General features: G+C 67.4%; 46 protein-coding genes, 2 tRNA genes and 1 other RNA gene. 27 read left to right on the top strand and 22 right to left on the bottom strand.

From position 1 onward, the window contains the following. Positions 1-189 precede the first annotated feature (189 nt). Both B7Z76_RS10900 and B7Z76_RS10895 read right to left on the bottom strand, forming a co-directional pair. Positions 190-1,209 carry a lytic transglycosylase domain-containing protein gene (locus B7Z76_RS10900; protein ID WP_174503250.1) on the bottom strand — a complete coding sequence of 340 codons (1,020 nt, stop codon included), beginning with the start codon at positions 1,207-1,209 and terminating at the stop codon, positions 190-192. A gap of 59 nt (positions 1,210-1,268) precedes the next feature. After that, positions 1,269-1,532, bottom strand: a complete 264-nt coding sequence (locus B7Z76_RS10895; protein ID WP_291343892.1) for a hypothetical protein — start codon at positions 1,530-1,532, stop codon at positions 1,269-1,271. Between the two features lie 26 nt (positions 1,533-1,558). Between B7Z76_RS10895 and B7Z76_RS10890 the strand changes: the two genes are divergently transcribed. The 5 genes from B7Z76_RS10890 (at position 1,559) to B7Z76_RS10870 (ending at position 5,145) form a co-directional block, all read left to right on the top strand. Continuing rightward, the gene (locus B7Z76_RS10890) at positions 1,559-2,980 is read left to right on the top strand and encodes a lactate utilization protein B (protein WP_174503249.1); all 1,422 of its coding nucleotides are present in this window, start codon (positions 1,559-1,561) and stop codon (positions 2,978-2,980) included. Further along, a complete protein-coding gene (locus tag B7Z76_RS10885) occupies positions 2,977-3,681 on the top strand; it encodes a lactate utilization protein (RefSeq protein WP_291343889.1) in 705 nt (234 codons plus the stop codon). The genes B7Z76_RS10890 and B7Z76_RS10885 overlap by 4 nt, the downstream gene beginning before the upstream one ends. Then, the gene (locus B7Z76_RS10880; protein ID WP_174503247.1) at positions 3,665-4,216 is read left to right on the top strand and encodes a Smr/MutS family protein; all 552 of its coding nucleotides are present in this window, start codon (positions 3,665-3,667) and stop codon (positions 4,214-4,216) included. The genes B7Z76_RS10885 and B7Z76_RS10880 overlap by 17 nt, the downstream gene beginning before the upstream one ends. 10 nt (positions 4,217-4,226) lie before the next feature. Beyond that, on the top strand, positions 4,227-4,619 hold the full coding sequence (locus B7Z76_RS10875; RefSeq protein WP_174503246.1) for a helix-turn-helix domain-containing protein: 393 nt from the start codon (positions 4,227-4,229) through the stop codon (positions 4,617-4,619). A 100-nt stretch (positions 4,620-4,719) separates the two neighbouring features. Continuing rightward, complete coding sequence (locus B7Z76_RS10870) at positions 4,720-5,145, top strand: GFA family protein (RefSeq protein ID WP_174503245.1); 426 nt, start codon at positions 4,720-4,722, stop codon at positions 5,143-5,145. 168 nt (positions 5,146-5,313) lie between these two features. Here the strand turns inward: B7Z76_RS10870 and B7Z76_RS10865 are convergent, their stop codons facing one another. The 4 genes from B7Z76_RS10865 to B7Z76_RS10850 all read right to left on the bottom strand — a co-directional run bounded on the left by B7Z76_RS10865 (position 5,314) and on the right by B7Z76_RS10850 (position 12,013). Continuing rightward, positions 5,314-5,583, bottom strand: coding sequence for a hypothetical protein (locus B7Z76_RS10865; protein ID WP_291343885.1), 270 nt, complete (start codon positions 5,581-5,583; stop codon positions 5,314-5,316). Between the two features lie 186 nt (positions 5,584-5,769). Beyond that, entirely contained in the window at positions 5,770-8,982 is a 3,213-nt protein-coding gene (locus B7Z76_RS10860; protein ID WP_291343883.1) for an EAL domain-containing protein, read from the bottom strand. Positions 8,983-9,366: 384 nt separating this feature from the next. Next, a complete protein-coding gene (locus B7Z76_RS10855) occupies positions 9,367-11,751 on the bottom strand; it encodes a transketolase (RefSeq protein ID WP_291343881.1) in 2,385 nt (794 codons plus the stop codon). 188 nt (positions 11,752-11,939) lie between these two features. Continuing rightward, a tRNA-Gln gene (locus B7Z76_RS10850) sits at positions 11,940-12,013 on the bottom strand. A gap of 143 nt (positions 12,014-12,156) precedes the next feature. Here B7Z76_RS10850 and B7Z76_RS10845 point away from each other — a divergent pair. Together B7Z76_RS10845 and B7Z76_RS10840 are read left to right on the top strand one after the other, a co-directional pair. Further along, the gene (locus B7Z76_RS10845; RefSeq protein WP_174503241.1) at positions 12,157-13,251 is read left to right on the top strand and encodes a Ppx/GppA phosphatase family protein; all 1,095 of its coding nucleotides are present in this window, start codon (positions 12,157-12,159) and stop codon (positions 13,249-13,251) included. After that, the gene (locus B7Z76_RS10840) at positions 13,248-13,925 is read left to right on the top strand and encodes an RlmE family RNA methyltransferase (RefSeq protein WP_291343879.1); all 678 of its coding nucleotides are present in this window, start codon (positions 13,248-13,250) and stop codon (positions 13,923-13,925) included. The genes B7Z76_RS10845 and B7Z76_RS10840 overlap by 4 nt, the downstream gene beginning before the upstream one ends. A gap of 272 nt (positions 13,926-14,197) precedes the next feature. Here B7Z76_RS10840 and B7Z76_RS10835 read toward each other — a convergent pair whose 3' ends face one another. From B7Z76_RS10835 to B7Z76_RS10825, 3 genes are all read right to left on the bottom strand, one after another. After that, on the bottom strand, positions 14,198-15,373 hold the full coding sequence (locus B7Z76_RS10835; protein WP_174504823.1) for a CCA tRNA nucleotidyltransferase: 1,176 nt from the start codon (positions 15,371-15,373) through the stop codon (positions 14,198-14,200). Positions 15,374-15,441: 68 nt separating this feature from the next. Then, positions 15,442-16,053: a CoA pyrophosphatase gene (locus B7Z76_RS10830; RefSeq protein ID WP_174503239.1), complete on the bottom strand. Its 612-nt coding sequence runs from the start codon at positions 16,051-16,053 to the stop codon at positions 15,442-15,444. A gap of 4 nt (positions 16,054-16,057) precedes the next feature. Continuing rightward, entirely contained in the window at positions 16,058-16,624 is a 567-nt protein-coding gene (locus B7Z76_RS10825; protein ID WP_236656310.1) for a DUF1285 domain-containing protein, read from the bottom strand. Positions 16,625-16,812: 188 nt separating this feature from the next. Between B7Z76_RS10825 and B7Z76_RS10820 the strand changes: the two genes are divergently transcribed. From B7Z76_RS10820 to B7Z76_RS10805, 4 genes are read left to right on the top strand one after another with little or no spacing between them, the layout of a single operon-like run. Further along, positions 16,813-17,841, top strand: coding sequence for a MoxR family ATPase (locus tag B7Z76_RS10820; protein ID WP_291343876.1), 1,029 nt, complete (start codon positions 16,813-16,815; stop codon positions 17,839-17,841). Then, on the top strand, positions 17,834-18,685 hold the full coding sequence (locus B7Z76_RS10815) for a DUF58 domain-containing protein (protein WP_236656308.1): 852 nt from the start codon (positions 17,834-17,836) through the stop codon (positions 18,683-18,685). The genes B7Z76_RS10820 and B7Z76_RS10815 overlap by 8 nt, the downstream gene beginning before the upstream one ends. After that, positions 18,682-21,378 (top strand): DUF4159 domain-containing protein, encoded by a 2,697-nt coding sequence (locus B7Z76_RS10810; RefSeq protein WP_291343873.1) that lies wholly within the window; start codon positions 18,682-18,684, stop codon positions 21,376-21,378. The genes B7Z76_RS10815 and B7Z76_RS10810 overlap by 4 nt, the downstream gene beginning before the upstream one ends. Beyond that, a complete protein-coding gene (locus tag B7Z76_RS10805; RefSeq protein ID WP_291343871.1) occupies positions 21,375-23,402 on the top strand; it encodes a hypothetical protein in 2,028 nt (675 codons plus the stop codon). Before B7Z76_RS10810 ends, B7Z76_RS10805 begins: the two co-directional genes overlap by 4 nt. A gap of 18 nt (positions 23,403-23,420) precedes the next feature. Here the strand turns inward: B7Z76_RS10805 and B7Z76_RS10800 are convergent, their stop codons facing one another. The 3 genes from B7Z76_RS10800 to nudC form a co-directional block, all read right to left on the bottom strand. Further along, the gene (locus B7Z76_RS10800; protein ID WP_291343869.1) at positions 23,421-24,350 is read right to left on the bottom strand and encodes a tartrate-resistant acid phosphatase type 5 family protein; all 930 of its coding nucleotides are present in this window, start codon (positions 24,348-24,350) and stop codon (positions 23,421-23,423) included. A 211-nt stretch (positions 24,351-24,561) separates the two neighbouring features. Further along, positions 24,562-25,161 carry an NAD(P)H:quinone oxidoreductase gene (wrbA, locus tag B7Z76_RS10795; RefSeq protein WP_291343867.1) on the bottom strand — a complete coding sequence of 200 codons (600 nt, stop codon included), beginning with the start codon at positions 25,159-25,161 and terminating at the stop codon, positions 24,562-24,564. 90 nt (positions 25,162-25,251) lie between these two features. After that, entirely contained in the window at positions 25,252-26,163 is a 912-nt protein-coding gene (nudC, locus tag B7Z76_RS10790; RefSeq protein ID WP_291343865.1) for an NAD(+) diphosphatase, read from the bottom strand. A 78-nt stretch (positions 26,164-26,241) separates the two neighbouring features. Between nudC and ffs the strand changes: the two genes are divergently transcribed. From ffs to B7Z76_RS10760, 6 genes are all read left to right on the top strand, one after another. Further along, an RNA gene (gene ffs, locus B7Z76_RS10785) (signal recognition particle sRNA small type) lies at positions 26,242-26,339 on the top strand. Between the two features lie 31 nt (positions 26,340-26,370). Next, positions 26,371-28,284, top strand: coding sequence for a DNA polymerase III subunit gamma/tau (locus tag B7Z76_RS10780; RefSeq protein WP_291343864.1), 1,914 nt, complete (start codon positions 26,371-26,373; stop codon positions 28,282-28,284). Beyond that, positions 28,284-28,607: a YbaB/EbfC family nucleoid-associated protein gene (locus B7Z76_RS10775; RefSeq protein WP_174503229.1), complete on the top strand. Its 324-nt coding sequence runs from the start codon at positions 28,284-28,286 to the stop codon at positions 28,605-28,607. Before B7Z76_RS10780 ends, B7Z76_RS10775 begins: the two co-directional genes overlap by 1 nt. 25 nt (positions 28,608-28,632) lie before the next feature. Beyond that, complete coding sequence (gene recR / locus B7Z76_RS10770) at positions 28,633-29,223, top strand: recombination mediator RecR (RefSeq protein WP_291343863.1); 591 nt, start codon at positions 28,633-28,635, stop codon at positions 29,221-29,223. Continuing rightward, positions 29,220-30,326: an OpgC domain-containing protein gene (locus tag B7Z76_RS10765; RefSeq protein ID WP_174503227.1), complete on the top strand. Its 1,107-nt coding sequence runs from the start codon at positions 29,220-29,222 to the stop codon at positions 30,324-30,326. The genes recR and B7Z76_RS10765 overlap by 4 nt, the downstream gene beginning before the upstream one ends. Beyond that, on the top strand, positions 30,319-31,026 hold the full coding sequence (locus tag B7Z76_RS10760; protein WP_291343860.1) for an SGNH/GDSL hydrolase family protein: 708 nt from the start codon (positions 30,319-30,321) through the stop codon (positions 31,024-31,026). Before B7Z76_RS10765 ends, B7Z76_RS10760 begins: the two co-directional genes overlap by 8 nt. A 160-nt stretch (positions 31,027-31,186) precedes the next feature. Here B7Z76_RS10760 and secF read toward each other — a convergent pair whose 3' ends face one another. Both secF and secD read right to left on the bottom strand, forming a co-directional pair. Next, the gene (gene secF, locus B7Z76_RS10755) at positions 31,187-32,167 is read right to left on the bottom strand and encodes a protein translocase subunit SecF (protein WP_174504822.1); all 981 of its coding nucleotides are present in this window, start codon (positions 32,165-32,167) and stop codon (positions 31,187-31,189) included. A 10-nt stretch (positions 32,168-32,177) separates the two neighbouring features. Further along, positions 32,178-33,758 carry a protein translocase subunit SecD gene (gene secD, locus B7Z76_RS10750; protein ID WP_291343857.1) on the bottom strand — a complete coding sequence of 527 codons (1,581 nt, stop codon included), beginning with the start codon at positions 33,756-33,758 and terminating at the stop codon, positions 32,178-32,180. A 91-nt stretch (positions 33,759-33,849) separates the two neighbouring features. On the opposite strand from secD, the gene B7Z76_RS10745 reads away from it, so the two are divergent. The 5 genes from B7Z76_RS10745 to B7Z76_RS10725 all read left to right on the top strand — a co-directional run bounded on the left by B7Z76_RS10745 (position 33,850) and on the right by B7Z76_RS10725 (position 36,962). Then, entirely contained in the window at positions 33,850-34,830 is a 981-nt protein-coding gene (locus tag B7Z76_RS10745) for a Gfo/Idh/MocA family protein (RefSeq protein WP_291343855.1), read from the top strand. A 217-nt stretch (positions 34,831-35,047) separates the two neighbouring features. Then, complete coding sequence (minC, locus tag B7Z76_RS10740) at positions 35,048-35,707, top strand: septum site-determining protein MinC (RefSeq protein ID WP_236656306.1); 660 nt, start codon at positions 35,048-35,050, stop codon at positions 35,705-35,707. Positions 35,708-35,717: 10 nt separating this feature from the next. After that, a complete protein-coding gene (minD, locus tag B7Z76_RS10735) occupies positions 35,718-36,533 on the top strand; it encodes a septum site-determining protein MinD (RefSeq protein ID WP_174503224.1) in 816 nt (271 codons plus the stop codon). Beyond that, the gene (gene minE, locus B7Z76_RS10730; RefSeq protein ID WP_174503223.1) at positions 36,530-36,793 is read left to right on the top strand and encodes a cell division topological specificity factor MinE; all 264 of its coding nucleotides are present in this window, start codon (positions 36,530-36,532) and stop codon (positions 36,791-36,793) included. The genes minD and minE overlap by 4 nt, the downstream gene beginning before the upstream one ends. 93 nt (positions 36,794-36,886) lie before the next feature. Then, positions 36,887-36,962: transfer RNA gene (locus tag B7Z76_RS10725), tRNA-Phe, on the top strand. A 305-nt stretch (positions 36,963-37,267) separates the two neighbouring features. On the opposite strand, the gene B7Z76_RS10720 is transcribed toward B7Z76_RS10725, so the two are convergent. Beyond that, positions 37,268-37,825 (bottom strand): TetR/AcrR family transcriptional regulator, encoded by a 558-nt coding sequence (locus tag B7Z76_RS10720; protein ID WP_324482542.1) that lies wholly within the window; start codon positions 37,823-37,825, stop codon positions 37,268-37,270. A 76-nt stretch (positions 37,826-37,901) separates the two neighbouring features. On the opposite strand from B7Z76_RS10720, the gene B7Z76_RS10715 reads away from it, so the two are divergent. From B7Z76_RS10715 to B7Z76_RS10700, 4 genes are all read left to right on the top strand, one after another. Continuing rightward, a complete protein-coding gene (locus tag B7Z76_RS10715) occupies positions 37,902-38,063 on the top strand; it encodes a hypothetical protein (RefSeq protein WP_291343849.1) in 162 nt (53 codons plus the stop codon). 72 nt (positions 38,064-38,135) lie between these two features. Then, positions 38,136-38,600, top strand: a complete 465-nt coding sequence (locus tag B7Z76_RS10710) for a PaaI family thioesterase (protein WP_174503221.1) — start codon at positions 38,136-38,138, stop codon at positions 38,598-38,600. Between the two features lie 46 nt (positions 38,601-38,646). Beyond that, positions 38,647-39,789 (top strand): HlyD family secretion protein, encoded by a 1,143-nt coding sequence (locus B7Z76_RS10705; RefSeq protein WP_291343847.1) that lies wholly within the window; start codon positions 38,647-38,649, stop codon positions 39,787-39,789. Between the two features lie 11 nt (positions 39,790-39,800). Next, entirely contained in the window at positions 39,801-41,345 is a 1,545-nt protein-coding gene (locus B7Z76_RS10700) for a DHA2 family efflux MFS transporter permease subunit (RefSeq protein WP_236656304.1), read from the top strand. 236 nt (positions 41,346-41,581) lie between these two features. Here B7Z76_RS10700 and B7Z76_RS10695 read toward each other — a convergent pair whose 3' ends face one another. From B7Z76_RS10695 to B7Z76_RS10670, 6 genes are all read right to left on the bottom strand, one after another. Then, positions 41,582-42,478 carry a transporter gene (locus tag B7Z76_RS10695; RefSeq protein ID WP_174503219.1) on the bottom strand — a complete coding sequence of 299 codons (897 nt, stop codon included), beginning with the start codon at positions 42,476-42,478 and terminating at the stop codon, positions 41,582-41,584. Between the two features lie 43 nt (positions 42,479-42,521). After that, positions 42,522-43,835, bottom strand: coding sequence for an MFS transporter (locus B7Z76_RS10690; RefSeq protein ID WP_291343844.1), 1,314 nt, complete (start codon positions 43,833-43,835; stop codon positions 42,522-42,524). Positions 43,836-43,929: 94 nt separating this feature from the next. Then, positions 43,930-44,775, bottom strand: coding sequence for a fumarylacetoacetate hydrolase family protein (locus B7Z76_RS10685; RefSeq protein WP_291343842.1), 846 nt, complete (start codon positions 44,773-44,775; stop codon positions 43,930-43,932). After that, positions 44,756-46,390 carry a bifunctional 3-(3-hydroxy-phenyl)propionate/3-hydroxycinnamic acid hydroxylase gene (locus B7Z76_RS10680; RefSeq protein WP_291343840.1) on the bottom strand — a complete coding sequence of 545 codons (1,635 nt, stop codon included), beginning with the start codon at positions 46,388-46,390 and terminating at the stop codon, positions 44,756-44,758. The genes B7Z76_RS10685 and B7Z76_RS10680 overlap by 20 nt, the downstream gene beginning before the upstream one ends. 102 nt (positions 46,391-46,492) lie before the next feature. After that, positions 46,493-47,416 (bottom strand): VOC family protein, encoded by a 924-nt coding sequence (locus tag B7Z76_RS10675; RefSeq protein ID WP_291343838.1) that lies wholly within the window; start codon positions 47,414-47,416, stop codon positions 46,493-46,495. Then, complete coding sequence (locus tag B7Z76_RS10670) at positions 47,406-48,401, bottom strand: amidohydrolase family protein (protein WP_291343837.1); 996 nt, start codon at positions 48,399-48,401, stop codon at positions 47,406-47,408. Before B7Z76_RS10670 ends, B7Z76_RS10675 begins: the two co-directional genes overlap by 11 nt. Before the next feature lie 149 nt (positions 48,402-48,550). On the opposite strand from B7Z76_RS10670, the gene B7Z76_RS10665 reads away from it, so the two are divergent. Further along, complete coding sequence (locus B7Z76_RS10665) at positions 48,551-49,258, top strand: GntR family transcriptional regulator (RefSeq protein WP_291343835.1); 708 nt, start codon at positions 48,551-48,553, stop codon at positions 49,256-49,258. A 66-nt stretch (positions 49,259-49,324) separates the two neighbouring features. On the opposite strand, the gene B7Z76_RS10660 is transcribed toward B7Z76_RS10665, so the two are convergent. Then, positions 49,325-49,591 (bottom strand): hypothetical protein (locus B7Z76_RS10660; RefSeq protein WP_291343833.1); only part of this gene is annotated, 267 nt, incomplete at its 5' end.

The raw sequence follows: 49,591 nt of genomic DNA, 5'->3' as shown, positions 1-49,591 counted from the left end.
CTTCGGCAGCAATGGTTCGATCGCAGCCCATTGCGTGTCGTTCAGCCAGAAAAGTTCCGCCATGTTCGAAGCCGTCCGAACAGACTTGAATCAGACGCCCCGTAGTCATGGCAATAGGTACAGAACCTAGGGCGTCTTCCGTGTGGGCAGCGGAAGAAAGATCGGCGCCACTCAAGCAAGAGGCGCGCCTCAGGAGGGCGCACCGGTGATCGGGATCGGCATCCGCCGGTAGGCGGCGAGGGATCGGCCGGCCATTCCGCCGCCCATATTTCCCGGCACGTTTACATGCGGCCCCGCCCCGGCGGGCTGGTTCTGCAATGGCAGGATGGAGGCGGTGCCGTGCAGCGGCGCGAAGGCGAATGATCCCGGAGCGAAATGCCGCACATTGATCCCGCCCGGGCTCGGTTTGCCGTGCGTCACAGCTCCCTTGGCCGCACCCGCGGCGGTGGTCACCGGCGGCGCGGGCGGGTTTGCGGGGCCCCATACATGCGGGGCAGCAGCCGATTTTGCCGCCATCGGCAGAGGTTGGGTCATTGCGGTCTGCACCAGCGGCAGGCCAGTTTGTCCGCCGGTCTGCCCGCCGCCCTGCCCTTGCCAGCGGGCCAGCACCTGATTGGCGTAGGGCGCGCCAAGGGACGGGGTTGCGGAATGATAGGCCGCGATGGCCTGCTCCCAGTTTCCCGTCTGCAATTTCAGCCGGGTCAGGAAACCCGCCGCATAAAAGACGTTCGACATCGGATCGAAGGCCTGTGCAAGGCTGGCGAAGGCGTGCGGATGCTCCCTGATATTGACCTGCATGCAGCCGATATCCAGCGAGGTGATACCTTGCTGGAGGAAGGATTGCGCCGCCGCGATCGCCTCGGCCTCGGTCTGATACATGTGGCCGCTGCCATTGGCATCGATCGTCCAGGGCCAGGGCGCGAGTTGCCCGGTCACCCGGTCGGGGCGGCCGCTCTCCACCGTCCCGATCGCGCGGAGCAGGCCGGCCGGCGTGTGTTTGTCGGATTCCGCCATGATGACGGCCGCCTGGCACAGCAGCGCCGGGTCGATCGCCGCACCGCCATCCGGTGCAACGCCGCTCGGCAGCGCGCGCGCCTCCCCGGCGCCGGCCAGGGTGACGAAAATCGCAGCGATCGGAATGATGGCGAAGTGCCTCAACATGCCGCCAGTATCGCGCAAGTGAATTAATTTCAGGTTAGTTTCGCGCATCGGCTTACGCCTTGACAGCGTCTGTCCCGAGCGGGTCGCGCCAAACCCCCAAGCGGCGATCACCGCTGCGGCGATCGCGTCATATGCTGCGACCGCTTCTGCAAATGTCGCGCCTTTTGCGATGCTGCACTGCAAAAAAGTTCTTGCGTGGCCCCCACCGCGGCGCTATATCGGTTTTCAGCAACACGGCGAACATTCGCTCTGTTTGCTTTCTTGGACGTTTCCTCCCTAAACTTGGCGGCACGCAAGTGCCGCCATTTTTTTTGATCCATCAAGAAATTATGGTGGCGATGGGGGCCGTTCACTTCGGCGCGGCCATTCACTACACTCGTGCGTGAAGGAGTTCCCGATGCTGAATACCAGCCCTGATTTCAAGGAAAATTCCCGCCGCGCGATGCAGGACGCCGGGCTGCAGAAGGCGCTCGACCGCGCCCGCAAGCCCTTCGCCCAGACCCGCGCGGCCGCGGTCGCCCGGCTGCCGGAGTTCGAGACCCTGCGTGAAACCGCGAAGGGCATCAAGAATCACACGCTCGCCCATCTCGATTTCTACCTCGAGCGCTACACCGAGCAGGTCGAGGCTCATGGCGGGCAGGTGCACTGGTGCCGCACCGCCGAGGATGCGCGGAGCGCCGTGCTCGACATCTGCCGCCGGGTGGGGGCGAAGACCGTCACCAAGGGCAAGTCGATGATCTCCGAAGAGATCGGGCTGAACGAGCACCTCGCGGAAAACGGCGTCCGCCCGGTCGAGACCGATCTTGGCGAATACATCCTGCAGATCCGGGGCGAAGCGCCGAGCCACATCATCGGCCCGGCCTTCCATCTCAACCGCGAGGATTGGGAAGCCAGCTTCCGCGCCGCCCATACCCACCTGCCGGCCGACCGGGTGTTTCACGAGAAACGCGATATCCAGGCCGAAGCCCGCGCGGTGCTGCGCGAGCAGTTCATCGCCGCCGATGTCGGCATCACCGGCGCCAATTTCCTGATCGCGGAAACCGGCAGTTCGGTGATCGTCACCAACGAGGGCAATGGCGACCTCACGCAAACCCTGCCGCGCGTGCATATCGTGCTCGCCAGCCTCGAGAAAATCGTGCCCACCCTGGAGGACACCGTCTCGCTGCTGCGGGTTCTGGCGCGCTCGGCGACCGGGCAGGAATTCTCGGTCTACACGACGTTCTCGACCGGCGCGAAACGCCCCGGCGACCCTGACGGACCGGAGGAATATCACGTCATCCTGCTCGATAATGGCCGCTCGAACATGGTCGGCACCGAGTTCCAGGACATGCTGCGCTGCATCCGCTGCTCGGCCTGCATGAACCATTGCCCGGTCTATCTCACCGTGGGTGGCCACGCCTATGGCTCGATGTATTCCGGCCCGATGGGCAGCGTGCTGACCCCGGCCATCTTCGGCGCCGAGCAGGCGCATCTGCTGCCCACCGCCTCGACCTTCTGCGGCAAGTGCGAAAGCGTCTGCCCGATGAAGATTCCGCTCACCGGCATGATGCGTCACTGGCGCGAGCGGGCCTTCGAGCGGCATCTCGCCCCGGCGACCACGCGCTACGGCATTCGCGGCTGGGGGTTCGTCGCCCGGCGCCCCGGGCTTTACCGCAGCGTGTCGCGCATTGCGGCATGGGGACTCGGGGTCATGGGCCGCAAGCGCGGCCGCTTCGGCTGGCTGCCGCTGGCCGGCGCCTGGACCGCCGCGCGCGACATGCCCGCCCCCGAGGGCGAAACCTTCTTCGCACGCTATGCACGGGAGCAGCGCAGCCGATGAAACAGGACAACCAGGCCCAGCGCGCGGCGATTCTCGGCACGATCCGGCGCGGCCTCGGGCGCGGCGCGCTGCCGGCCGACCAGGCGGCGATGCTCCGCACCCGGCTCGATGCCCATCCGCGCCACACCATCCCCGCCCGCGTCGCGCTCGACCATGATGCGCTCATCGAGCTGTTCATCACCAATGCGACGCGCGAATACGCGACCGTCCAGCGCCTGGCCGACGCGGCGGACCTGCCCGCCCATATCGCGGGCTACCTGCGCGAGCAGAACCTGCCGGCGGAACTGGTGATCGCCCCGCACCCGGATCTGGAGGCGGCGAACTGGAACGACGCGCCGCTGCTCGCCCATCGCTTCGGCCGCGCGCAGCCGAGCGACATGGTCTCGGTGCAGCGCGGCTTCGCGGCGATCGCCGAAACCGGCACGCTGATGCTGCCCTCCGGCCAGCGCTCGCCGACCACGCTCAACCTGCTGCCGGATACCGAAATCGTCGTGCTGCAGGACTCCGACGTGGTCGGGCCATATGAAGACGCGTTCGACCGGCTGCGCCAGGCTGGCGGGATGCCGCGCAACGTGATGCTGGTCACCGGCCCGTCGCGCTCGGCCGATATCGAGCGCACGCTCGAACTCGGCGCGCATGGCCCGCGGCGGCTGCACATCGTGCTGCTCGGCGGCGCAGGCGGAGATGGCGCGCAGGGCTAAACCCCTCCCGGCCGCCGATCTCGAGGTCTGGACGCGCTATCTGCGCCACGTCCGCCCGTTGCGCGGCGTGCGGGTGCCTGAACCGCCGTCGGCCGACAAGCCCGCCAGCGCGCGGCCCGAGACCGGGACGGCGCCTGCGGCGGCACCGGCGCCAGCGCCTCCGCCGGCTGCGCCGCAGCGTCGCCCGGCGGTGGCGATCGGCGTGGCGCCACCGGGGCTCGACCGCGCCACCTGGGCAAAATTCCGGGCCGGGAGGATCGCGCCGGAACGGACGCTCGACCTTCATGGCATGACCACGGCGACGGCACATGTCGCGGTCAGTGCCCTCATCGGCGGTGCGGTATCGCGCGGGATGCGCTGCGTCGAGATCGTGACGGGCCATGGGCGGCGGACTGGCGGCGAAGGGGTATTGCGGCGTGAGGTGCCGTTCTGGCTCAATGACGGCGCGCTGCGGGCGCACATCCTCGCGGTGTGCCATCCGCATGCCGCCAACCAGGGGGCGCTGCTTGTGCTGCTACGGCGGAGCCGCCCGTGAGGCTTGGCGCGTGACCCCCTTCGGCGCGCGGCTGCGCGCCTTGCGGGCCCAGCGCGGGATGACCCTACGCGAGATGGCCGAGGGCATCGGCGTCTCGGCGGCCTATCTTTCCGCGCTTGAGCACGGCAGGCGAGGCGCGCCCTCGCCAGGGCTGATCCACCAGATTTGCGAACGGTTCAGCCTGATCTGGGACGAGGCGCACGAACTGGCCGATCTCGCCCGCGATTCCCGCCCGCGCATCAGCCTGCACACCGGCGGGCTGTCCCCCGCGCAAACCGCGCTGGCCAACCGCTTCGCCCGCCAGCTGCGGCACCTGCCGGATCACACGGTTGCAGCGATCGATGCGCTGCTGCGCGAAACCCCCGCACCGCCTTCCGCCGAAGACGACAGGGTGGGCGAGTAAGCCGCCAGGGGCGCTGTCTCACGGGCTGCGATACTTGCCGAACGCCACCCGCTGCGGCACGATGCCACTTCTACAAGATGAAACGAGGAGACTTCCAGACATGACGACCCATAAGGGTGCCTGTTTCTGCGGCGCCGTCGAAATCGAAGCGAGCGGCGAGCCGGAAGGCATGGGCATCTGCCATTGCCGCTCCTGCCGTTCGTGGTCCGGCGGCCCGGTGAACGCCTTCAGCCTGTGGAAACCCGAGGCGGTCAAGGTGACCAAGGGCGAGGAACACATCGCCACCTATGCCAAGACGCCGATGAGCGAGCGCAAGTTCTGCCGTCTGTGCGGCGGCCATATCATGGCCAATCACCCGCCTCTCGGGCTGGTCGACGTGTTTTCGGCGACGATCCCCACACTCGATCACAAGCCCGGCCTGCATGTGAATTACAGCGAAACGGTCCTGCGCATTCGTGATGGACTGCCGAAATTCGCCGATTTCCCGGCGGAATTCGGCGGTTCGGGAACGCTGATCGCCGAATAGGCGCGCGGCCGGCGCGGGGGCATTCCCCGGTCAGATGGAAACGTCTGGAACACTTTCCGGTCCTTCCGGATCGGAAAGTGTTCCATCATATTGATAAATAGAGCATCATACGACCAGATGACACCATCTGATCGGATGATGCTCTGGCCGGCTCGGAATGCTCTCGCGTCAGAAACGTAAGATGCGGATCGCCGGCCCTGCCGGCCCCGCGCCGCGGTTCGGTGCGAACCTGGCGTAGAGATAGATGGCAGCTCCCGCCAGCAGCAGCACCGGCAGGGTGAATACCGCGAGCCAGAACAGCATTGCGACAAAGCCAAGCGCGATCCCGAACATCAGGAGACGCGCCGCGATGGCCACGAGCGACGGCTTGCGTGTCGGCAGATCGCGAAAATCTCCCGAAACGGTCATGTCGATGGTCGGGCCTTGATGATGTCCCATGGATCAGATGTTGGCGCTTGAGCCGCCGGCAGGCAAGCAGCGGCTGCTCAAAACGTGATGAACATTTTGCAATCGGATGACATCGCCGCCTCTGAGCACGTTCAGATCCATGCGGATCGGATAAAGATGCTCGACTTATCAATATGATAGAGCACTACATCCGATCCAACCGGATCGGAAAATGCTCTAGAACAGGGCGATGAAGGGCGCCTGCGACGAAAGCGCCCCTATCGACGGTAGCCGGAATTCTGCAAGCCATGCCGGCACCTGGTCGGCAGGCATCGGCCGGGCGATGCCGTATCCCTGTCCGAACACAGCGCCGCAGCGCTGCGCCATGTCGATCAGTTCAGGTGTTTCGAGACCCTCGACCGTGACCGGGATATCCAGCCGCAGCGCGAGCTGCACGAGCGCTTCGACCAGCTTGATCGACCGTTCGTCCTGCGCCGAAATCCCGCGCACCAGCCCCTGGTCGACCTTGACCATGTCGAAGGGGAGGTTGCGCAGCCGCATAAGGCTGCCATACCCGGCGCCGAGATCGTCGAGCGCCAGCTGCACGCCCATGTGATGAAGCGCCTCGATCGCGCTCAACCCCAGATCGCCGGCGACGAAGTCCTGGTCCTCGAGCAGTTCGAGGGTCAGCCGCCGCGGGTCGAGAGCGAACGTGTCGAGCGCCGAGCGGATCCAGCGGGCGCAGTCCGGGTGGCGCAGCGTCGTCGGCGGCAGGTTGAGCGACAGATCGACATCGAACCCGAGCCTGCGGTAGCTGCAGACCGAATGCATGGCCTGTTGCATCCCCTCGATGAAGAGGCGGTCGAGATCCTGCTGGCTGAGAACCGGCAGAAACTGCGCCGGGGCGACTCTGCGTCCATCGCCAAGGTCGAGCCGGGCGAGCGCTTCGAGTTTCGCGACCTTGCCGCTCCGCAGATTGACGATCGGCTGCATGAACATCTGCAGGCCGCCGTCGAACAGCCTGCTGCGCCACGCCTGTCGCTCGGCGGCGGGCATCAGTGCCAGCGACTCGTCCCTGGTCTGCTCGAGGCCACGGGCCGCGATCAGGCTGAGCGCCTCGAGGGAGTCGCTCGTCACCGGTGCGGCGAACTGGTTCGGCAGCCTGCCATACATGACAAGCACGGCGCGCAGCCGGCCGGTCAGTTCGGTGATCGGCAACGCCACAGCGCTCAAAACGCCCTCGGCGGCGAGAAGGCGCTGGCCCGCACCTTCATCATCCTGGCCGACGAAGTCATGCGCCGGTCCGCGTTCGGGCTCCGCGGTTAGCCATGCCCTGGCGATCGGGTGGTCGCCAAGCTCCTTCAGCTTCCGCCCGCCCAGCCGCAGCGCGGGATGTCGTTCCATCATCCCTGCATGCGCCGTGCTTTCGGATTCGATGACGAGGCGCCCATCCACCGCCTCGGTATAGATCGCGCAGCAGGCGATGAACGGCCAGTCGGCCAATACCGCGGTGATGGCGTCGCAGACATCGACGCTGCGGGTCATCCGGCGGGTTTCCAGTGCGAGCATCCCGAGCGTGTGATGGATCTCGTGGCGCAACCGTGCCGCTGCGTCCTGCTGGATCTCCATGTCGAGCTCGCAACGTTGCAGGATGATGTCGAGATAGAGCTGGCGCTGGCTGATCCGGCCCGGAATTCGCTGGCTGTCCACCGCGATGCGCTGATACAGCCCGCTCATGGCGTTGGTGCGGGCGCTGATGTCGACGCCGAGGGCAACGTGCAGCCGGCCGATGCGGGACGCTTCCGCGCGGTGCCGTTCGGGGCTCAACTCGGGATCGAGCAGCAGCAGGATATGGCGGGCGACAGCCTGCGTCAGGCCCTCCTCCCGTCCCGGTTCCAGCAGCCGCATCACGGCGTGGTTCCGCGGGTCGGACATGATGTCGTCCAGCATCGCTTGCGCGATGTCGGGGATGCAGGGCCGCAGGAAGCGCAGAGCCCAGGCGATGGGCAGGAGATTGTCGGCGGAATACGGGTCGAGCTGCCGCCGCCTTGATCCGTATCGGCGCTGCACCTGCCCGAACAGCGAGACTTCGGCCCGTCCGAGCAGCGAGGCGGCGGAGTCCGCATCGGCGGGGTAGAGCGCGCTGCCGAGGGAAATCCTGATCGTCTGGGCGGATGCGCCGGGAACCTCGAAGGGCGCTGCGGCCAGCGCGAGGGTCGCGTCGATCCGCGCATGCATCTCGGTCTCGGCGATGTTGGCATGCACGAAAGCGAACGAGTCCGCCCCGACCCTTGCCTGGAGAACGGCGTCCGGGAGTGTTGCGAGCCGTTGCCCGAGCGCGCGCAGGATTCCGTCGCCGCCGTCGCGCCCGATATGGGCGTTGATGTCGGAGAAATCCTCGATGTCAACAACGATGACGGCAAGCTGCCGCCCAGGCGCCACGCCGCGGCAGAGTGCGGAAATCTCCTCCTCGAATCTGGTCCGGGTGGCGAGGCCGGTCAGGTCGTCGACCCGTCTCGCCTTTTCCAGTGCTGCAGCTGCCATCTGCTCGCGCCGGCGGCTGCGAGCGACGAGCATGACCAGCAGCGCAAGGATGACGATGAAAAGGAGTTCGAGACTCCAGCGGATCCAGCCGCTGCGGATCCAGCGATTGGCGACATAATCCGCCGGCCAGCTCGCGGTTACTTCCAGCGGCAGGCCAGGAACGGCCACCTGGTCCGCCACGCTGGCGGGCGGCTTCGTGTTTGTCCCGATGGCGGCCTGGTGCGGGCTGCGATGGGCAAGACTGCTGAAATCGAGCCCGCCATCATGCCAGACCACGAGATTGGATTGGTTTCTCATGTCCGTGACGGCAAGGGCGAGGTTCATCGCGTCGTGGCCGGAATAGGCCAGCAGCCGATCGAGCCGGTAGGGCGTGCCGACGAAATAGCGGGTCTTGCCGTCGGCGCCGATGTCGCGGAACCGCATCGTGATGGCGTAGCTGTGAACCCGTGCTGCGTAGCGCGGGTGGCCGAGCAGGTATTGGGGGTGGCTGGCCAGCGGCGTAAATCCGTTGGCTAGGGTGATCGGGCGCTTGGGCTGCTTCTTTGTCGACCAGATGATGTGGTTGCCGTCCGGCGATTGCACGTTGAAGGCATAGAGGCTCGGGTGCAGCGCCATGAAGCGGTAGAGCGCCCGGACCGTTCGCGGCGACGGGGCGATGGTGCCGTCCGGCGCCGGTGACAGCAGACTGACGCCGATGAATTCGAGTTCCGTGAACTGGTTGAACAACCGCCGCGCGATCGTGCCGGCATATTCGGTGGCGACCGTTTTCGCCTGCGCCTGTACCCGGCTGGCGAGTTCGTCATATTTGAACCACTCGAAGGCGCCGCAGATCAGGATGACGAGAACAACCGTGCCCCAGAGAAAGCCGATCACGTCTCTCGTCCACGGAGATTTCTGGTTGCGCATGCCGAAGATGACTCGAATTTTCTGCCTGTAATCCGTCGGTTTGACTGATAAATGCTTTCCGTATCCTCTTCAAATCATACAATAACTCTGGTGATGTTCTAATCTTAATTATTCGTTAAAATAATGTTGAATGGTCTGCGGTATATCTATTCATTAACCATTACGGTGGCCGACAGGATGCGTCACTGGCCGATTTTCAGGATTGGCGGAGGCTCCATCATATTGAAAATTAGAGTATTTCTTGTCGATCAAACGAGCGCGTACGATCAGATGGCGCTCTGGTGTCCTGCCACTGAAATTTATGGGTGAAGTTCAGGGACAGTCGCGGCACGTCGCCAGCGCCTGCGGGCGCGTGCCTTGTCCGAGGGGCAGGGTGGAGGTGTGTCAGGCCAGCAGTGCGGCGGCGCAGGCTTCCAGGATCGCATCGGTATCGATGCCATAGACGCGATAGAGATCGGGGATATCCCCGGACTGGCCGAACCGGTCGACGCCGAGCGTGTTGATCCGCTGGCCGCGGACGCCGCCGATCCATGCATGGGTGCCCGGATGGCCATCCAGCACCGTCACCAGCCGCGCCTCGGCGGACAGTGGTGCGAGCAGCCGCTCGATATGGGACGTGGCGGCAGGCTCACCGTTCCGGCGCGCCTGCTGCGCGCTGCGCCAGTCGGCGAAAAGCCGGTCGGGGCTGGTCAGTGCCAGCAGCCCGGCGCCGGGAATGTCTTCCAGCAGCATCGCATGCGCGGCTTCGGCTTCCGGGGCCACGGCGCCCTGGTAGATGATCGCGATGCGCGCGCCCGGCGCCGGCGGCCGGACCCAGTGCGCCCCGGCGATCACGTCGGCCGCATCGATCTGCCGGTCGGGCTGGGTCATGGCGCGGGTCGACAGCCGGAACCAGATCGACGAGCCCTCCGGGCGCTGCATCCAGTCGAAGCCGTAGCGCATCAGCAGCAGCAACTCGTCGCAATAGGCCGGCTCGAAGGCGGCGATGCCGTCCTGCACCATGCCGAGCAGCGGCGTGTTGTTGGACTGGTGCTGCCCGCCTTCCGGCGAAATGCTGATGCCCGAGGGTGTGGCCACCAGCATGAACCGCGCATCCTGGTAGCAGCCATAGACCAGCGCATCGTGGCCACGATTGACGAACGGATCATAAACCGTGCCGACCGGCAGCAGCCGCGCGCCATAGAGCGGTGCCGCGAGGCCGGCCGCGGCGAGAAGCAGGAACAGGTTCTGCTCGGCGATGCCAAGCTCGATATGCTGCCCCTCCGGGCTCATGCCCCAGCGCTGCGCCGAGGCGAGCTTGGCGTCGCGGAACATGTCGTTGCGGGTATGGCGGTCGAAAATGCCACGGCGGTTCACCCAGGGACCGAGGCTGGTGGTGACGGTCACGTCCGGGCTGGTGGTGACGATATGGCGCGCAAGCTCCGCTGCCTCGCCGCCGGCGCGGCCGATTTCCGAGAGGATTTCGCCAAAACCCACCTGGGTGGAAACACGCCGCCCGGGAAAGGGCGTGTGGGGAAGGATTTCAGGCACTGGAACCGGCGGCGCCGTATAGGTGCGTCCGGTCGCGGTCAGCGTGCGGGCATAAGGCGTTGCGGTCAGAAACCGGGCCACGCCGTCCGGATCGTCGATCCCCTCGAAGCGGTCCCATTCGTGGCCGGGGCGGATCTGCATCTGGCGGCGGAAGGCTTCCATCTGCTCGGCGTTCATCAGGCCGGAGTGATTGTCCTTGTGCCCGGCGAAGGGCAGGCCGGCGCCCTTGGTGGTGTAGGTGAGAAAGCAGGTCGGCTGATCCGACCGGGCAGCGGCGGCAAAGGCTTCGACCAGCGTCGGCAGGTCATGCCCGGCGAGATTCGTCATCAGCCCGGCCAGCGCCGCGTCGCTCATCGGGTCGATCAGCGCCCGCACCCCCCGCGACCGGCCGAGATCGGTCGTCAGCGCTTCGCGCCAGGCGGCCCCGCCCTGGAAGGTCAGGGCGGAGTAAAGGCTGTTCGGGCAATCGTCGATCCAGGCGCGCAGGGCCTGGCCGCCGGGGCGGGCGAACGCTGCTTCCAGCTTCCGGCCGTATTTGAGACTGACGACATTCCAGCCCATGTCCCGGAACAGCCCCTCGATCCGGCCGAACAGCCGGTCCGGCATGACCGAGTCGAGGCTCTGCCGGTTGTAGTCGACGATCCACCAGACATCGCGGATATCGTGTTTCCACCCTTCGAGCAGGGCTTCGTAGATATTCCCCTCGTCGAGCTCGGCATCCCCGGCGATCGCGATGTGGCGCGCGGCGCGGCGGTCGGCCGGCACCATGCCATGGGCGCGCACATAGTCTTGCACCAGTGCCGCGAACGAGGTGATCGCAACGCCGAGCCCGACCGAGCCGGTCGAGAAATCGATCTCCCCCCCATCCTTGCGGCGCGAGGGATAGGCCTGCGCGCCGCCCAGGCTGCGCAGCGCGGCCAGTTTTTCGAGGGTCTGCCGGCCGAGGAGATAGTTGATCGCGTGCAGGACGGGGCCGGCATGAGGCTTTACCGCCACCCGGTCCTGCGGCCGGAGGATGTGGAAATAGAGCGCGGTCATGATCGTGACGGCCGACGCGCAGGAGGCCTGATGGCCGCCGACCTTCAGCCCGTCGCGGTTCGGGCGGATGTTGTTGGCGTGGTGGATCATCCACGCGGAGAGCCACAGCACCTTGCGTTCGAGCTGTTGCAGCCGCGCGAAATCCGCGCTGGCGGGGGGGTGGTCATCCGGCCGATCGCCGGGAACGAGCAACTTGTTCATGCCTTGATCCCGGCCTGTCCGTTTCCTGCACCCCGTATAGACCAGAATATATGAAATTCACGCGTCCGTTTGAAACGGCGACCCTGCGGCATGGGAGCGTTGCCCGGCAGGACGGGCTGAGCCCCGCTCGCGCCGACGGCGGGTGGATGGCGTCAATCCGTCCAGATCATCGGCGATGTTGAGAAATATGGCTGGGGGACCTGGATTCGAACCAAGGCTGCCCGGGTCAGAGCCGGGAGTTCTACCGCTAAACTATCCCCCAGTCGCGGGTCGTCGGAACCTGTGGGACGCCATAGCACCAGCGATTGCCGGAGGCAATCGCACTGTCGCCGCTGTCGTCCATCTGGAGTTCAACGCAAATCTGACTTGCTCTCTTCCCATGGGTCAGCCCATTATATTGGAATCATGGGAACCAACTTCGTCGTTCCGCGTCTGTCCGGGTCTGCCGCCGCCGTTGCCGAGGGGAACGGCGAACGCCGCCGCCTGCCGGATCGCCGCGCCCGCCCGCCGGCCTTCGCGGCGATCGATCTCGGGACCAACAATTGCCGCATGCTGGTTGGCGTGCCGAGCGGCGGCGGCTTTCATGTGCTCGACAGTTTCAGCCGGGTCGTGCGGCTCGGCGAGGGGCTGTATCGGACCGGCATGCTGTCGGATGCGGCGATGGACCGCGCGATCGACGCGCTGGCCATCTGCGCCGAGCGTTCCCGCCGCTGGCAGGTCGCCGGCACCAGGGCGATCGCGACCGAGGCGTGCCGACAGGCCGAGAACGGGGCGGCCTTCATCGCGCGGGCGCGGTCGGAAACCGGCCTGCCGATCGAGACGATCTCGCCGCGGGAGGAAATCTGCCTCGCGATGGAGAGCTGCGCCTCGCTGATCAGCCAGGCCGAACGGCGCGCCATCCTGTTCGACATCGGCGGCGGCTCGACCGAGATCGCCTGGGTCCGCGTTCCCGCCCCGCATGGCGACTCCGAGCGTGTGACCCCGCAGCTCATCGGCTATCACACGATCCCGGTGGGCGTCGTCACGCTTTCGGAGCGCTGCGCCGGCTGGTGCGAGACCGAGGCCGGGTTTGCCGGCGTGGTCGACGAGGTGAAGGCCCTGCTGCGCCCCTTCGAGGAGACCCATCGCATCAGCCAGGAAATCCGCATGGGCGGCGTGCGCCTCGTCGGCACCAGTGGAACGGTGACGACCATCGCCGGCATCGCGCTCAATCTCGATCGCTACCGCCGTGGCGCGATCGATGGCGCCGTGCTGCCGCACGATGTGGTGGCGTCGGGCCTCGACTCGATCCGCGCGATGGGCCGCCACAGGCTCGCCGAGCATCCCTGCATCGGCCCCGACCGCGTGGATTTCGTGCTGCCGGGCTGCGCGATCTTCGCTGCCATCGCCGAGATGTGGCCCGCCACCGACCTTGCCGTTGCCGACCGGGGGCTGCGCGAGGGCATGCTCACGCGCCTGATCCGCACCGCGCGCGCGCGCTCACGCCGTTGCCAGGCATGACCGGGGAGACCATCGGCTCGCGCCGCCGCTCCGCCGTGCGGCTCAAGATGGCGCGCAAGCACAAGCCCTCGTCGCAGAAATGGCTGCTGCGCCAGCTCAACGACCCGTACGTGATCGCGGCGAAGGAGAAGGGGCTCCGTTCCCGTGCCGCCTTCAAGCTGATCGAACTCGATGGCAAGTTCGGGCTGATCCGCAAGGGGGCGCGGGTGGTCGATCTCGGCGCCGCCCCGGGCGGGTGGACGCAGGTGGCGCTGGAGCGCGGGGCCGCCCGCGTCGTCGGCATCGACCTGCTCGATATCGAGCCGATCGGGGGAGCCGTGCTGATCAAGGGCGATTTCCAGGATGATTCAATGGCGGCAACCCTTGCCGAGGCTTTGGGCGGGCCGGTCGATCTCGTGATGTCGGACATGGCGCCGAACACCACCGGCCATACCGCGACCGACCATCTGCGGATCATGGGCCTCGCGGAACTCGCGCTCGACTTCGCTTTCCGTCACCTCGCCCCCGGCGGCGCCTTCGTCACCAAGCTGTTTCAGGGCGGCGCGCAGGGAGAGATGCTGGAGACGCTGAAGCGGCGCTTCGCCGTCGTCCGCCATGCAAAGCCCGAGGCGAGCCGCAAGGACAGCCGCGAACTTTACGTCGTCGCGACCGGCTATCGGCCCGAGGAGGGCTGAACCGCGAGAGCATCCTCCGATCGGAGGGCGGCATCTAAGCGGACAAGGTTGCTCGAATTATCGAGATCAAAAGCCAGTGACCTGGTGACCCGCTCGTCCCAGAAATACGTAAGCGAATTTCACCCGCGAAATTCACCTGCGAATTTCAGGCGCGCGTTTAGAGCATCATCCGATCAGATGGAATCATCTGATCGGATGATGCTCTAATTATCAACAAGATAGAGCACGACATCCGATCCGGATGGATCGGAACGTGCTCTAAGGGCCGAATCTCAGGGGCATGATATCAGGCGCCGCGCCAGCTCCGCCCGGCAGGCGGCATCATCCGGCAGGCAGTCCCGTTCGATCCACCAGCGCCGCACGGCGGCGAGGGCCGCGCCGACGGCTGGCCCCGCCGCCGCGCCGAGGGCGAGGGCATCGCGCCCCTTCAGCGGAAATTCCGGCCGCTCCATGCTTGCAAGACGTTCCCGCAGCGCCGTGCGGTCGGCATCGTCCGCCGTCAGCCAGCTGCGATCGGCCAGCACCGCCGCCGGCCGCTCGGCCAGCGCGCGGCGCAGTGCTGCGGCGTCGGCATCTGCCGGCAGGTCCGGGGACGCGGCAATCGCGGCAAGGCGGGCGCGCTCGGCATCGGCGAGCTTCAGGCGGCGGGCCAGCGGCGGGAACGCCCCGCCCACCAGCGCTGCGACGCGCAGCAGCGGATCGGCCGGGGCGCCCCGCGCCTGCAGGCGTTCCAGCGCGGCAAGGCTCGTTGCCTCCGGCAACACGAGCGGCAAAACGCCGGTCTCGGCCATCAGGCGCAGCGCCGGCAGCGGGTCCGGCGCCGCGAGGATCCGCTTGATCTCGCTCCACACCCGCTCAGCCGAAAGACGGGACAGCCCGTCCCGCAGCGCCCGGATCGCGGCGATTGCGGCTGCATCCGGCGGCGCGACGGCGTAGCGCCCGTAGAAGCGGAAGAACCGCAGGATCCGGAGAAAATCCTCCCTGATCCGCGTTGCCGGATCGCCGACGAAGCGCACGATTCCGGCCGCGAGATCGGCCTGGCCGCCGAAATGGTCGTGGATCGTGCCGTCGCGATCCATCGACATCGCGTTGATGGTGAAGTCGCGCCGTGCGGCGTCCTCCCGCCAGTCCTCGGTGAAGGCGACGACGGCATGCCGCCCGTCGGTCTCGACATCCCGCCGCAGGGTGGTGATCTCGAAATGCCGGCCATCGAGCACGGCTGTGATGGTGCCGTGGTCGAGTCCTGTGGGCACGGCGCGGATGCCGGCGGCGGCGAGCCTGCGCGAGACGGTCTCCGGCGACAGGGGGCTGGCAAGATCGATATCGGCGACCGTGCGCCCGGCAATCCGGTCGCGCACCGCCCCGCCCACGATCCGCGCTTCCGGCAGCACGTCCCACAGCCGCGCCAGCTTCTTGTCGTCGGCGATGGCGGCATGAGGTTCCGGCATGATGTCGTTTTCCTGGCGCGTCATGTTGCCGCCGAGACCATCATCCGCCGGCACGGCGCGGGACAATCTCAGCGCTGCAGCGCGCCAAAGGTTTCGCCCGCTGCTTCGCCCATTGCTTCGCCCACGGCTTCTCGCAGCGTGAGCGCGAGCTGGTAGAGGATCCAGGCCGTGGCGCCCCAGATGACGTGATCCGGATGCGGCCAGACGGGAAACGTCCTCGTGCCGCCATGCCAGTTTCCCTTCCGCCATTCCGGCAGCGCCGGATCGAGCAGGTCTTCGAGCCCGAGCGGGAACACCGCCGCGACTTCCTCGGGCGCGATCCTGAATGAAGGCGTGCCGCGGATGAGCGCGGTGACCGGGGTGATGTGAAATCCGGTGCCGGTGGCGAAATCGTCCAGCCGGCCGAGCAACTCCACCGATTGCGGATCGAGCCCGATTTCCTCCTCGGCCTCGCGCAGCGCGGCCGCCTCGGGCGAGGCGTCGGACGGGTCGACGGTGCCGCCCGGCAGCGCCACCTGGCCGGCATGGTGGACGAGATGTTCCGAACGCCGGGTGAGCCAGACGCCGCGCGCCGGCTCGATCCCGACAAGGACGGCCGCGGCCCGCGCCGCGCCCGGTCCCTTGCCCTGCGACTTGCGGCCACGCAGCGCGCGCCGCAGGGCCTCCTCGTCGATCGGCACCGGCTCAGTCGACCGTCTGGGCGAGTTCGCCCAGCGAGAAGAAGGCACCCTGACTCCAGACCCCGAGCACCCGCTTGCCGAACTGGACGCCCGGTTCGGCCAGCGCCACCAGCTCATAATAGACGGCCCGGCTGATCCGCGCCTCGATCGGGAACAGTCCCTGGCCGGGGCGCACCAGGACATAGGGGGTCGGCTCGCAGGTGAGCAGGTCGTGCGCGACCCGCAGCGGATGTTCTGCTCCCACGGCGACCGTCTCGTCGACATTCGTGCGCAGATAAAGCACCTGGTCGCGACCCTCGCCATGCCAGTCGAGTTCGACCGCGACGAACGGGGCATCCTCGACCTCGATCCGGCCGCGCTCGACGGGGGTTTCGAGCAGATAGTCCCCGTCGTCATCCCGCTTCAGCACGCTGGCGAACAGGCAGACCATCGATTTCCGGCCGATCGGGCTGCCGCGATACAGCCACGTGCCGTCGCGCCGGATCAGGAACGGCAGATTGCCGCAATCGACCGGCGTGCGGCCCTTCGGCCGGTGGGCGGCCTTGTCCCAATCCTGCCCGGTTGACGGCATGACCCCGCCGCACCGCGCCGTGCCAACCTTCTCGGAGGCATTCCGTGGGGTAACGGAACCTGCTCCCGATGACATGCCTGCCCCGAGTCCATGATCGTCCACGACTAGCCCCTATCCAACGTCCTCATATGCATTAGATTGGATATAGGCAGCGTGCGGCTCCGGGAAAACCATTCAGGCGATCATTAATGACTGGAATGTTGCAAAATGATGGGCCGATTGTAAACGCGCCACAGGAGGCGGACATTCTTGCCGCCTTCGCCGCCGCCGCCGCGCGGCTTGGCGCAGCCCGCGAGCAGATCCGCGGCGTCATCATCGGGCAGGACGATGTGATCGACCAGTGCCTCGCCGCCATTCTGGCCGGCGGCCACGCGCTGATCGTCGGCGCGCCCGGCCTTGGCAAGACCCGGCTGGTCGAGGCGCTGGCCGATGCGCTGGGCCTGTCCACCCGCCGGATCCAGTGCACGCCGGACCTGATGCCCGGCGACATTCTCGGCAGCGAGGTGCTCGAAACCGCCGCCGACGGCACGCGCGCCTTCCGCTTCATCGAGGGGCCGGTGTTCACCGAGCTGCTGATGGCGGACGAGATCAACCGCGCCAGCCCGCGCACCCAGTCCGCCCTGCTTCAGGCCATGGCCGAGCGGCAGGTCGCGGTGGCCGGGCTGAACCGCCGGCTGCCCGATCCGTTTCACGTTCTCGCCACCCAGAACCCGCTGGAGCAGGAAGGAACCTATCCGCTGCCCGAAGCGCAGCTCGACCGTTTCCTGTTCGAAATCCGCATCGACTATCCCGCCGCGGCGGATGAGCGGCTCATGCTGCTGGCGACCACCGGGCTCGCCCGGCAGGAAGTTGCCCCGATGTTCGACCCCGCCGGCCTGCGTGCCGCGCAGCGCGTGGTCCGCGCCATGCCGGTGGGCGCGCGGATCGTCGATGCGATTCTGGCGCTGGTGCGCGGCGCGCGGCCGGAAACGGCGGCCGATCCACGGATCGCCGCTGGCCTTGCCTGGGGGCCGGGGCCGCGGGCGGCGCAGGCGCTGATGCTGGCGAGCCGTGCCCGCGCCCTGCTCGATGGGCGCGAAGCGCCGAGCCTCGACGATGTCGCCGCGCTGGCGGCGCCGGTGCTGCGGCACCGGATGGGGCTGTCCTTTGCCGCCCGCGCCGAGGGAGAGAGTGTCGAGGCACTGATCTGCGCGGTTGCGGCGCGCGTCCTTGGCTGACCGGCCGGGCCGGGCCGCCGATGTCGCGGCGGCCGGCGCGCTCGCCGCCCGGCTGCCGGCCCTCATCCTCGCCGCCCGGCGTCTCGCCTCCGCCATGGCGCCGGGCTATCATGGCCGCCGCCGCGCCGGCACCGGCGAACAGTTCTGGCAGTATCGCGAGCTGAACCACGCCGATCCGGCCCGCAGCATCGACTGGCGGCGCAGCGCCCGCGGCGAGCGGCTTTATGTCCGCGAGCGCGAATGGGAAACCGCCGAAACCCTCGTCATCGACATTGCGGATCATCCCGGCATGGCGTTTCCTGCCAGCAGCCCCGGCGGGTCCAAGGCGGATCGGGCGCTGCTGCTCGGCCTTGCGCTTGCGGCCCTGGCGCTCGATGGCGGCGAACGCGTCGCCGCCTGGCGCCGGACCCCGCCGCTCGGCGGCCCCGGCGCGCTGGAACGCCTCGCCGCCGGGTTCCTGATGCACGCCGCCCTGCCGCCCGCCGGTGGCCGGCTCGCCCTGATTGGCGATTTCCTCGATCCGCCGGAGGCCATCGCCGCCGCCCTCTCGGCGATGGGCGCGCGCCAGCGGGGCGGGGCCCTGCTCCAGCTGCTCGATCCCGCGGAATGCGATTTTCCGTTTCGCGGGCGGGTGCTCTTCGAGGATCCCGCCGGCGGCCCGGCGGAGGACATTTCCCGCGCCGAGGACATGGCGGCTTCGTATCGCCACCGTATCGAGGCCCAGCGCGACGCCGTGGCGCGGATCGCCGAGGCGGCGCGGCTGCAGCCCCTGTTCCACCGGACCGACACCCCCGCCGGGCCGGCGCTCGCCGCCCTGCGCGCCGCCCTTGAGACGGCGCGATGATCGGCGCCCTCAGCTTCGCCGCCCCCGCCGTTCTCGCCGGGATCCTTGTTCTCCCGGCGCTTTACTTCATCCTGCGGGCGATGCCGCCGGCGCCCCGCCGGCAGGTGTTTCCGCCGATCCGCCTGCTCCGCATGCTTGCGCCCACGGCGCACACGCCGGTGCGGATGCCGCTCTGGCTGCTGCTGTTGCGCCTTGTTGCCGCCGCCCTGCTGATCGTCGGCTTCGCTGGCCCGCAGATTGTGCCGCCGCCGATCCTCGCCGGGCGCGGTCCGGTCCTGCTGGCGATCGACAATGGCTGGGCCAGTGCTGCCGATTTCGCCGCCCGGCAGGCGGCCGCGCGCAGGATCGCCGACGAGGCGGGCCGGCGCGGCGTCATTCTGCTGTCAACGGCGCGAGCCCCCGATGGAAAGCCGCCGCGTCCCGGCCCGGTGCTCGGCCGTGACGCCGCGCTGGCGGCGATCGGTGGGCTCCATCCCGAACCCTGGCCCGCGGACCGGCGGGCGGATGAAGCGGCGGCGCGGGCGGCGCGGCGCGCGCATCCCGGTCTCACCGCGGTCTATGTGGCCGACGGGCTGGCCGCGCCCGGGCTCGATGCCTTCCTCGCGGCGCTGCGCCCGGAGCGGATCGTCACCGGGTCCATCGCCACGCTCCGGCTGCTCGACGATGCCGGCACAGCACCTGACGGCGCGATGCGCGCCCGCGTGCGGCTGGTGCCGCGGCCGGCGCCGGTCAGCGTGCCCGTGCTGGCGGAGGATCGAGAAGGGGACGCGCTGGCCCGCGCGATCGTCACCATCCGCCCCGACCACCCGACCGGCACGGCGCGGATCGATCTGCCCTTCGCCCTGCAGGCCCGGGTCAGCCGCCTCGTCATCCCGGGTGAGGACGGCGCCGCGGCGGTCGCCCTGCTCGGCGGCGCGTCGCGCCAGTTGCTGGTGGGTTTGGCGGCGGGCGGCACGGCGGATGCCGAGCAGCGTTTCACCGGCGAACTCTATTATGTCCGCCGCGCCTTGCCGCAGGGGGCGCGCCGCCTCGCAGGCTCGCTGGTCCAGGTGATCGGGGCCGATCCGGGGGCGCTGATCCTCGCGGATGTCGATCTCCGCCCGGAAGCCGTCGCGCGGTTGCGGCGCTACATCGCGGCAGGCGGCGTGGTGATCCGCTTCGCCGGCCCGCTGACCGCATCCCGCCCCGACAAGTTGAACCCCGACAAGCTGCTGCCCGGCATTCGCGATCTCTCCGGCCCACTGGCGGGCGGTCATCCCGAGACGATCGCGGCATTCGCGCCGGACTCGCCGCTCGCCGGCCTGAAGCTGCCGCTCGATGCCCATATCCGCCGCCTGATCCTCCCCGATCCCGCGCAACTCGCCCCCGCCAGCGTCTGGGCCCGGCTGGCCGACGGCACGCCGATCATTCTCGGCCAGCGTCTTGGCCGCGGCGCCCTGGTCGATGTGCTGACGACGGCGAATCCCGACTGGTCGGACCTGCCGCTCTCCGCCGCCTTTCCGGCGCTGATCCGCACTCTGGTCCACCTTGGTGCCGGCGGCGCACCAAGCTCCGGCCGACTTGCCCTCGTTCGCGCGCTCGACGGCGCCGGGCGCCTCATCCCGCCCGCTGCGGCCGCGAAGCCGCTCGATGCGGCGCGGATGCGCCATGTCGCGGCATCCCCGGAGCATCCGCCGGGCCTGTGGGGCGATACGCATGGCACGGTCGCGCTCAACCTGGCAGGCCATGTGCCGAAGCTGGCCGCCGCGTCATGGCCGGCGCTCGTCCCGGTCACCGGCCTCGACGCCGTGAAGCGGGCGCGCAGGTTCGGCCCGGATATCCTGGCCGCCGCCATGGCACTGTTGCTGTTCGACATGCTGGCCACGCTCTGGCTCCGCGGCGCGCTACGGATCGGCACCCTGCGGATCGGTGCGATTCTGGGCGCGGTATCGCTCTGCCTCTGGCCCAGCTGCATCCCGCATGCGCGTGCCGCCCCGCCCGAGGCGGCATTGAACACCACGCTCGCCTATGTCCGCGCCGATGATCCGGCGACCGACCGGATCGTGCGCGCCGGGCTCGCCGCGCTGACGGCAGCTGTCAATGCCGAGACCGCCGCCGTCCTGGGGCCGCCGCGCGGCGTCGTGCCCGGACGGGACGATCTCGATCTCTATCCGCTGCTCTACTGGAGGATCACCTCGCGGACCCGCCCGCCGACGCCGCCGGTCTGCGCCGCGCTCGACGCCTTCATGCGCGGCGGCGGCCTGCTCGTGATCGACACCGATGGCGGCGATGCCGGGCAGGCCGGATCGGGCGCGGGGTTCGATCCCGGGGCGCAAGCTTCACGCCGCCGGGTGACGTCGTGCCTGTCGCTGCCGCCGCTCAGGCCACTGACCGATCGCGACACGCTCGCGCATACGTTCTTTCTCCTGCGCAGCTTTCCCGGCCGGTTCGATGGGGCGCCGGTCTACATCGCCGTCCGCGGCGGCCGCGACGCGGATGGCGTCAGCCCGGTCGTGATCGGCGCCAATGACTGGGCCGGCGCGTGGGCGCTGGGGGCGGACGGAACCCCGCTATTCGCCCTCCTGCCGGGCATGCCGGGCCAGCGCCAGGCCGCGCTCAGGGTCGGCGTCAACCTCGTGATGTACGCGCTGACCGGCACCTACAAGGCCGATCAGCTGCAAATCCCGGCCATTCTCCAGAGGCTCGGGGAATGACCCTGCCGGTCGTCTTCGCGCCGCTGGTGCCATGGCCGCTGATCGCTGGCCTCGCCCTGATCGCGGCACTCCTGGTGGGCATCGGCCTGCTCCGCCGTGCGCGCGGCAGCCTCCTGCGGCTTGCCGGCATGATCTTCCTGCTCGCCGTGCTGGCCTCGCCCCGCTGGCAGGTGCAAACCACCGCCGCCCTGCCCGATACGGTGCTGGTGATCCGCGACCAGACCCCCTCGATGGCGATCGGCCGCCGTGCTGCGCTGGCCAGTGCCGCCTATCGCCATCTCTCGGCCAGCCTTCCCGCCGGGGTCAGCCTGCGCACGGTCGATGTCGGCGGCGCCGGCGGGGATGGCTCGCCGCTGTTCGGCAAGCTGAAATCGGCGCTCGCCGCGCTGCCGCGCCGACAGCTCGCGGGGATCGTCGTCCTCAGCGATGGCGAGGCGACGGACGCGCCGCCGGCTCGCCTGCCCGGCGATGTGCCGCTCTCGCTGCTGATCCCCGCCGCCCCCGGCGAGACGGATCGCTCCTTGCGCCTGCTCTCCGCGCCCCGATACGGGCTGGTCGGGCATGCGGCGACGCTGAGCTTCGAGGTCCGCGATCATGGCGTGGACGATGCCGGACGCAGGGTTCCGGTCCGGATTTCGGTCGACGGCCAGGCGGTGCGCACGCTCGATGCCCGAATCGGCCGGCCGGAGACGGTGCGGCTGCCGGTCGCCCATGCCGGTCGCGCCGTCGTCGCGGTCGCGGCGGCGCCGCTCGGCGGCGAGATTTCCCGCACCAACGACGAGGCGGTGTTCCATCTCGATGGCGTGCGCCGTCGGCTGACCGTGCTGCTGATCGCCGGGCAACCCAATCCGGGCCTGCGCGCCTGGCGGTTGCTGCTGAAGTCGGACCCCGCGGTGCGGCTGGTCAATTTCACCATTCTCCGCCTGCCCGACGAACCGATGCCGGCGCCGCTGCGCGACATGGCGCTGATTCCGTTCCCGGTCGACAAGCTGTTCGACCAGGAGATCGGCAAGTTCGACCTCATCATCCTCGACCAGTTCGCCAATGACGATCTGCTGCTGCCGCCCTACCTCGCGAATATCGCGCGCCATGTCCGGGCGGGCGGCGCGCTGCTGGTCGAGGCAGGGCCGGAATTCGAGGGGCAACGCTCGATCGCGGGCTCGCCGCTCGGGCCGATCCTTCCCGTCAGGCCCTATGGCGAGGGCACGGTGACGGGGCGCTTCACCCCCGCGCTGACGGCGCAGGGCCGGCGCGACCCGGTGACCTTCCCCTTCGCCCGCGACACGTTCGGCCCGTGGTATCGCTACGAAACGGTGCAGCAGACAACCGGCGTTTCGCTGCTCGGCGTTCCGGGCGCCAGCCCCGCCGCCGCGGCCGCGCCGCTGCTGATCCTCGCCCATGAGGGCAAGGGCCGGGTCGCCGTCCTGCTGTCCGACCAGTTCTGGCTCTGGGCGCGCGGCGCGCTCGCCGGCAACAGCGCGATGCAGGGTCCGGCGACGGCGCTGCTCGGCCGCACGGTCCACTGGCTGCTTGGCGATCCCGCGCTCGCCGCGCGGCAGCTGCGCGCCGCCATTGCCGGCGGCCGGCTGAATATCCGCCGCATCGCACCTTCCGGCCCGTCCGGCACGGCCGAGGTGACGGCGCCGGATGGCAAGCGGATCAGGGTTGCGCTGCACCGCGCCGCGCCGGGGCGCTTCGAAGCCGACATGCCGGCCAGCGGACCCGGCGTGTGGCGGGTTTCGGCGGGCGGTCGTACCGCCTATGCCGCGGCTTCGGACGAGGATCCGGCCGAGCAGCAGGATCTCGCCGCCACCAGCAGCCGCTTTGCCCCGCTCGTGCACCGCAGCTTCGGGCACATCGTCTGGCTCGCGCGCACGCCCGCGCCGGGCTGGACCGGGCTCTACCGCCCGCGCCACGCCCGCCTCGTTACCGGCGAGCGCGATATCAGGCTGCCGCCGGCGATTCCCGGCGCGATCCTCGGGCTGCTGCTGGTCGCCGCCGGCTGGTGGCGGGAGCGCGCCTGAGCCCGCGCAGTGGCGCGATCAGGCGGTAATTGTCTTCGCGAAGCGGGTCTTGCCATCCATGTCGACAAAGGCGAAGCCGATCGCCGCGCTCGTGACGGCGGTGGTCAGAAACCCGTGCGCGCCGAGGACGAAGCCCGCCCGGCTCGGCGTGCCGGGGGTGTAGATTTCCGAGCCGACGCCGTTCGTCACGTAGGAAATCCCGCCCATCTCGACATATTGCATGCAGTGGTCGTGGCCGTTGATGTAGAGCTTCACCGCGTGGCGGCGCAGCACCGGTTCGAGCGCGGCAATGAGGTCCGGCTGGTCGTGGTCGGCGCCGCCGATCGGGGTATAGATCGGGTGATGGCCGACCACGATCTTCCAGCGCGCCTTCGAGCGGCCGAGTGCCGCATCGAGCCAGGCAAGCTGGGCGTGCGGATCCTGCCCGGAGATGTTGGTCACCGTGCCGACATATTTGCGGATGAAGGGCGAGGTATCGAGGAAGAAGATCTCGACCGCGGTGCCATCGGCGAGGGTTTCGGTGTGAGTATAGTAGCGGGCGGGCAGCTGCCAGCGCCGCGAATGTGCCGAATAGTCGAGCTGCGCGGGCACATTGCCGCGATAGTCGTGATTGCCGAGGATCACCTTCCAGGGCCGTTGCAGCGAGGCCTGATGATAGACATCCTCGAAGCTGGTCTTCCACTGCGGGTCGGTGACGGATGTCACCCCGGATTCGTAGAAATTGTCGCCGAGGGAGAGGATGAAGCGCGGTGCGTCGGACGCGGCGCGGTCGGCCATCGCCTGTGCCACGTTGCGCTGGTGGTGCGCGCCGTTGCGGCCCCAGTCGCCGATCGAGAGGAACCGGAAGGCGTCCTGAGCCGCCGCCTGCGCCGCGGGGGCGGCGGCGAGCAGCGATGCCGCGGTGAGTTCGGCGCCGGTGCCGATGAAACTGCGTCGGGAAATCGTCATTGGAGTGCCTCCATCGGTCGTGCGGCGCTCCGTCCAGAACACGTTCCGATCCTTCCGGATCGGATATGCACTCTATCATATTGATAAACGGAGCCTATTCATCCGATCAGATGACACCATCCGATCGGGTGCTGCTCTACCAAGCTGTCCCCGCCATGTCATATGACAAGACGGCGACAATGGACGGCGCCTCGCGGCGCCGTCCTCGCTGTCAGCCGGCGAGCTTCGCCGCGATCCCGGCAACATGCTTGCCCTGGGCGCGGGCGATGGCGAGTTCGTTGGCGCTCGGCTGGCGGGAGCCGTCGCTGCCGGCGAGCGTGGTCGCGCCATAGGGCGAGCCGCCGGTGATCTCGTTCATGTTGGTGAGTTCGGGGTTGGAATAGGGAACGCCGACCACGACCATGCCGTGATGGAACAGCGTGGTATGGAATGAGGTGATGGTGGTTTCCTGCCCGCCATGCTGGGTGCCGGTCGAGACGAACACCGAGCCGACCTTGCCGATCAGCGCGCCCTTCGCCCACAGCCCGCCGGTCTGGTCGAGGAAGTTGCGCATCTGGCCGCACATGTTGCCGAAGCGGGTGGGCGTGCCGAAGATGATGGCGTCGTATTCGGCGAGTTCCGCAGGGTTCGCCACCGGCGCGTCCTGCTCGGTCTTGGCATGGATCGCCTTCGCGGTCTCTTCCGGCATGGTTTCCGGCACCCGCTTGACCACGACCTCGGCGCCGGCGGCCTTCGCCCCTTCCGCCACCGCGTTCGCCATCGTCTCAACATGGCCCCAGGTGCTGTAGTAAAGCACGAGAACTTTCGCCATTTCCATCTCTCCGTCAGGTTGCGATGAGATCGCTATACGACGTAATTCTTTCGATATCAAACGTTATCTGATGACAATTCGGTGTCCCGCTCAGCCCGCCTCGGCGATCCAGTCGTCGATCAGCTTGCGCGCGATCGAGTCTTGCGGCGGCAGGTTGAACCCGGCCGCATGGCGGTTCGCGAGATCCTCCCGGGTAAACCAGGCGGCGGCGCGCATTTCCTCTGTATCGAGCGTGATCGTCTCGCTCACCGCCTCGGCGCGGAAGCCCAGCATCAGCGAGGCCGGGAACGGCCAGGGCTGGCTGCCGGTATAGGCGACGCGCCCGACATAGACGCCGACTTCCTCAAGGGTTTCCCGCCGCACGGCATCCTCGAGGCTTTCGCCGGGTTCGACGAAGCCGGCGAGGGTCGAGAACATGTTCCGCTCGGGCGGAAATTTCTGCGACTGGCCGAGCAGCACGCGGTCGCCCTTCGCGACCAGCATGATCACCGCGGGGTCGGTGCGCGGGAAATGCTCGGTGCCGCATTGCGTACAGCGCATGGTGTGGCCGCCGCGCTCGGGCGTGCAGGCGCCGCCGCACACGCCGCAGAATTTGTGGCGGGACTGCCAGTAGAGCAGGCCGCGCGCGGTGGCGAGCAGCCCGGCATCCTCGGCCGGCAGCATCGCGGTCAGCCCGCGCAGTTCGAGAAATGCGCCGCGCGGCTGGTGCAGGGCATCGAGCGGCACGTCATGCGCCGACAGATCGATTGCAAACACCGGGCGGCCGTTCGCCAGCCCGAGAAAGACGCTCTCCCCGGCGCCCTCGCGCGGCGGGGCATCGAGCACGGCGCGGGGTTCGGGTTCGGGCGCGATCAGCAGCTTGCCGCGCCAGTAGGCGACGAAGCAGGCGCCCGCATCGGCGCGCGCCGCCGCCAGCCAGTCGGCATCGGTGCGGCGATTGCTGGCGCGGTCGAGCCGGGCGGAGCTGTAGAGCAGGGCGGAAGGGGGCGGGGTATCGTTCATGGCCGGAAGGTGGCACCGCTCCCGCATGCCGGCAAGCCGGCCTTGCAAAGAGGCCCCAAAGGATAGATATGGAAGGTGGGAGGCCGGTCGCGGACGGGCGCCTCGCCAACCCGGTCAGGGCCGGAAGGCAGCAGCCGCAACGAGTTTCCGCACGGGTCGCGGTTCCGGTCTCCCACCTCTCACTCCAGCCCAGCTCATCGGAGGCGCATGGCCGGTCTGTTCGACGACGACGAGACGGACGATCAGCCACAGTCCGAGACGCCGCCGCCGGGGCCGTCGCTGTTCGGCGACGACGAATTGCCCGAGGCCGCCGCGCCGGTCCATGCCGAATCCTACCGCGTCCTCGCCCGCAAATACCGCCCGACCACGTTCGATGACCTGATCGGCCAGGACGGGCTGGTCCGCACGCTGCGCAACGCCTTCGCGATGAACCGCATCGCCCATGCCTTCATGCTCACCGGCGTGCGCGGTGTCGGCAAGACGACGACGGCGCGGATCCTCGCCCGCGCGCTCAACTGCACCGGGGCGGACGGGCAGGGCGGCCCCACCCCCGATCCCTGCGGCGTCTGCGACAATTGCGTGGCGATCCTCGCCGACCGCCATCCCGATGTCGTCGAGATGGACGCGGCCTCGAACACCGGCGTGGACGACGTGCGCGAGATCATCGAGGCGACGCGCTTCCGCCCGATGATCGCCCGCACCAAGGTCTTCATCGTCGATGAGGTCCACATGCTCTCGCGCAACGCGTTCAACGCGCTGCTCAAGACGCTGGAGGAACCGCCGCCGCACGTGAAATTCGTGTTCGCCACCACGGAAATCCGCAAGGTGCCGATCACCGTGCTCTCCCGCTGCCAGCGTTTCGATCTCAAGCGCGTGCCGGTGGAGGTGCTGGCCGCGCATTTCGCCCGCATCGCGGAGAAGGAAACCGTCGCTGTCGAAGCCGGCGCGCTCGAGGCCATCGCCCGCGCTGCCGACGGATCGGTGCGCGACGGGCTTTCCCTGCTCGACCAAGCGATCGCCCGCGCCGACGAGGGCGCACCCGTGACCGCCGACCTCGTGGCCGACATGCTCGGCCTTGCCGATCGCGGCCTCGTCTTCGACCTGCTCGATGCCGTCGCCGCCGGCAATCCGGCCGGCGCCCTCGGGGTGATGGACCGCGCCCATGAAGCTGGCGCCGACCCTGTGCTGGTGATGCAGGACCTGCTCGGCCTCGCCCATACGCTCTCGCGCCTCAAGGCGATCCCGGCCTTGGCCGAGGGCAGCGACTTGCCCGAGCTTGACCGGGCCCGCGGCGCGCCGCTGGCCGCGCAGCTTTCGGTGCCGTTTCTCGGCCGGCTCTGGCAGATGCTGCTCAAGGGCATCGCCGAGGTGGAACAGGCGACCGACCGCCGCGCCGCCGCCGACATGATCCTGATCCGCCTCTGCTACGTCTCCGACCTGCCGCCACCCGGCGAACTGGTCCGCCGCCTCGCCGGCGAGGGGGCTTCGCTGCGCGCGGGCGCGGCGCCCGCAACCGCGCACGCCCCCACGCCGGTTCAAGGGCCCGCCGCATCGGCCTCGGCGTCCGCTTCACCCGGCCCGGCGCCGCTTGCGGTGGTGAATGGCGCCCCGCTCGCCCAGGCTGAAGCTGCCCCTGCTGAATCTGCCCCGGCCGCTGCCCCGCGCCTGGCCCGGTTCGAGGATGTCATTGCCCTCGCCGGCGAGAAGCGCGATGCCCTGCTGTATGCCCATCTCCGCCACGATGCCCGGTTGGTGCGCTTTGCCCCGCCGGTGATCGAGCTCAACCTCGCGCCCGAGGCGCCGCGCGATCTTTCGTCCCGCCTTGCGAAATTTCTCGAGGCCGAAACCGGACGGCGCTGGACCATCGCGCTCTCCCGCGCCGCCGGCGCGCCGAGCATGGTCGAGGCCGAAACCACGGCGCGCGAGACCGCGCGCGACGAGGCGCTGGACCATCCGCTGGTCAGGGCCATCTTCGAGACGTTTCCGGGGGCGAAGATCGCCAGTGTGGAGGTCGACGCACCGGCCGCCCTTGCCGAGCCGCCCGCGATGGATGATGACCGTTTCAACGATGTCCCGCCGATTTCCGACGACGACATTGCCGATGCCATGGAGATCGACTGATGAAGAACCTCGCCGGCCTGATGAAGCAGGCCCAGCAGATGCAGCAGAACATGCAGGAGATGCAGTCGCGTCTCGAAGCCATGGACATCCGGGGCGAGGCCGGCGCCGGCCTGGTCAGGGTCACGCTCTCCGGCAAGGGCGAGATGAAGGGGATCGAGATCGACCCCAAGCTGATCGACCCGAGCGACGCCGAAATGCTCCAGGACCTGATCCTCGCCGCCCATCGCGACGCCAAGTCGCGGCTGGAGGCGGTGGCCGCCGAGGAGATGCAGAAGGTGACCGGCGGAATTTCGCTTCCCCCCGGCATGAAACTGCCGTTCTGAGGCCGCGCGCTCAGGTCTTCCCGCGATGATGGGCCCGGAGATCGAACGGCTGGTCGGGCTGATGGCGCGGTTGCCTGGGCTTGGCCCACGTTCGGCGCGGCGCATCGTGCTGAAGCTGATGTCCGAGCGCGAGCAGCGCCTGCTGCCGCTGATCGCCGCCCTCGATGCCGCCTGCCAGCGCGTCGCGATCTGCCCCACCTGCGGCGGGCTCGACTCGCAACAGCCCTGCGTGATCTGTGCCGACATCGCCCGCGAGCCGCTGATCTGCGTGGTCGAATCGGTGGCGGACCAATGGGCGCTGGAGCGCGCCGCCGTCTATCGCGGCCGCTATCACGTCCTCGGCGGATTGCTCTCGGCCATCGCCGGCCGCGGCCCCGAGGAACTGGGGATCGACCGGCTGCTCGCCCGGCTCGACGGGTCGGTGCGCGAGGTGATCCTCGCCCTGCCGGCCACCGTCGATGGCCAGGCGACCGCGCATTACCTTACCGAACGCCTCGCGACCTGCGGCGCCATCGTCACCCGCCTCGCCCAGGGCGTGCCCGTCGGCGGCAGCATCGAAATCCTCGACGAGGGCACGCTCGCCCTCGCTTTGTCAGCCCGTCGCGCCGCCGGATGATGCAGCTGATCCGCAACGGCCGCGACCTCAGGGTCGATTTCTTCCGCGGCATCGCCCTGTTCTGCATCTTTCTCGATCACATCCCGCACGACACGCTGGCCCGCTTCACCGTGCGCAACCTCGCACTGAACGACGCGACGGAAATCTTCATCCTGCTCGCCGGCTTCGCCGCCGCCCTCGTCTACGGTCGCAAGCTGGACCGCGCCGGGCCGCTCTCCGCCTCGGCGGACATGCTCAAGCGCGCCTGGACGCTCTATATCGCGCATATCTTCCTCTTCGTGCTGTTCGCCGCCCAGGTGGCCTTCGCCGCAACCTGGCTTGGCCGGCCGCAATACCTCTCCGGCGTTGGCATCGACCATCTGGCGACACGGCCGCTTGCCGCGATCGTCGAGGCGGTACCGCTGCTCTACCAGCCGGCCTATCTCAACGTGCTGCCGCTCTATGTCGCGATCATGGGCGGGCTGGCGCCGCTGCTCTTCATGCTCCGCTTCCCGCGCACGCTGCTCGCGCTCAGCGTGGCACTCTATGTTGGCGCGCGGATCTATGGCTGGAACCTGCCGACGCATGGCGGCCATGGCTGGTTCTTCAACCCGTTCACCTGGCAACTGCTCTTCGTGCTCGGCATGCTGTTCTCCCGCCACGGCAGGCCGGCGCTGCCCGGTGTCCCGACCGACATCGCCGCGGTGCTGCTGCTGCTGCTCGGCTTCGGGATACTGCTCACCACCTGGCTCGAACCCTCGCTCGCCCGCCACATTCCCGCGGCGCTGCGGCCCTTGGTCCGCAACATCGACAAGACCGGGCTTCATCCCTACCGGCTGATCTCGATCCTGTCGCTGGCCTGGCTCGCCGCCCGCCACCTGCGCGCCGATGCGCGGCTGCTGGATGCCCGGCTGTCGCGCGTGTTCATCCTGATCGGCCAGTATGGCCTGCCGACCTACTGCGCCAGCATCCTGCTGTCCTATGCCGGGCGGATCGTGATGGATACCGATCACGGCTGGGCGATGCAGATCATCGTCAACCTCGCCGGCCTTGCCGCCCTTTTCGGCGTCGCCGCGCTTTCTGCCTGGTACAGGGTCAAGGATGCCAAACCGTCCGTTGCGTAGTCTCATCCTCATTCTCGCGCTCGCCTGGGCCGGCGTTGCTGCTGCCGCCCCCGCCTGCCCGGCCGTGCCGGCGCAATATCTGCGCCTGCCGCATCTGCGCGCGGCGATCCATCGCGGCCAGCCGGTGGTGATCGCGGCGATCGGGTCGTCGTCCACCTGGGGGGCGATGGCGCACGATATCGGCGACTCCTATCCCGCGATGCTCCAGGATGAGCTGGGCGACCGCCTGCCGGATGCGGAGATCAGCGTGATCAACCGTGGCATCAGCGGCGAGGACGCGCTGCGCGAGGACCGCCGGATGGAGCGCGACGTGCTCGCCTTGCGGCCCGCGCTCGTGATCTGGCAGGTCGGCGCCAACGCGGCGATGCGCGGCGAGTCGCCGGACCGTTTCGCCGCGCTGGTCGAGCAGGGATTGCGCCGGCTGCGCGCCGCCGATCTCGACGTGGTGCTGATGGACAACCAGCGCTCGCGCCGTCTGCTGGGCGCGCCTGACAATGCGCGGATCAACGCGGCCCTTGCCCATCTCGCCCGGCGTTACCGGGTCGGGCTGTTCTCGCGTGATGCGCTGATGCGCGCCTGGACCCGCGCCGGTGCTGCCCCCGCCAGCTTCCTCGCCGCGGATGGCATGCACATGAACGACCGCGGCTATGCCTGCACCGCCGCGGCACTGGCCGATTCGATCGTCGCTGCTGTGCGATAGAGCACTACATCCGATCCCAAAGGATCGGATGATGCTCCAGGTGTCGATCAAGCGCTTGCGGTCATGATCCGGGTCGGCCATGGCGGGCCCGCCTCATCGGGCCGACCCTCGATCCGTGCATGGCGGTCTCTGGTTTGAACCCCTCCGGAAGGGGTGTGCGTCAGCGCGAGGCCCGCGCGGTGTCCTTGGTCACGGTCGGGTCGTCGGCCAGTTTCGGATTGCCCCGGCGCAGCCGGTGCTCGCCGAGCAGCAGCAGGATCGGCGCCGCGATATAGATCGACGACGAGGTGCCGACGACGATGCCGAACAGCATCACCCAGGCGAAGCCGGAGAGCGAGGCGCCGCCGAACAGGGCGAGCGGCAGGGCGGCGAGGAACACCGTGCTGGAGGTGCCGAGCGTGCGGTTGAGGGTTTCGTTGATCGACAGGTCGATCAGCTCGCGCAGCGGCATCGTCTTGTATTTGCGCAGGTTTTCCCGCATCCGGTCATAGACCACGACCTTGTCGTTGGTCGAATAGCCGATCACGGTCAGGATCGCGGCGATGGTCACGAGGTCGAAGGGCAGGCGGGTGATGACCATGAAGCCGATCGTCTTGGTCACGTCGAGGATCAGCGTCGCCACCGCGCCGACGGCGAACTGCCACTCGAAGCGGAACCAGATATAGACGAGGATCATCAGGAAGCTGATCCCGAGCGCGATCAGCCCCTGCTGGAACAGCGTCGCCGAGACCGAGGCGCCGATCGCCTGGGTCGAGAGGATCTTCGCACCGGGCAGGTTCTGCTTCACCACCCCTTCGGCGGCGGCGAGGGATTTCTGCGTATCCTTCGCGTTGTCCTGCGATTCGAGGCTGATCAGCACGCCCTTGTTGCCGCCGAAGCTCTGCAGCGAGGCGCCGGGGAGATGGGCGGCCGCGAGTTCCGCGCGCAGCTTCGTGAAGTCCGGCGTCTGCGGGGTCGCCACCTGGATGACGACGCCGCCGCGGAAATCGAGGCCGAGATTGAGGCCGGGATGGAAGAACAGGATCAGTGACGCGGTCGAGAGGATGGCCGAGACCGCGAGGCCGATGAACCGTCCCTTCATGAACTGGATGCGCGTGCCGTCCGGCACCAGGCGGAAGGCGGGGCGGGTGAGGAACTTCATGGCGCGGGCCTCAGAGAACCGGCAGCGCGGCGGGACGGCGCGCGACATACCAGCGCGCCGTGATCAGCCGGACCAGCACGGTCGACGTGAACAGGGTTGTGATGATGCCGACACAGATGGTCACCGCGAAGCCGCGCACCGGCGGCGATCCGAAGATGAACAGCATGATGTGGGCGAGCAGCGTGGTCACGTTACTGTCGATGATGGTGCTGTAGGCGCGCTTGTAGCCGGCCTCGAGGGCTGCGAGCGGCTTGCGGCCGAGCTTGACCTCCTCGCGCACGCGCTCGTTGATCAGCACGTTGGAGTCCACCGCCATGCCGAGCGTCAGCAGGATGCCCGCCATGCCCGGCAGCGTCAGCGTCGCCCCCATCAGCGACAGAACAGCGATCAGCAGCAGCAGGTTGACCACGAGGGCGAGGTTCGCGAACCAGCCGAACAGGCCGTAGAAACTCGCCATGAAGGTGATGACCAGCAGGAAGCCCACCGCCAGCGAGATGACGCCGGCGCGGATCGCGTCGGCCCCGAGTTCCGGCCCGACGCTCTGCTGCTCGACCACCTTGAGCGGGGCGGGCAGGGCGCCCGCGCGCAGCAGGAGCGCAAGGTCGGATGCGCTCTTGGCGGTGAAACTGCCCGAAATCTGCCCCCGCCCGCCGACGATCGGCGTGCGGATGACCGGCGCCTCGATGATCTTGTGATCGAGCTCGATCGCGAACAGCTTGCCGACATTGTGAGTGGTGATGTCGGCAAACTTGCGGGCGCCGACACTGTTGAAGGTGAAGTTGACCACCCATTGCCCGCTCTGCGGATCCTGTCCGGCCTGGGCGTTGGTCAGGTCCGCGCCGTCGACCGCGACGCGCGAGCGGATCGCGAGCTTCCGGCCGCTGCCATCGCTCATCGGCAGGATCTCGACGCCGGGGGGCGGCACCTTGGTCTCCGGGTTCACATCCTCGGCGACCATGTGGAAGGTCATGTGCGCGGTCTTGCCGAGCAGCGCCTTGATCTGGTTCGGGTCGGACACGCCGGGCAGCTGGATGACGATCTGGTCCGCCCCCTGCCGGGCGATCTGCGGGTCGACCACGCCGCTGCCGTCGATGCGGCGGCCGATGATGGTGATCGACTGGGCGATGGCCTGGGTCTGCTTGGCGATCAGCGCCGGGCGGGAGAGGGTTAGCGTCGTCGCACCCGCATCCGTCACCTTCACGTCGAGGTCGGGCACGCCGCCGGCGGCGGCCACCGGCGAGACGAGTTTCGCAAGCAGCTGGCGCACCTTTGCGGCATCCGCCGGCTTGACCAGGTTGAACTGCACCCGCTGCGCCGCGACATCGCCACCGAGGTCGGTATAGCCGATATCGGCCTGCAACAGGGTGTGGCGCACCTCGTCGGTGAGGTTGGCGAGCTGTTCCTTCACCACCGCGTTCATGTCGATCTGCATCAGCAGGTAGGAACCGCCGCGCAGGTCGAGCCCGAGATGGATCTGCGGCCAGGGAATGCCCGGAACCGGGCGCTTGACCAGGTTCGGCAGCGTGAGCAGCACGCCGATCGCGCAGAACAGCACGATCAGGGTGGTTTTCAGGCGCGTGAAGTAAAGCATGACAGGCGAAGGGCTCCCAACGGCGACGCAGGGGTGGTATGGCGGCCTCGGCTTGCCGGTGCAAGCCCGCTTCTGTCAGGAACGAAACGCGATGCAGAAACTTCGGGTTGGGGTGATCGGGGTCGGCCATTTCGGCCGCTACCATGCGTTGAAGACGGCGGCCGCCGCGCGGGCGGATCTCGTCGGCGTTTCCGACCCCGACATGACCCGCGCCGCCGCGGTGGCGGCGGAGGCCGGCTGCGCCGCGCTCCCGCTCGAGGCGCTGATCGCGGCGTCGGAGGCGCTGATCATCGCCTCGCCCGCCGATACCCATTTCGCCCTTGCCTCCCGCGCGCTGGAGGCCGGGCGCCACGTTCTCGTCGAAAAGCCGATCGCCGCGACGGTGGACGAGGCCGAAATCCTCGGCCGTCTCGCCCGCGCGCGCGGCCTTGTCCTGCAGGTCGGCCATCTCGAGCGGTTTTCCGCCGCCCACGGCGCCGTCGCGGCGCGGATGGGCAAGCCGCTCTATATCGAGGCGGTGCGGATCGCCCCCTTCAAGCCGCGCGGCACCGATGTGTCCGTGATTCTCGACCTGATGATCCACGATCTCGACCTGATCCTCGCCCTCGTGGCCCAGCCGGTCGAGAGCATCGATGCCGTCGGCGCCGCTGTCGCCAGCGCGCATGAGGACATCGCCAATGCCCGCGTGCGCTTCGCCAATGGCTGCGTCGCCACCGTGACCGCGAGCCGCATCTCGATGAAGACCGAGCGGCGGATGCGGATCTTTTCCGAGGCCGGGTATCTGGCGGTCGATTTCGCCGCGCGTCGGCTCAGCCTTGTCGGGCGGGGTCAGGAAGGCGGGCTGCGGATGCCTGGATTCGAGGCGTTCGGCATCGAGGAGGCGAGCTGGGAGGATCACGACGCCCTCGCCGCCGAGCACAAGGCCTTCCATGCCGCCTGTCTCGACGGGGCGCCGGTCCTCGTTGATGCCGAGGCGGGGCGGCTCGCTCTCGAAGCTGCGATCGGCGTCAGCCGTTCGATCACGGAAAGCCGGGCGCGGGCCGAGGCGTCGGGTTTGATCTCCCCGCGCTGAGGCCGGCCGAGTCGGTTCCGCCGGTCCCGGGCCTCAGCCTTCCGGATGAACCGGTATCCCCCGCCCGATCCTTGATCGTTGCGCTGGCGACTGGACTTTTAGAAATCCGTTGTTGACGCGCGAAGCCGCCTGCCGCTACGTCCTTCACGTGTCTGAAACAGCGCTTCCGCTTCCGGCGATTCGCATACGTGGCCGCACCTTCATGGCCATGGTGGTCATGCCGGAACCCCCTTTCCCCGCATGGCTCGATGCGCTCGACCGCCAGATCGGGCGGTCGGTCGGGTTTTTCGAGGGGCGTCCGGTCGTGGTCAACCTGTCTCTCCTCGCCGCTGGCGAGGATGACGTGCCGGCGGTTCTCGGGGCGCTCGAAGCGCGCGACCTGCGGATCATCGGCGTCGAGGGGATCGACATGGAACGGCTGCGGGAGACCCCGTGGTACGGCGTCAACCTCGCGCCGCCGGGCCGCGAGGGGCGTGGTGACCGCGAGATCGAGATTCCGGAGCACAGCGAACCGCCGCCGCCCGAGCCGCCGCCTGCCGCGCCGTCCCGCCCATCGCTGCTGATCGACCGCCCGGTGCGGTCCGGCCAGTCGATCGTGTTCGAGGACGGCGACATCACCGTGATCGGGCCGGTCGCCTCCGGTGCGGAGCTGATCGCCGGCGGTTCGATCCACGTATACGGCACGCTGCGCGGCCGCGCCGTCGCGGGTATCGCGAGCGGCCACAAGGCCCGTATTTTCTGCTCCCGCCTTGCCGCCGAGTTGCTGGCGATCGATGGTCTCTACCGCACGGCGGATCATTGGGGGACCGGGCTGCAAGGGCGGGCCGTTCAGGTCTGGCTGCATGACAAGGAGCTGCGCCTCGCAGCATTGGGATAGGAATCAACTCATGGCGAAGGTTCTCGTGGTCACATCGGGCAAGGGCGGCGTCGGCAAGACGACCTCCTCTGCCGCTCTTGGCGCGGCGCTCGCCCAGACGGGGCAGAATGTCGCCGTCGTCGATTTCGATGTCGGCCTGCGCAATCTCGACCTCATCATGGGCGCGGAGCGGCGGGTCGTCTTCGATCTGGTCAATGTCGTGCAGGGGGATGCCAAGCTGGCGCAGGCGCTGATCCGCGACAAGCGGGTCGATACGCTGTCGCTGCTTCCCGCCTCGCAGACCCGCGACAAGGACGCGCTCACACCCGAAGGCGTCGAGCGGGTGATCGACGAATTGCGCGAGAAGTTCGACTGGATCATCTGCGACAGCCCGGCCGGCATCGAGCGCGGCGCGACGCTCGCGATGCGCCATGCCGATGTCGCGATCGTCGTCACCAATCCGGAAGTCTCCTCGGTGCGCGACTCCGACCGGATCATCGGCCTGCTCGATTCGAAGACGGTGCGGGCCGAGGCCGGCGAGATCGTCGAAAAGCACCTGCTGCTGACCCGCTACGATGCGGGCCGCGCCGCCCGCGGCGAGATGCTGAAGGTGGACGATATCCTCGAAATCCTTGCCATCCCGCTCATCGGCATCATCCCCGACAGTGAAGACGTGCTGCGCGCCTCGAATGTCGGCTGCCCGGTCACGCTGCACGACCCGTCCTGCGCCCCTGCCAGGGCCTATAGCGAGTCGGCCCGCCGCCTGCTGGGCGAGAAGATCGAGATCGTCGCCCCCGCCGAGAAGAAGACCCTCATGAGCCGCCTGTTTGGCAGGAAGGTCGCATGAGCCTGTTCAATTTTTTCACCCGGTCGCGCAACACCGCGCCGGTCGCCCGCGAGCGGCTGCAATTGCTGCTCGCGCATGAGCGCGCCCTGTCCGGCAAGTCGGACCTCGCGGTGGTGCTGCAGGAGGAAATCCTCGCGGTGATCGCCAAGCACGTCTCCATCGACCGCGAAAAGGTCAATGTGAAGCTCGGCCGGGACGGGACGATGTCCACCCTCGAGATCGACATCGAGATACCGCAGACGGCGCTCGTAAAGAACTGATATTGCCGGGCAGCCATAAGCGGCAAATGACCGGACGATGACTTGATGTCGGCCTGAGCTTCGGCTACACCCTCGTTGCGCGAGCGACAGCGCGCCCAGGTAGCTCAGTTGGTAGAGCATGCGACTGAAAATCGCAGTGTCGGTGGTTCGATTCCGCCCCTGGGCACCATCCTCTCCCGAATTTTAAATCGACCCCAGAGCGCCGGCTAATCGGATCGAACACATCTCGATTGGGCATGTTCACGCCCGTGCCACCGCATGGCTCGTCCTCGCTCATATCCGCCTGCTCACACGGAAAATCGCCGCCAGAGCACTCTCCGATCCATCAGGATCGGAACGTGCTCTAACGATAGCCACTCTGGCATTCGGACCAGGGCTCTGTTGCCAAACCATGACCTCGGTTCACATCCCGGGGCAGAGAGGAAATCGCGGGCCCCGCCGGCCCGCCGGCGAGACACCCCGCAACATCACCACCTACTCGCCGCAGCTTGGCCGCCTCGTCAGCCATTCGCGAACCTCGTGGAGAATCTCGTCCGACAGTGTCCGGTCGTCGGTCAGCCGCGCCAGGGTCATGGCGCCCACCATCGCCGCCCAGGTTCCGATCGCAGCGCGGCGGCGGTCTTCCTCCGTCGCGCTGGCGACGAGATGGCTGATCGCGTCGATCTGGCGCTTCAGCCCCGCTGTCATTTCAGCCCGCGCGGCGCCGGGCTGGCGGATCGTCTCGGAAGCCAGGGCTACAACCGGGCAGCCACGCGCAAACTCGGCCCGATGAGCGGGCGAGAGATACCGCTTCACGAAGGTCGGCAAATCGTCGGGTAGCGCCCGCGTGCTGCAAAGGGCGACAGCCAAGGCTTCCCCGATTAGTTCGTCCTTGCTGCTGAAATAGCCGTAGAAGCCGCCATGCGTGAGGCCCGCGGCCTTCATCACGTCCGTGACGGTTACCGCCTCGAAGCCGCGCTCGCGAAACAGCCTGCCAGCAGCCTCCAGAATCGTCTTTCTGTTTTCCGCGACCTGTTCCTTGCTCACCCGCATATTTGACAAGATACATGATGCTCGTCATAAATCAATACATGATGGCTATCATGAATAATCCGAAGGAGCGGGTTCGATGGGTCTCGGACCGGCCATCCCGATTGCCGGCGCCTCGAACGGCATGACGATCGAAATGCTGCCTGCGGATCTGACTGAAGATGATGATCTGGCGCGGGCCGAGGCAGGGCGTCGCGCTGACGCGCGCCGGGCGATGATGCTCAAATTATCAACAAGATAGAGCCCGACATCCGATCCGGATGGATCGGAACGTGCTCCAGTTTTCTCGAATCGCGCAGGAAAGGAAACCGCAATGGACGTCATACGCAACAATCCCGATGGCCATGATGGGCTGGCCCAGCTTCAGGCCCTCCTCAAGGCCGGCAACAATCCACCCATCGGCAGGACGATGGATTTCAGGCTGATCGAAATCGAGAAAGGCCGGGCCGTTTTCGAGGGAGAGCCCGGCCCGGAAGTGCTGAACCCGATCGGGTCGGTCCATGGCGGCTACGCTGCGACACTCCTCGACAGCGCCTGCGGCTGCGCCGCCCATTCGATGCTCAGTCCAATCCAGGGTTACACGACCCTTGAACTCAAGGTGTCCTATCACCGCCCGCTGAGCCCAGATAGCGGGACCGTGCGCGCCGAAGGCAAGATCCTGTCGATCGGCCGCCGCACCGCCTTTGCCGAAGCCCGGCTGACCGATTCGGCTGGAAAGCTCTGTGCCTCCGCAACGTCAACGCTGCTCGTCTTCGACATGCCCACCGCGCCGGCCTGATGCATTCCGCGCGCTGCCGGCCGTCCCATCCCGAGGAAAGTACGAAATGAGCTATCCGACAGACGATCGGACCATCGACGTGCCGGATCATCCGCAGCCCCGACCGATCACCGGCAGGCGCCTCGCCGATGTGCCCCGGCGTTTCGGCAAGAGGATGCTGCTGTTGGCGGCTGGCATCGCGCTGCTTGCGGCCAGTGCCTGGTATGCGGCGAACTGTTGGGTGGCCGGGCGCTTCGTCGAAACCACGGATGACGCCTATGTCGGTGGCGACGTGACGCCGATCGCCCCGCACATATCCGGATACATCCAGTCGATCCTGGTGCACGACAACCAGTATGTCCGGGCCGGCCAGCCCCTGGTTCGCCTCGATCCGGCCGACTATCTGGCCGCACTCGACCACGCACGCGCCGCCGTCGCCGAACGCAAGGCCGCCGTCGCCGCGTTGCAGGCCAGATACGAACTCCAGCACACCGCGATCCGTCAGGCGGAGGCGAACCTTGCCGCGAGGCAGGCGGAAGCCACCTTCGCCGCGCAGGAAGCGACACGTTACCGGACCCTCGCCAACAACGACGCCGGTTCACGGCAGGATGCCCAGCGAGCCCTCGCCGGAGTGCACAAGGCGGCCGCTTCCGTCAATGCGGCAACGGCGGCGGTCGCCGTCTCGAAACAGCTTCTCTCGGTACTCCAGACGCGGATAACAGGCGCCAAAGCGGCAATAAGGGCTGCTGAGGCCGATTTCAGGATTGCGCGGCTGCGCCTCGGATACACGACGATCGTTTCACCGGTCGACGGATATGTCGGCGATCGGTCGGCGCAGGCAGGCGCCTATGTGCCGGCGGGAACGAACCTGCTTTCCGTCGTCCCGGCACGCGGGCTCTGGGTCGACGCCAACTTCAAGGAGAGTGACCTGCATCGGATGCGGCCTGGCGATCCGGCCACGATCGTCGCCGACGTGTCGCCCGGGCGAGTCCTGCATGGCCATGTGGCGAGCCTCGCCCCCGCGACCGGTGCCGTGTTCAGCGTCATTCCGCCGCAGAACGCGACCGGCAACTTCACCAAGATCGTCCAGCGCGTGCCCGTTCGCATCGTTCTCGACGGCGACACATCGACCCTCGGCCTGCTGCGTCCGGGCCTCTCGGCGTCGGTTTCGGTGAACACGAAACGCCTGCCCGCCAACCGGCATTCCTGAGGCGCGCGCCGGTGAACAATCTCAGCGCCATCGTTCCGTTCGCGATCATGTGCGTGGGCATGTTCATCGCGCTGCTCGATATCCAGATCGTGGCGTCGTCCCTGCAGGAAATCGGTGGCGGCCTGTCCGCCGCACAGGACCAGATCAGCTGGCTGCAGACCGCCTACCTCATCGCCGAAATCATCATGATTCCGCTTTCGGGATGGCTGACACGCCTCTTTTCCACACGGTGGCTGTTCGCCGGATCGGCGCTCGGGTTCACATGCGCCTCGATGCTCTGCGGCCTCGCCTGGAACATCGACAGCATGATCGTCTTCCGCGCCCTGCAGGGAATGCTCGGTGCGTCGATGATCCCCACCGTCTTCACCTCCTCGTTCCACTATTTTCCCGGCCCGAAGCGGGTCTACGCCGCCGCGGTGATCGGCACCATCGCCTCCGTCGCGCCAACCCTCGGCCCGGTCATCGGCGGGTGGATCACCGACACGCTGGACTGGCACTGGCTTTTCTACGTCAATCTCGTGCCCGGGTTGCTCGTCGCCTTCGTCGTGGCGCTGCGCGTCGACATCGATGAGGCCGACCTCTCGCTCCTCGGCGACGCCGACTATCCCGGCATCGCTCTGATGGCCGCAGCGCTCGGCACGCTCGAATACGTGCTCGAAGAAGGTGCGCGCTGGAACTGGTTCAGCGACGAGACGATCCGTCTCTGCGCCATCGTCTCTGCGATAACCGGCATCCTGTTCGTCGTCAGGAGTCTCACCTACGAGCATCCGGTTGTCGATCTGCGCGCCCTGCGCAACCGCAATTTCCTGATCGGCTGCATCCTCTCCTTCGTCACCGGCATCGGTATCTTCTCGACCATCTACCTCGAGCCGCTGTTTCTCGGCTACGTGCGCGGATTTTCCGCCTGGCAGACCGGCGTTGCCATCTTCTCGACCGGCGTGGCCTCGCTGATCGGGGTTCCCATCTATATCGCGCTCGCCCGGAAATTCGACGGGAGATGGCTGATGATGTTCGGGCTTGGCTGCTTCGGTCTCGCCATGTGGAGCTTCAGCCTGATTACCCACGACTGGGGCGGCGACCAGCTGCTGGTTCCGCAGATCCTGCGCGGCTTCCCGCAGGTTTTCGCTGTCGCGCCGAGCGTTACCCTCGGGCTCGGCAGCCTTCCTGCCGCGCGACTGAAATATGCAAGCGGTCTCTTCAACATGATGCGCAATCTCGGCGGAGCGGTTGGCATCGCGGTATGCGGCGCCGTCCTGAATGACCGGACCAACATGCATTTCCTCGCGATCGCGACCAACCTGACGCCCGCGAATGACGCGATGGACCGCCTCGTCGCGGCAACAAGCACACACCTTGCAACGCTGCTCGGCTCCGCTCCCGCGGGTCACGTCGCCGCGCTTGCGCAATTGCGGGCCCTTGCCTACCGCGAGGCGTCGACCATGGCCTATGCCGATGCCTTTCGGGCCGTGATGCTCGCCTTCGTCATCGCCGCCCCACTCGTGTTGCTGATGCGGAAGGTCGCGGCTCCGGCGGCCCCCGCAACCGGTTCACATTGACGCCCCGCTTCACCACGAAGACCCCTGTCATGACCGGACACCGCAATGCGCGTGCGTGTTGTCGGGGATGGCGCGACGGGCGGTTATTTCGGTGCAAGGCAGGTTCAGGCCGGGCGAGACATCACCTTCCTGGTCCGACCTGGCCGCACATCCGAACGACGATCGATCACATCGACAAACCGAGCAACTCGATCCGATCAGATGCTTCCATCTGATCGGATGATGCTGCGAGCGGGTTACCTCAACGGCACACTGAGTGTCAGCACGACCTTGCCGGCCTCGCCGACATTGCGGGCGTAGACGTCATGGGTGAAGAACATGTTCATCTTGTAGCCTTTGCCCTGATAGGCGACATCCGCCCCCAGCGCGAAGGATTCGGGCGACCCGCCATTGAGCGCCGCCGGGCCTGAATCCGCCGTGATCTGCTTGTAGAAATACGAGACCGGCCCGATCGACCAGTGACCGAAACTGCGCATCGCGGTGAAGTCCCAATCCATCGTCGTGCCATTTGTATAATGCGTGGTGCTGTTCTCGAAATTCTTGTCCAGCGTCACGTGCACCGTGAATTGGTAGGGGCCGGGGAGCCAGCTGACGGACATGTCCGGCTCGATCGTCCAATGATTTTGCCCGGTATTCACCTTGGCCGTGTTGCTGTACTGGCCGTTAGGCGGATAGAAGCCGAAATCGGCATCGAGGAACACATGATGGCCGAGATCCCAGCTCAATGAAAGCGGCGTGAACTCGGTATCAACGAGGCCGGTGCGGCTGAAGGTCTTGCTACCGGCCGCCCTGGGCGTGGTGAGGCTGACATTCAGCCAGCCGAGAGAGCGGATGAACATGCCATAGCGGGCGCCGAGGATCCGGATGTCGGGAATGTAGGCGATCGAGCCGGTGGCGCCCCAGATATTGGCATGGGCGCCGGTGAAATGGCCGTCCCCGCTCACCGGGCGGGACTGGGTGTAGCTCGGCTTGAAGGTGAGATACACGCCAGGCGGCGGCAGCAGGCCCGTCGGCTGGCCGAGCGTATTGCCAACCGGATATTCCGGATTGCTGCCGACCATCGCCGCCTTGGCGGGCAACGACATCGCGGCCAGGCCAATGCCGGCCAGCATGAAACGAAATCCTGTCTTCATTGGAAACCTCCCTTGTTACTTTGGATTTGAGATGCTCGTCGGATCAGGGCTTGGCGCGGGCGAATGAGGCAGGCTCAAACCCGGCGCCGGTATCGCGGGCCTGCCGATAGGCGGCGAAGCGCGCGGCGCTTGCTTCAGGAAACAGCAGCAGGAAGCTGGCCAGCCCGCCGGCGAGCAGGATCACCCCGCCCAGCCCGAAGGCGATGGCAAAGCCCAGCGGCGCATTGCCCGGGTAGGCGCCGATGATCCAGCCGTTGATGAAGGTGGAAAAGAACGCGGAGATCGAGGTGGCGGAGATGATCACCACCACCAGCCGGGCGCGCTGGCGGGACGGCGCGATCGCGGCGAGGATCACCGGCCCGAAGATCGTTGTCAGGCTCGGCACCGAAAAGGCGATGGCCAGGAAGCAGGTCTGCACCACGCCGGCAGGGCTTCGCACCGCGGCGAGCAAGGCGGCGCCACTCACCAGCATCGCGAGGCCAGAACTCCAGCCCAGGCAGATGCGGGCACTCCAGCCGCGCTGGCGCATCGTCTGCGTCAGCCAGGAGCCGAGGATGAGCGCCGGAGACTGGATCACGTAGATGGCGGAGATGATCCAGCCGGCCTTCAGCGGCGCATAGCCCAGCCCCAGCCGCAGAAAGGGCGGCAGGCAGACCGCGGCCATGCCGATGACCCAATAGCCGAAAAAGGCGATGAGCATGACGCCGATGACCGTGCGGTCCAGCCAGAGCAGGCGGAACGGCAACGGGGTTTCATGTGCCACGGGTGCGGCGTGCTGGCCGGCAAGCGGTCCTTCGCGCCCGATCAGCGCGAACAGCACCATCCAGACCAGGCTCAGAACCCCGCACACCAGGAAGCAGGAGCGCCAGCCGGCATGCACCACAAACCAGCTGAGCAGCGGCCCGCCGATGAGAAAGCCGGCGCTGATGCCTTGCAGAATGAAGGCGGAGGGAAGGTTGCGGCGATGGTCGGGAAACCATTCGTAGGCGGCGGTCATCGCCGTGGCCAGTGCCGCGCCCTCGCCGATGCCCAGCAGCAACCGGCAGGCGATGATGATTGGCAAGGAATGGGTGAAGGCGACGGGCAACTGGCTCGCCGTCCAGATGCCAGCGAGGGTCAGCAGGATATGTTTGGACCGGTAGCGCCCGACGAAGAGCGTGCCGATCACCGTGCCGCCGACCGCGAAAAACAGAAAGAACGCCGCGCCGATCAAGCCGAACTGCTTGGGTGTGAGGCTGAATTCATGCATCATCGGCACGCCCGAGACGCCGAAGGCCAGCTTGTCGAAGAAGTTCAGCGTCTGAAACACGAACAGCAGCGCCACGATCATATAGGCGCGCGTCGGAATTGCAGGCATTTGCCCGGCTTCGCCTGGACCATTCATTTTTAGTCTCCCCATTATTTTTGGACGTGCCGCGCGCGGGCGGTTTGCCGGCGCGGCTGTTAGAGCATCACGCCTCCTGCGCGACCGGATTACGGAGAATGCCCAGCCGATCGATCTCGACCTCGACGACATCGCCGGGCTTCATCCAGAGCGGCGGGTTGCGCTTGGCGCCGACGCCGCCCGGCGTGCCGCTGACGATCACATCGCCGGCCTCAAGCCGGGTGAATTGCGAGCAATATTCGATCTGGGTGCCGATATCGAAGATCATCTGCTTGAACAGTGCCTCCTGCACCACCTCGCCGTTGAGGCGCGTCTGCAGGCGCAGCTCCGCCAGCGGTCCCAGCTCATCGGGTGTCATCATCCACGGGCCGAAGGCGCCGGTATCGGGAAAATTCTTGCCCGGCGTGAACTGCATCGTGTGGCGCTGGAAATCGCGCACACTGGCATCGTTGTAGCAGGCGTAGCCGGCGATATGCGCCATCGCCGCGGCGCGGGGAATATAACGGCCGGGCGTGCCGATGATGACGGCCAGTTCGCCCTCGTAATCGAGATCGTTGGAGAGTTTGGGCCGCAGGATCGGCGCCATGTGGCCAATCTGGCTGTTGGCGAAGCGGGCGAAGATGGTGGGGTGCGCAACCTCCGGCCGCCCGGTCTCCTGGCGGTGCATCTCATAGTTCAGACCGACGCAAAGAATTTTGTCCGGGTTGGGGATCACCGGCAGGAAGCTCAGCGCCTGCAGCGGCGTGGCTCGCGCCTGTGCGCGGGCCTCCGCCACCCCGGCCATCCCGGCGGCGATGGCGGATTTGAGGTCGGGATAATGCGCCTGCAGGACGCTCCCGACATCGAAGAACATCTCTCCCTCGATCACGCCCCAATGCGGGGCATCGGCGATTTTAACCGTGGCAAGCTTCATGTTTGACTTCCTGATGGATGGGTTCGGCGCAGGCGAGCTGCGCCCGGCAGGAGGCGAGCAGCGCCGGCAGCGCCCTGGCGTTCGCCGCCGTGCCAAAGACGTAATGATCGGGACGCACCAGCACGGCCTGGGCCTGATGACGGTCGAACCAGGCGGCCACGACGCCGTCCTGTTCCTCAAGCGCGCCCGGCAGCGCCGCCCCCGCCGGGGCGATGGCGTACAGGCCGATATCGTCCGCTGGCGTCAGCAAGGCGGCAAGATCCGGTGCCCGCAGGACGCGACCATCCAGAATCAGCCGCCAGCCGGTGCCGGTCAGCGTGTCGAGCAGCGCGGTGCCGCCCTCCCGGCGGATCAACGGCTGCGCAAACAACAGCCCGCGCCCGGGGTTGCCCGGCGCCGCGAGCAGGCCGGTTTCCAGCGGCGGCACAATGTCCTGGCGCGTCACATGCGGCGGGGTGCCGCCGCCCTGGGCCAGCAAATCGGCATCGCGCGCCGCCGCCAGCGCCGGGTCCCGCTCGCAGATCATCTGGCCGATCGCCTTGATCTTGCCGGTCAATGTCTCGACATGCCGGCGCCGCTCCGCCTCGTAGCTGTCGAGCAGCGCCAGCGGCGATCGCCCGCGCAGCACGCGCTCCAGCTTCCAGACCAGATTGGTGACATCGCGCAGCCCCTGGCACATGCCCTGGCCGATGAAAGGCGGTTGCTGGTGCGCGGCATCGCCGGCGATGAGAACGCGCCCGCGCCGCCAGCTTTGCGCCACCAGAGCATGGAACCGGTAGGCGGCGGCGCGCCACAGCTCGCCTTCGCTGGGCGCCATGAAACCGGCCAGCAGGCGCCAGACCTGCTCCGGCGCCGCCATCTCCCGCGGGTTTTCGCCAGGCAGCAGCATGATCTCCCAGCGCCGGTGATTGCCCGGCCCGATGATGTAGGTGGTCGGCCGCGCCGGGTCGCAGAATTGCGCCGAGCATTGCGGCAGCCTGGCCAGCGCCGCGTCGCCGCAGCGTATATCCACTACCAGCCAGGGTTCATCGAAAATCAGGTCGCGCAGCGCCATATCGGCCAGCTGTCGCACGGTGCTGGAGGCGCCATCGCAGCCGAGCAGGAATTTGCCGCGGATCTGGCGCTGCGTGCCATCTTCGGCGCGCAGCGTGGCGCGGATCTCTTGGCCGCTCTCTTGGCCGCCCTCTTGGCCGCGTTCCTCGAAGCCGATCAGTTCCGCGCCGGTGACGATGCTGACAGTGGCGAAACGCGCCGCATGCACGCGCAGCGCCGCCTCCACCGGCGGCTGGCTGAAGACCATGCTGGGCGTGTAGCCCAGCGGATAAGGCGGCTGCACCATGTCGATGGTGCGGATCAACTGGCCTTGCGCGCCGAAATGCTGCGAGGCGGTGAAGGGCGCGACATGAGGCCGCACCGCGTCCGCCACACCCATATTGTCGAAATGCCTGAAAATCTCATGATCGAGCGCGATCGCGCGGGGCTTGTCATAGACCTCGGTCTGTCGTTCGACCACAAGCACGCGCAAGCCATACGCCCCCAGCAGCCCGGCCGCCGTCGCCCCGGAAGGACCGAAGCCGGCAATCACGACATCGAAGAGCTCATCTGCGTATGTCACGACTTCACCCTTGTCTCGTTAGAGCACGTTCCGATCCATCAGGATCGGATGTCGTGCTCTATCTTGTTGATAATAAGAGCATTTTTATTCGATGAGATGATTCTATCTCATCGGATGATGCTCTAGATCAGACGCACAGGCGAAGCCGATGGCGAGCTGCGCGGCCTTACAGGCGGGGGTCTTCGGCGGTGCGACGCCCCAATGATCGGTACGGCCGGGCGGCCAGACCCAGTCTTGCGGGCCCCGGACGCGGTAGCTCTCATCCACCTGCAGCACCTCGGCGGTGTATTCGACCACGACATCGTCCGGCCCGACGAAATAGGCGAACACATTATCGCCCGGCCCGTGCCGTCCCGGCCCCCAGCCGATGCCACAGCCATGATCCACCACATGCCCGGCACCGCGCATCACCGATTCAAGATCCGGCAGCAGGAATGCGACATGGTTGAGCCCGTTCACCTGCGCCTGCGCGAGCACAATGGCGTGGTGGTCGCTGTTGCAGCTCAGGAAGGCCATGGCCTGGGAGCGGTCGGTCAGGCGGAAGCCCAGAACCTCCTGCCAGAAGCGGGACAGATCCTCGATTGCGGCGCTGTTGATGTTCACATGCGCCAGCCGCAGCGGCCGGTTGGGCCGTATGCTGCCCTCGCGGCGCGCATCGCCATGCACAAATTCCAGCGTGCAGCCTTGCGGTTCGCGGACGATGAAATGGGTGCCGCCGGCTGGCCCATGGTCCGGTCCGGGCGGTTGCAGGATGGTGCAGCCCGCTTGCACACAGGCTTCGTAGAGCCGGGGCAGATCCGCCGCGGCGCGCACCCGGAAGCTGACGGCGTCCAAGGCGGCGCGCGCGCCGGCGCGCAATTCCAGCACATAGGCATCGTCGCCGCTGGCGGCCAGATAGGCGCGGCCGGGCGCTTGCGCCACCAGCTCCAGCTGCCAGGTCTCGGTATAGAAGGCGCAGGCCGCCTCCAGGCCCGGTGTGGAAAGCGCCACGCTGCGGAGCGCGGCAACGGGGTAATCAGGCGGCATCTTGCACCTCACCCATGGCCAGGAAGGCGAGCGCGTTGCGCTGGATCAGACGCTGGCGCAACGCCGCGTCGGGACATGCGGCGTTGACCTGATCGCACGGCGCCGCCTCGCTGAAATTGAATGGATAATCGGTACCGAGCATGACCCGCTCGGCCCCGAACAGCGTGACCAGCCGGGAAAGCCAGTCCGGCTCGAACACCAGGGAGTCCACGTAGAGCCGGCGCGCGGTGATGGTCGGGCACTCATCCAGCGCCTCGCGCAGGGCCGGAAACACCTCATAGCCGCGCCGCAACCGGGGCAGCAGCGCGGCGAAGCTGCCGCCGCCATGGCTGAAGCCCAGCCGCAGACCGGGACAATCCCGGACCAGGCCGCCGGTGATCGCGGAGGCGAGGGCCAGCCCGACATCCGTGGGATACCCGAGCACCTGCTGCAGGGGCGCGGGGCCGACCAGCCGTGCCATGCCCGCCGGGCGCACGGCATGCACGAACACCGCCGCCCCCAGCCGCGCGGCCTCGGTGAAGAACGGCCGCAGCCGTGGATCGCCGATCGGCATTTCGTTGATATTGCTGCCGATCTCGACACCGCGAAACCCGGGAATGGCCATGACCCGGCGCAGTTCCTCGACCGCCAGATCGAGATCCTGCAAAGGCACCCCCGCCAGACCGACGAAGCGTCCCTGCCCTTCGCCGAGCAATGCCGCGATCATATCGTTGACATGGCGGATCAGCGCTGCCCCCGCCAAGGCCGGGAGCCAATAGCTGAACAGCTCCGGCATCGGCGAGAGCGCCTGCACGGCAATGCCCATGCGGTCCATGTCCTCAAGCCGTCGACGTGCCTCCCAGCACGCGGCGGAGACGGTGCGATACGGCTTGGCGTCGATGATCAACGTGCCGTGGCCGCAGCCATCCTGGCGCAGGCTGGGCCAGCCGGCCTGCATCCCCGCCGGTGCGGCCGGAAAGCTGGAGGGCACGATATGGCAATGCACATCTACCCCCGCACAGCCACAGGCTTTGATTGACCAAGCTTTCGCCATTTCCCCCTCGTTCGCTACCCTCGATAAAATGCACAAAACTACCATCGAAGCAATAAATTTATAAATTTTTTTGTTTGAGAGTTTTTTGTATAAGCAACAACATGATCGACCCAGCCAAAGAGCCCCCCGACAACGCCACGACCCTGGCAACCAGCATCTATGAGCGGCTGAAGAATGATATTCTGGCCGCGCGGCTTGAGCCGGGACAGAAACTCTCCTTGCGTTTCCTGATGGACCAGTACGGAACCGGGCAAACCCCGCTGCGCGAGGCGCTGAACCGGCTGGTCATCGAGGAGCTGGTGATCGGCCGCGAACAGCGCGGCTTTTCGGTGACGCCGATCAGCCTGGAGGAGTTGAACGAGCTGACCCGCACGCGCTGCTGGGTGGAAGGGCTGGGGCTGCGCGAATCGATGCAGAACGCCACGCCGGCCTGGCAGGAGGCGCTGCTGGTGGCGCATCACCGCCTCGCCCGCACACCGCGCTCGCTGAATCCCGAGCAATTCGAGGATAACCCCGCCTGGGAGGTGCTGCACCGGGCGTTTCACGACCGGCTGATCGAAAACTGCGCCTCACGGCCCTTGATCGGCTTCTGCATGCAGCTGGCCGACCGGCTCTATCGCTACCGGATGATTTCCATTCGCAAGGTGTTCCGGGTGCGCAAGGTCAGCGCCGAGCATGACGCCATTTTGCAGGCGGTGCTGAGCCATGACCAGGAGCAGGCGGTTTCGTTGCTGCAGGCGCATTACATGCGCACCGCGACGGTGATCGAAGCGGATCTGCGTAACGCCGCCTTGTCACTCGCGGGATAGGCGGAGCCGGATGGGAAAGTGTGTAAGCGACCAAAGCGGTCTCCAAGGAAAAGTAAGATGCTGATTTTATGATCTGAATGGTTCAGGATAACTCAAAAAATGATCAATCGGGACCATTATATGCCCTATGGAGGCATGAATATTCAGTCGTGCAAAAATAAATAAATTTTCCATGCGAGTTCTTTTCTGATCTCGATCAAAAAATTTATTTTTTATGTATTGCCATGACTGCGAGGCGTCTGATTCAAGTCTGTTCGGACGGCTTCGAACATGGCGGAACTTTTCTGGCTGAACGACACGCAATGGGCTGCGATCGAACCATTGCTGCCGAAG

Origin of the sequence: Acidiphilium sp. 20-67-58 (assembly GCF_002255515.1) — a bacterium.
Taxonomy (GTDB): Bacteria; Pseudomonadota; Alphaproteobacteria; order Acetobacterales; family Acetobacteraceae; genus Acidiphilium.
This window is presented reverse-complemented; position numbering and strand designations above follow the sequence as displayed.

Coding starts and splice junctions, on each gene's coding strand:
- B7Z76_RS10845 (WP_174503241.1), top strand. CDS start 12,157: ATGGGAACCAACTTCGTCGTTCCGCGTCTGTCCGGGTCTGCCGCCGCC.
- B7Z76_RS10705 (WP_291343847.1), top strand. CDS start 38,647: ATGAGCTATCCGACAGACGATCGGACCATCGACGTGCCGGATCATCCG.
- B7Z76_RS10665 (WP_291343835.1), top strand. CDS start 48,551: ATGATCGACCCAGCCAAAGAGCCCCCCGACAACGCCACGACCCTGGCA.
- B7Z76_RS10765 (WP_174503227.1), top strand. CDS start 29,220: ATGATGCAGCTGATCCGCAACGGCCGCGACCTCAGGGTCGATTTCTTC.
- B7Z76_RS10860 (WP_291343883.1), bottom strand. CDS start 8,982: ATGCGCAACCAGAAATCTCCGTGGACGAGAGACGTGATCGGCTTTCTC.
- B7Z76_RS10690 (WP_291343844.1), bottom strand. CDS start 43,835: ATGCCTGCAATTCCGACGCGCGCCTATATGATCGTGGCGCTGCTGTTC.
- B7Z76_RS10870 (WP_174503245.1), top strand. CDS start 4,720: ATGACGACCCATAAGGGTGCCTGTTTCTGCGGCGCCGTCGAAATCGAA.
- minC (WP_236656306.1), top strand. CDS start 35,048: ATGCCGGAACCCCCTTTCCCCGCATGGCTCGATGCGCTCGACCGCCAG.
- B7Z76_RS10780 (WP_291343864.1), top strand. CDS start 26,371: ATGGCCGGTCTGTTCGACGACGACGAGACGGACGATCAGCCACAGTCC.
- B7Z76_RS10855 (WP_291343881.1), bottom strand. CDS start 11,751: ATGAACAAGTTGCTCGTTCCCGGCGATCGGCCGGATGACCACCCCCCC.
- B7Z76_RS10805 (WP_291343871.1), top strand. CDS start 21,375: ATGACCCTGCCGGTCGTCTTCGCGCCGCTGGTGCCATGGCCGCTGATC.
- B7Z76_RS10820 (WP_291343876.1), top strand. CDS start 16,813: ATGACTGGAATGTTGCAAAATGATGGGCCGATTGTAAACGCGCCACAG.
- B7Z76_RS10885 (WP_291343889.1), top strand. CDS start 2,977: ATGAAACAGGACAACCAGGCCCAGCGCGCGGCGATTCTCGGCACGATC.
- B7Z76_RS10835 (WP_174504823.1), bottom strand. CDS start 15,373: ATGCCGGAACCTCATGCCGCCATCGCCGACGACAAGAAGCTGGCGCGG.
- B7Z76_RS10890 (WP_174503249.1), top strand. CDS start 1,559: ATGCTGAATACCAGCCCTGATTTCAAGGAAAATTCCCGCCGCGCGATG.
- B7Z76_RS10900 (WP_174503250.1), bottom strand. CDS start 1,209: ATGCGCGAAACTAACCTGAAATTAATTCACTTGCGCGATACTGGCGGC.
- B7Z76_RS10800 (WP_291343869.1), bottom strand. CDS start 24,350: ATGACGATTTCCCGACGCAGTTTCATCGGCACCGGCGCCGAACTCACC.
- B7Z76_RS10840 (WP_291343879.1), top strand. CDS start 13,248: ATGACCGGGGAGACCATCGGCTCGCGCCGCCGCTCCGCCGTGCGGCTC.
- minD (WP_174503224.1), top strand. CDS start 35,718: ATGGCGAAGGTTCTCGTGGTCACATCGGGCAAGGGCGGCGTCGGCAAG.
- B7Z76_RS10695 (WP_174503219.1), bottom strand. CDS start 42,478: ATGAAGACAGGATTTCGTTTCATGCTGGCCGGCATTGGCCTGGCCGCG.
- B7Z76_RS10775 (WP_174503229.1), top strand. CDS start 28,284: ATGAAGAACCTCGCCGGCCTGATGAAGCAGGCCCAGCAGATGCAGCAG.
- B7Z76_RS10865 (WP_291343885.1), bottom strand. CDS start 5,583: ATGGGACATCATCAAGGCCCGACCATCGACATGACCGTTTCGGGAGAT.
- B7Z76_RS10810 (WP_291343873.1), top strand. CDS start 18,682: ATGATCGGCGCCCTCAGCTTCGCCGCCCCCGCCGTTCTCGCCGGGATC.
- B7Z76_RS10675 (WP_291343838.1), bottom strand. CDS start 47,416: ATGCCGCCTGATTACCCCGTTGCCGCGCTCCGCAGCGTGGCGCTTTCC.
- secD (WP_291343857.1), bottom strand. CDS start 33,758: ATGCTTTACTTCACGCGCCTGAAAACCACCCTGATCGTGCTGTTCTGC.
- nudC (WP_291343865.1), bottom strand. CDS start 26,163: ATGAACGATACCCCGCCCCCTTCCGCCCTGCTCTACAGCTCCGCCCGG.
- B7Z76_RS10710 (WP_174503221.1), top strand. CDS start 38,136: ATGGACGTCATACGCAACAATCCCGATGGCCATGATGGGCTGGCCCAG.
- B7Z76_RS10880 (WP_174503247.1), top strand. CDS start 3,665: ATGGCGCGCAGGGCTAAACCCCTCCCGGCCGCCGATCTCGAGGTCTGG.
- secF (WP_174504822.1), bottom strand. CDS start 32,167: ATGAAGTTCCTCACCCGCCCCGCCTTCCGCCTGGTGCCGGACGGCACG.
- B7Z76_RS10685 (WP_291343842.1), bottom strand. CDS start 44,775: ATGAAGCTTGCCACGGTTAAAATCGCCGATGCCCCGCATTGGGGCGTG.
- B7Z76_RS10745 (WP_291343855.1), top strand. CDS start 33,850: ATGCAGAAACTTCGGGTTGGGGTGATCGGGGTCGGCCATTTCGGCCGC.
- B7Z76_RS10720 (WP_324482542.1), bottom strand. CDS start 37,825: ATGCGGGTGAGCAAGGAACAGGTCGCGGAAAACAGAAAGACGATTCTG.
- recR (WP_291343863.1), top strand. CDS start 28,633: ATGATGGGCCCGGAGATCGAACGGCTGGTCGGGCTGATGGCGCGGTTG.
- minE (WP_174503223.1), top strand. CDS start 36,530: ATGAGCCTGTTCAATTTTTTCACCCGGTCGCGCAACACCGCGCCGGTC.
- B7Z76_RS10825 (WP_236656310.1), bottom strand. CDS start 16,624: ATGCCGTCAACCGGGCAGGATTGGGACAAGGCCGCCCACCGGCCGAAG.
- B7Z76_RS10715 (WP_291343849.1), top strand. CDS start 37,902: ATGGGTCTCGGACCGGCCATCCCGATTGCCGGCGCCTCGAACGGCATG.
- wrbA (WP_291343867.1), bottom strand. CDS start 25,161: ATGGCGAAAGTTCTCGTGCTTTACTACAGCACCTGGGGCCATGTTGAG.